The organism is Mycoplasma sp. AC1221, from assembly GCF_054353815.1.
In genome coordinates, this window is record NZ_JBTHHH010000001.1 from 57,672 (window position 1) to 108,377 (window position 50,706).

The following is a 50,706-nucleotide window of genomic DNA, read 5'->3' on the forward strand; positions in this document are numbered from 1 at the left end:
TAGTCCGATGGCAATTTTTACCATTGCTCGAATTTACTCAATTAAAGGTTTAGCATTAGCTATTTTTCATACAAATCCTAAAACACTCAATAGTGAACTTTTTATAATCTTTGGTCTTACCTATTTAAACCTACCTCTAATGGTTTTACCTTTATATACAGTATTTAAAGATATGCCAAAAAATATTATTGAAGCAAGTAATGATTTAGGATACAATAATATTCAAACAATGTTTAAAGTTATCGTTCCATATGGAACTAAAGCTATATTAAGTGGTTTAGCAATTATTTTCTTGGCTAGTGCAACAACCTTTGTAATTAGTGCAAAATTACTTCCAGATGGTTCACAACACCAACTTATCGGAGATTTAATCAACTCAAAACTAAATCCTGGTAATAAATATGATCTAAGTAGTGGTTCTGCACTTGTTATAGTGGTTTCCGCTATCTTCATTGGTGTATATTCTTTATTTATATTCATACCAAAACTCATTTTTAAATTTAAAAAAGGAGCACACTATGAATAAAGTTACTGAATTTTTAAGACGTAGTTATATTTATATTATTTTAGCAATTATTTATGTTCCTTTAATAACAGGTGTAGTATTTAGTTTTAATCAAAAAACACCAAAAGGTGAGTTTAATCCAACTTGAACTAAAGGTGTTTTTGAAAACTGAGTAACTTTATTTGATAACGGACGTGGGCTTGCTTTATTAAACACAATTTTATTAGCAATTATTGTTTCAACATTAGTTGTTATTATAAGTTTAATTACCGTTTATGCTCTTTATCGACAAAAAAATCGTTTAATGCGTTCTACTTTGACAGCAACATCAAATATCCCACTTATCAATCCTGATAACATCACTGCATTAGGTCTTGTGTTAGTGTTTTCATTGTTCTTTGGTATTGTTGCAGTTGATTCAGAAGGTTTTGGTAGATTGATAGTAGCACATACAATTATGGCATTACCTTATGGAATTTCTTTAATGCTACCACGTAGTGAAAAATTTAACAATAACCTCTTCGAAGCATCGCAGGATTTAGGTTACTCAAAAACTCGTGCATGATTTAAAACCTACCTTGTTTATATGATTCCATCAATTATTACAGTTATTTTAGTTTCAAGTGTTCTTAGTTTTGATGACTTTATCATAACCCGCACTGTATCAAATGCAAGTACTTTAGGTACAAAATTATATGAGGGTGCATTTGAACCATGAGGATTGGTTATCGGTTCAATCGTTTTATTTATTACTATTTTAGGAAACATTGGTTATGCAATTTACAAAACCAAGAAAAAGGGATAAATGAAACTAAATAAGAAACTTTTATTAGCATCAACTATCACAATAGGTGCAATTTCAGGTTTCTCAGCAGTTTTAGCATCAAAAGTCGAAAATCAATTTAAACCAAGTTTTTATAACTATAAATCATATATGTCTGATGCCAATATTGCTCAACTTGCACATACATTTGATTATAAAGAATTCGATGAAATTAATCAATTTAGTAATGCTTTAATTAATAACAAAGCAGTTGCTGGAATTGGTTCAGAATTTTTAGCAGTAGAGCTTGCTAAAAAACAACTTATCGGTAAGCTCAATTACTCGATTTTCTTCAACTTACCACAGTATTCTAATTACTTAGAATATCAACCATTAAAACATCAATTGGATGATCTTAAAAAACAACTCATCAAAAATCCAAATAACCAAAATTTAAAAGATACATACAATGATGTTTTAATTAAATATCAAGATGCACAAAAATCATACATTCAAATTAAAAATTATGTTCGCTTATCGATGCGTCCTGAGATATGAGAACATTTAAATCGTTACGATTTAAGCAAAAAAGGTGATAACAACAGCGATGAATCATTATGAGAATACTTTTATCCATATTATTCACAAGATATGGTAGTTGCATATAATATTCATAAAATTAATAAAGAAAAGCTAAATAAGAATGCCTTTGATGAAGATTCAGGAATTGACTTTAGCAAATATGCTGATAAATTTATCACACCTAACAAAAGCAGTATAAAAGACCCATATGCATTAATTAATATTTTAAAGACATTAAAAGTTAATGGTTATCAAGACTGAGAAATCACCGATGCAATTCGTGATAATATGCTGTATGGTTCTGCTTACTGACCACTACCTGATGGTGGTCGCACTTTAGACAAATTTACTGGTGCAGTAGTAAAAGATGATTCTTTGACTAATACACAACCATATAAAATTCTTATCGATTCATTTGCAGACTTAATTAAAGACGGGACTGGTTTTGATGTCCGCAATGCAAAACATATAAGTTTAAAAGGTGATGGATTAGAAATAGCAAATGATTTAATCAATAAAAAACGTCCCGATGTAACATCTGCAATTATGTATAACGGGGATGCAATTGATGCATATTATAGTGAAGATAACTTTCCAGATGTTCCTGATGGATCAATTCGTGCTGTTAAACCACACCAAAACATTCTTTTAGTTGATGGTATAGTTATTTCATCACATATTCCAAAAGAATTAAGTAATGAATATCAAAAAGCTATTTCTCAAGGTTATTATTCATATCTTAACGATATCGGTAGTAGGTATGATAAACTCGTTAACCAAAAAATGATATCTACTTTTAATGAAAACACATCTGATACAGAGATTGCTAAAGCACAAAATTTAGTGACTGAAGAATATGTAGCTAATGTATGAAAGGATTTAAAAACCCTAGAGTTAGGCAAAATTGATTCTTCAGATATAAAAACTAGTGATATTAATACATTTATAAATTCTTTATACAATGAAATTAACTTAGCATCAAAACAAAACGCTGAAAAATTCAATGAATTTTATAAACTAAGAGATGACTACGATCAAGGTAACGATGTAGATCAAGAGCAAAGAATCTCATATGTCCCACATCTTTTAGAAAATTATCTTAGTAAAAATTATTCAGAATTTATAAATAAATTTTCGCAATTAGCACAAAAATCACAAACTGATTTGTTTACTATTTCAAAAGAAGAATTTGTTGATAAAGTTTCAAAAACAAAAAATGATAAAATTCTTGCTACTTATGTTTATTCAGTTGTAAACAATGATCTTTCAGATGAAGATACATCTGAAACAATTAAAGGATTATTTGATGATGCTTTAAAAAAAACAAATGAAAAAAGTGATAATGAAAAACAAGAAATATGAACCGAATTTATAACAAGTTTTATTGCTAAAATGCTGGCATATGTTAATATATCAGATAAAGAATATTTGGCAAAACATCTTAATTTAGAAAATTTTGATTATGTTAATTATGATCCGGTGGCTATCACAGACTATGAGGTAGTGCTTAGAAATTATTTTAATGATAAATACGAAGGTCAGGACTTTAATTTAATAAATATTTATGAAATTAAAAACACTGATGGGATGATTCACGAAGCAATCCAACCTGTTGATGATAAAACCTTAAGTCAAATTACAACTTACTATTTTTCAAAAGTAAAATCTTAAAATCAGGGGAACCTGATTTTTTTTACTGAAAATAATTTCATACAAAAGAGTATAATTAAATTAGGAGGTTATTATGAAATTAAAGAAATTTTGAAAATATATTATTGGTTTATCTAGCATTTCAAGCCTTCCTTTAACAATGTCAGCAATTTTTGCAAATCAACCTAGAGACATTAAAAAATACAATCATTTATTTGATAAGTTATGAGATAAACTAGGAATCCACGAAAGAACTGATAAAAAGATTAAAATAGGTATCATCGATGGTGGATTAGTTGATTATCGAATTTTAAAATTTGATGGAAATACAACTTTAAATATTGATAAAGAAATAAATGAAGATAATTATAATATTCTAGGTTCAATTAATAATCCAAATGTTGTTAATAGTAACAGAGTTAAATATGACCCTAACCTTACTGATGATAAAATATTTGATTTTTCCAAGATGAATCACTCATTTTTAGATTATTGAAATAAAAATTATCATGCAACTGAAATTGCTTCAATCATTGGTAGCGATTCTGGATTACTAAAAAATGCTGAAATTTATTCAACAAGTTATAATAGAACATATAATGCAAGCAATTATGACATATTAAAAGAAAATTTAGAGTTCTTTAGGAAAAATAATGTTGAATATATTAATATGAGTTATTCAACCTCATATCGCAAACTACTAGATCTAAATAAAATGAATGAATATTATAAAAATAGTAATCTTTCATATATAAACAATATTATAGATATTTTAAATGTAGAAATTAACACAGATTATCCAGATGAAGCCGCATTAATCGATGAATATGCATATAAATATAATATGAAATTTTTCATTTCTGCTGATAACGAAAATCTTAAAACACCAAATCATATAATGGAGGTTAATAAATGGATAAATGAAAAACTTAATTCTAAACCTACTACCTATCAAAAAATAATATTAGAAAAGTTAAGAGATACAATTAACCAGAACCCCACCTTTTGAAAAAAAGCTTCTTCTATCCAAAGAACTAAAAACACTTTTATAATCGGTGCATATAATTTTAATAATGATCAAATTGAAGATTTTTCAAATGGTAAAATTAAAGGTTTTGAGGATTCTCCTTTAGGTATAGGTCCAGATAAATTTAGTAATCAATCACTTTTTTTAAATGATCAATGATGAAAAACAGACACATTAGTTGATGATCCAGATTATTGACGATGATCAGGAACAAGTTTTTCTACACCTGTTTTATTAGCTGCTTCTGCTTTACTATCGGCAATAAAAAAACCTAATTCAAGTTATCAAGTTCCAGAATTAAAAGCTATTTTAATAGCAAGTTTTGATTTAAAACAATATAATGATAAAATCAATATATTACCATTAAACCTTGGTGCAGGATATATAAATTGAGACAGAATGAAATTTTATGCAGACAATGTTAGAAAATACAGTATATATGATTTATATTACAGTAAGTCAAAACAATTGACATATAAAAATCTAATCTCTGGTGGTGAAAAACCACTTGCTGCTTATTCTACATATTCTGATTTATGAAGATTATCAAATTCTGAGAGAAGAAAACTAAGTGTATCTGAAATACATAATCACTCTAATATATTTAATGTAGGTATGGTAGGTGTTATTTATGCAAATTCATGATGGATTTACAGACAATACCACCTTTCAACATTAAAAGTTAATTATCCAAATCTGAACAATGATAATAGCGATGCAACAAATCGCAATATGTTTGTAGCGGGTAGAAATTATCATTCATGACCATATGAATTTACCTTAACTATTAAACTAAGAAATGACTTTGAAAACACAAACCTTACAAACAAAAATGTCTATTACATTTTAAATGATAAATATGCTATTTATGAAACTCGTTCAAAATTAACAGCAGAAAAATCATGACCAGAAACCTAATAAAATTATTGAGTCTATGTTTATCTGGTCCTTTATTAACAGTTTCGATAGCATGTAGTCATTATGAAAATAAAACTCCTTGGGAAGCAAAAAACGAATCAGAAAATAATGATCAAGTAAGAAAACTAAAAGAAAATTTGAAATCTCAAAATTTAATTCTTGATACTAAATATTCAAAATTAAACAATATTATCGATAAAGAGCACTCTTTTTTTGCTTTAGTAACACAAAACAATGAACAAACTCTAACTTTCAAAAAAATAAGTAGTTCTTATAATTTTCAATGAAACTATAATAATATCAAGAACATATTTTCAAATGATAAAAATAATTTATTTTATAAAAAAAATAATAATATGGTAATCGAGATGTTACCAATTAAAAATGAAAATAAAGTTCTTATAAATTTATTATTTGTAAGAGATATCGAAGGAGATTTTTTTCCAATTCGTGTTTACAATTTGATTACACAATACGGTGCAGAACCAATAGGATATCCAAGTTACTTTTATTATTATCCTGACAAAATTGAGAAACTGAATAACAGTTCTATCAATACTGTAAAAAATGAAAATAATCAAATTAATATATCTATAAAATTAAAAAATAATAATATTAGTCCAGTAACTGAAACAAATCAAATATATACAAAGTTTAAAGATAACATTAAACTTCCCTCATATAAATCGTATTTATTCTATAGTAAAAACTATGTTCCAGATAAAACTCTTGTTCCTAATAAAATTATTAAAATTCAACAAAGAGAATTTGATGATATATGATATGCAATATATTATAATCACTTTGAAGGACGCATTTGAACTCGAAATAATGTAGAATTTGTTTCAAATTATGATAAATATGCTAAATTAACATCAAATACGCAAACATCTGTATTAAAATTACTTGCTAAGTCATATATAATAAATTTAAAAAATACTAAATTATCTTATGATAAAGATGGTAAACCAAATAATATAAAAATTACTCTTTCGTAAAAATAACACAACTATTTTTGGTTGTGTTTTTTTTGTGTTTTATACCAACTTTAAAATAAAAAACTAAGTTTTCAGAAGTATGTTTTCTTTTTTATCTAGTATACAGACAAATAAATTAAGTTACCATATTTTTATAGCAAAGAAAAAATGATAAAATAAATATAAGTATTTTAATACTTATTTTTATAAATCACAATAAACTAGGATTCGCTTGGGTGTGCTTGAATAATTATAAGTGCTAGGTGTTAGAATAGTTTATTTAGACAAAACAAACTAAAGGAAAAAAATGACAAATCAAAGTAAAACTGAAATTAAACCTGAAATTAGGGTAGAAAAAACTAATAAAGAAACAAAGGAAGTTAAAGAAAACAAAGAAAAAAATCCTATTGTTTCAAGAACAAAACTTTTAGAAGCCGGAGCATATTTTGGACATAAATCACATTCATGAAATCCAAAAATGAAGGAATACCTTGTTCCAAATAAAATGAATAAAGGCGCTCACATTATTGATATCTTTAAAACACAAAAATATTTAGAATTTGCTTACTCACTTGTAAATTCATTAGCCGCTAAAAATGCACAATTTATTTTTGTAGGAACTAAAAAACAAGCTCGTGATTCTGTTAAAAATGCAGCTGAAAGAACAAATTCATTTTTTGTTACTGAAAGATGACTTGGTGGAACATTAACAAACAATGAAACAATTATGTCTCGTGTTAAAAAGATGGAAGAATTAGAAGAAAAGGCAGCTAATAATTTTAAAGGTTATACCAAAAAAGAGGCTTTAAATTTCAAAAAAGAATTAGACAAGTTACATAAAAATCTAAATGGTATTCGTAATATGAGAAGATTACCAAATGTTATGATTGTAGCAGATCCATTGCAAGATGAAATCGCCGTCAAAGAAGCTCGTAGAAAAGGATTAAAAGTAATCGCTATTCTTGATTCGAATGCAAACCCTGATGCAGTAGATTTCGGTATTCCTGCCAATGATGATTCATCAAAATCAATTAATTTAATTATGACAATTTTAGCTGATGCAATTGCTAAAGCAAGAGGTGGGCAACAATTATTTGCATATCAAGATGATGAAAAAGTTATCTTACCAGAATTTCAATCAAAAAATACAGAAACAAATAATTAGGAGTAAATTATGTCAGTAAATAAAATAGAACTTATAAAAGAATTAAGACAAAGAACTAATTCAGCATTAATTGATGTTAAAAAAGCTCTTGAAGCAACTAATTATGATATCGAAGCAGCTGTTAAATGACTAAAGGAAAATGGAATTGTTAAAGCTGCAAAAAAAGCTGGCAGAATTGCTGCTGAAGGTGCTGTTACTGCAATTACCAACAAATATCGTTCATTATTAATAGAAATAAACAGTGAAACCGATTTTGTTGCAAAAAATGATAAATTCTTAGAACTTGTTCAACAAATCGCTCATGCTATTTTTGATGCCAATGTATGAACTAAGGAAAAAGCATTAGATGTTGTTCTACCAAATGGTTTAACAGTAGAAAAAGCATTAATCGAAGCTACATCAGTTATTGGAGAAAAAATTTCATTCCGTCGTATGTTTATGGTAAAAGCAAAAGAAGGTGAAATACTAGGAACATATGTCCATGCTAATAATCAAATTGCTGCTGTTGTTAAAATAAAAGGTACAGATATTTATGCTGCAAAAAATGTTGCAATGCATGTTTCAGCAATGAACCCTGAAGTTACATTAGTTTCTGATTTAAGTGAAAAACAATTATCAGAAATAAAAGAACGTTTTGAAAAACCAGTGGCTTTCGAATCAAAACCTGCTAAAATTCAAGAAAAAATCTTTCATGGTTGATTAACTAAACAACTTTCAGAATTTGTTTTAGAAAAACAGGCATTTGTAATGCAAGATTCTATTTCAGTAGGTAAATACTTAAACGATCATGGTAGCCAACTTGTATCAGCAATAAGATTTGAAGTAGGTGAAGGAATTGAAAAAACTCAATCAAACTTCGCTGCCGATGTTGCTGAAATGGTAAGGAAATAATTTATATTAAAAAAAGGAGATTATGAAAATTCAAAAATTAAAAAAATGAAAATTACTTTCTAGTACATCTTTATTAACTTTGTCCGTTGCTTTAGTTGTTGCATGTACACCAGAAAAAACAACACAACAACCACAACAATCAAAGGAAATTGTTTTAAAATCAAAACAAATAGACGAGATGTTAAAAAGAGTAAATTTATACAATCTTAACTCTGAAAAATATCTTGAGAATAAAAATAAATTCGATGAATTAACTAATTCAAAAACTACTACCATAGAGCAATTAAATGCTTTATATAATAAAATATTATCTGATTATAATACTGCTGCTTTATCAGTTATTCCAAATCTGTTTACTGAAAATTCTGATTTAAAAGTTGAAGTTGATTCACTTAAAAAAGAAAATACTAAAATTCAAGAAGAAAGTACTAAACAGCAAAAACAACATGAGGAGTTATTAAAAAAACAAAACGAACAAAATGCTCAGCATAACAAAGAAACTATCGAACAACTACAATCAGATAAAGAAAAATTAGAGAATGAAAACCAAGAAATTAAAAGTAGTTTTTTAAAGCGACATTATTCAGGCAAAAAAGCTTTGATTGAAATAAATGATTTTACTATCTTATTTTTAGAAAAAACTATAGAAGAAATTAGAGAAGCAAAAGACATAAGTGCAGCAAATAAAAGATCATTTATAAATCAAATCAATCGTTTAATTGAACCACTTAAAAATAATCGTGAAATATATCAGCAAACTGTAGAAAACCGTGCATCATTATGAAATATCGCTTCAATCATCGAATCTAGAATTTCATATTTTTCTCGAATTTCAACTGCATTACAAGATGCAAAAATTAAGTTACCAAAATTATTAGAATCCAATAAATCATTTATGAACGATTTATTTAGATGAAGATATAATAACATTGTTGCAATCGAACAACAAGTTAGTGCAACTGATAAATCAAAATTTGTATCTACAAACCAAACAGATGGGCAAAAAGTTAAGGATGAAAAAATCCAACAATCAAAAGTTTTTGCATTCACAACAGCAAGATTAGGTGGATTAAATCTGCAGACATTAATGTCAAATGATAAAAAACAAGATGCAAACCTTATTGCAGAAGCAAAACCATTTCAAGAACAATTAATTAATTATGCAACTTTTTTATCAGAAATTTGAACTCCTAATTATGCATCAAAAGCAACTTCTTCTGATGGTAATCCAATAATTGACAAGAGCAAATGATTTATCGACTTTGTCATAAGTGACTTTCCACTTTCAAATGCTTTATTAAAAACCGATGATATTTTAAGTCTTAAAAATCAAGCTCAAGAGCTTCATAAAAAATATGCTGATTATTTAAAAACACTTGGAGATGGTTTTAGAAGTATATACCACTATAAATTGAACAAACCTTTTTATTCCGCTCTAGGTAATTTAAAATATATTGATTATTTTAATGGAGAACAAACTAAATTAGGAATTTTAGGATATCTTACACAAGCAAATTCAGATTTTAGTAAATATAAACTAACTGCAGATAATCTTAAATCTGATTTAGAAAAATTCAAAAAAGAAAATACTGAATACATTAAAAAAATTGATGACAAAATTACCGAAATAACTGCTAAAAAATCGCAAAACGATGGTAATCAAAAATTTCATAATGAAAAAATCGATCAACTTTTAAAAGATTTTAATACTGAGTATACACCAATTAAATCTAAAACTGAAGATGATATGCTAAAAACCTTTGATAAGAATCTTAAACTTAGATTCTTATATGAAAAATTATTAGTTTTATCTAACTTATACTTATATTGAGAAGATTTAGGTTTAAATCCCGACTCACAGGTATTAAAAGATCAATTAGGATATCAAAAAGATACATCTGAAAATAATAAATATAACTACTATATTCCTGGTCAAGAAACTATTGCTTGAATTCGTCAATGAACTAATTTATATTCTGATCAATGAAATGATTTATCATTAGAATCAACAGTAGTCGATACCGATGCTTATAATACAACTACTAAATCTTTATTAGATATATCGCAAAACGATAATATTGCTTATATCAATAGCACAGATGCAAATTCATTTGTATCAACTTCACAATCTTTTGATGCAAAAACTTTTTACAAAGAATTTGATGCACTAGAGAAAAATTACTTTTTAGCATCAGAAAAAGTATTTAAAGCAATACAAAGTAAAGATGCCAACCTTGAACAACTTAAACAAGAACTAACAGATGCTCGTAATGCTTACTATACTAAATTAAATGATCCAAACATCAGTTTTAGATCGAATGCTTTTACTAAATTTGATACGTCTGTGTATGCTCCTGCAACACAAATCAAGGCTGCATTCACCCCATACACACTTGCAAATGCATTTGCAACTTTCAAAGCTTCATTAGTTGTTTTAGAACATTTAAATACACTTTGAAACACCACAGAAACAACAAAAGTAACTTCAAATAATCTTCAATCACAAGCAAGTGCTAATGAAAATCAAGGAGCAAAAGAACAGGTTAATACCGAATCTAATAACAAAACTACAAATAATCAACCTGTAGAAAACAAATCAACAAAAACAAATACAAACTCATAGAGTTTGTATTTTTATTGTCATTAAAATATACATAATTGTAAATTAGTTTTTTTTGCTTTATCGTAGCATAAAAAAAATCAAAAAATATTTAAAAAATAATTTTTGATATTCTGCTTTTTTGTTATAACTTATATATAAATTATATGGAGGTTAAAATGTCATATAAACGTAAGAATTTCATTCTCTTAGCAGCTATTTCTGGTAGCTTAATTTTATCTAGCAGCATTGCTTCAGTAGTTTATCAAACATCAGCTCAAATTCTAAGTGGAAGCAAAACTGATTTATCAAATCAAGATGCTAGATTAATTCCTGAAAACAAATTAAACACCAATCTAGCAAACTCATCAAATATAGATAATAACTTGCAAAAAATTAAAGAGCAACCTACTAATCCGGTTGTTATTAATATCGCTCCAAGTCAACAACAAAAAGAACAACCGAAAGAATCTATCATAAAACCTGAAAATCAACCAAAACAGCCAAAAGAGCCAATTATAATAAGTGCACCAGATATTAAACCACCACAAACACAACAAAAACCTATTGATTTACAAAAACCGATTGTTATTACTACACAACCTGTAAAACAAGAGCCGATAAAACAAAAACCACCTGTGCAAAAGGTAGAGAGCAAACCACAACCTTCTGCACCTGTTATAGTCGAGCAACCTAAACCTATACAACAACCAACAACACCAAAACCTACTCAACCTATTACAAATACACAGTATAACATTGACGGAATTGGAGATGGTTATACTGAAATAAATATTGCAAACACAACAGCAAGGGCTAAGGTAGATTTTAAGGTTATACCACATGAATATTCTAAACAAGATATAGAAGATGGAATTGCCAATCCGAAAGGATACCAAAATGTTACAACCGGAAAAATTATCTCTGTTGAAGTAACACCACAACTTATTGCAGCAGATGCTAAAGTTGCTATCGACGGAATTAATGCTAATGCAGGTAAAATTGCAGATGCTACCGATGATTCAGAATCTGAAAATGCTCCATATATACTATCTAAAGGTTTTTGAACTGGAATAAATGATCGTTTTGGTAGAATTGCCGAAGAAATTATTAGACATAAAAATGATCCAAGATATCTGCAATATATTAAACAAAACTATCGTGATATCTATTTAAAACGTAAATTTAATAACTTCATAGAAGAAAAAGTTTATGTCGCTTTCCATCTCGATCGCAGCAAATTTACTAATCTTTCACAAAGAGCAATCGATTTTCTAAAAAAAGGTTACACACTTGATCCTGATAATGTATTTATTAATGAAAATGGAGAACTAGATAGTTATGGACAAGAACTACCTCCTGGATTTAACCGTGTAACTGCAAGAGTTACCAGAGATAACAAATACAAAAGAGCTTTTGGTTATGATGACTGACAAGCTATCACACCAGGAAATTTAGAAGAAGGAAATTATCCAGGTTGAACTAAAACCGATGTAACTAATGGACCAATTTTTAGCAAATATGTTAATAACACACCTGGAATTAAAGTTTATGATTATACCCGTAATGACAAAAGCCCAACCTTACGCAACCAAGGGTATGCACTCTATATTGATATGAATGATCCAAATGCTTACCAAAAAACTGCTTCATTAATTAAAGAACTTGAAGAAAATAAAATACAAATTACTTCATATCGCTTTAATAACTTAGGTAAAGCAAATGCTGCACAAAAATATATTGACATCTTTAAATTACTTCCAAATCATATTCCACAACTACAATTATTCTTTGATGCTTCTGCAACTAATACATCTGCGTTAATTGCTTTAAAAGACAAAAACATTGATGAACTAGGTTTATATACCTATGGAAATCCTGTTTTAGATGCTTGAAGTTATAACCCTTGAGCATTAAACAAAGTTGCTTGAATTAATACTAATGATTATAATCCTAACCAAAACTATAAAAAGAATATCCCGATAGCAACACGAATCATCTTTGATACCATTGCTTTTGATGAATCAAATTATTTAAAAAATACTTCTGATCCATATAAAGAAATTAATTTAGGTTTAAGAATGGTATATTGAACTCGCAACAATGAACCATTCTTTCAAGGTAGTTACGGATCTGGATTAGATCCAGATACCAAAGAAAAAGATAACTCATATCCTCAAGGACTTGATTTTTCTAGGGTACCAGAAATTAAATCATTAAAAGGTTTAATATTTTCTGATAATCAAAAAGCATCAAATAATAAACCACGTAAAATCCGTCGTTTAAAGTTATATAATAATTCGCAAATTTTTACAATGACTGCAGACGATATTAATAATGCGGGATTTAATGAAAACTTTGTACTTAATTCCCCTCAACTAGATTCAAAAATTACCTTTAGCAACGGAGAAACTAATCAATTATATATCAGTGGTAACGGAACACTTACATCAACCGGTTTATCCGAATTAAGAACATTAACAAAAACCTTATACCAAGAATTTGCAAGTAAACCTATTTTAGTTGATAAAATTGCTACTAATTTAGCAGCACAATTACAACAAAACGGATACAATGTGCAAGTATATAGTGATCAAGATACATTAGAAATCACATAAAGGAAAATATGAAACACTTAAAATTAGATTTTTCAAAAGCCCCATCATTAGAAGAATTAAAATACTTACAACCTAAAATATCTCAAATCCATAACGATATAGTCAGCAAAAATGTAGTTGAAAAAGATTGGTTAGGTTGATATAATCTACCTGCTGATTATGATAAAGATGAATTTAAAGCAATGCAAGAGAAAGCCGATTTTTGATTTAAAACTGGAATCGAAGTTGTTGTTGTCATTGGAATTGGTGGTTCATATTTAGGGGCTAAAAGTGGTTATGATTTTATCTACGGACCTTATTCAAGCAAAAAACCTAAAATGGAACTTTTATTTGCTGGAAATGATATTTCAGCAGAAACATTAGTTGCAAAATTAAAATATGTTGATGATAAAAAATTTGCTATTAATGTAATTTCAAAATCCGGAACCACATTAGAACCATCAATTGCTTTTCGTGAATTTAGAAAATTGCTTGAAGGCAAAATCGGTGATCAAGCAAGCGATTATATAGTTGCAACAACCGATAAACAAAAAGGTGTTTTATTTGAATTAGCAACCTTAAAAGGTTACCAAAAGTTTGTTGTTCCCGATGATGTTGGTGGACGCTTTTCGGTATTAACAGCAGTTGGTTTATTTCCGTTTTTATGCGCCGGAATCGATGCAAAAGGAATTTTAGATGCAGCAAACCAAACTAATAAGGAACTTTCTGAATCAAAACTTGAATTAAATCCTGCTTATTGATATGCTGCTGCTCGTTATCATTTATATAATAACAATTATGCTATCGAAATGATGGTTTCATATGAACCAAAACTACAATACTTCTTAGAATGATGAAAACAACTGTTTGGTGAATCTGAGGGAAAGGATGGAAAAGGGTTATGACCTACCAGTTGCTTATTTTCTACCGACTTACACTCGCTAGGGCAAATGATTCAAGATGGTAATAAAATTCTTTTTGAAACTGTTTTAACCTTAGAAAATCCTTCTGCTAACATTGAATTTTCAAAAGAAGCAATTGATTATGACAAACTAAATTACCTAGCTTCAAATAATTTACACCAAGTTAATAACATTGCTTTTAATGCTACTGCAAATGCACATCATATCAGTGGTAAAATCCCTGTAATTCATATGTTATTTGACACATTTAATGAAGCAACCTTAGGAACCTTATTTATCTTCTTTGAACGAGCATTAGCAATGAGTGCATATTTATTAGGAGTTAATCCGTTCAATCAACCTGGTGTCGAAGTATATAAAAAGAATATGTTCAGTATGCTAGAAAAGAAATAATGAACAAAAAACGATTAGGACAATTCTTTACTATTTGTAATCCATTTGATAATATTATTTTCTTTAAGTGACTTAAAGAAAATAATTTATTATCCCATAATATCATATATTTAGAGCCTTTTGCGGGTTCTAATAATATACCTTTCTTGTTATCACAACTTAATTTAAATAACCCATGAAAATGTTTTGATATTCAACATTTTTATGATCAAAACAACAATCAAATTAATCATTTTGATAAATATCAAATTAACATCAATGATTCATTAAAAAACTATCCTAAAGGATATAAATTAGCTATTACTAATCCACCGTATTTAGCAAAAAATAGTGCAACACGTTCTAAGATAAATAATGATTTTGGTGGTTATGACGACTTATACAAATATGCTTTAGATATTATGCTTAAGTATACCGATTTTGTCGCTGCAATTATCCCTGAAACTTTTATCACATCAACTAATTTAAATCTTAAAACTCGCTTATATGCAGTAATTTCGTTGCAAATGAAAATGTTTAATGATACTGAATGTCCAGTTTGTCTTGCTTTGTTTAACAAAAATTCTACTCAGGATTTTTTGGTGTATAAAAATGATGTTTTTATCGGTTGATATAAAGAGTTAAAACAACTTCAAAAGCAACCACAAAATCAATATAAATTTGTTTTTAATGATAATAATGGACAAATATGATTAAATGGCATCGATAATACAAAAAATGATAGTATTAGATTTTCATTAGCAGATTCAAAATGCAAAAATGTCAATAATTCATCACGAAGTTATACAAGAATTAAATTGCCTAATGACTGAAATCTTGATGATAATCAATTAAAAGCCTATATCAATGCATTAAACGATTATTTAGTTAAATATCGCTGCGAAACTAAGGATGTGTTTTTATCTTCGTTTAAAGGTTTAAGAAAGGATTTTAAATATCGTCGTAGACTTAGCTGGACTGAGGCAAAACGAATAATGAGTGTTGTCTATGAATTAGGTGGTTATGATGATTAACTGAGATTTAGAATTAAGAAAAAGAAGAATGCATAATATCAAGGATGTTAAAAGTTTGCTGATACAAAATGATAAATCATTGCTAGAAAAAATTTATAAGGATGCAAATAGATATGATTTAGATGTTAATTTTATTAAAGATAAAATCATAAATGAAGATATTTTTGCTCTCATAAGATATGCAAAAGATCCAAATAAACAAAACATTCACGAAGATATTTTACTCGAATACTTGCACAATCAACTTCATAATGTTACCATCCTTAAATTACCCAAAACTGGTAAGGATGCTAAATTTATCAACAAGTTTGGTAACATCCTTGATTTATCCAATCGTGAATATAATGAAATCACAAACAAAAGTATCGACTTTGAATTCATCAAAGACGATATAATTTTTTATTGCACTTTCAAATATACCAATGAAAAAGGTGGTGCTCAAGATAATCAAAGAAACGATGTGATGTCATTTATCGAAAATGCTAATAAAAATCAAGATGACAAAGTGAAATTCTTAGTCATCTTGGATGGAAATTACTATGTTGATCAAATTAATAAGATTAAAGAATGTATTAATTCTGAAAAGACATTTGTCTTAAATTCATCACAAATCTATGATTTCTTTGAATTTAAGACTTATCAAAAAGTAAAATAAACTATTTGAAGATATCCTTAAATTGATCAGGGTATAAATATGCCATTTTCTTTACAACCTGCTCAAAAGTAGTTGGATTATAAGGTAATCCACGATTTTTTAAATATGCATATTTTTGTGTATCAAAAACTAAAAAATTATTTGATCCTCAGTTTCCGGCTTGCTTATCTAAACCAACTACATTACCATCGCTATCATAAACCCCACTACCTGATGAACCACTTCCTCAGTCAAAATCTGGAACCTCTCCTCATAGTGCAGGGCGTACAGCATCAATGGTACTTTTATCATTACCATAATATTTAATCGGGTTATTACCGATTAAATATTCACGATAGCGTAATCCGGGATAACTTTCTTGATTACCTAAGGTAACAACCTTAGGTAGAGTTGCTATATAGAAGTTTAAATTATTAAAGGAACTAAGATATAAAGATAAATCCGAAATGTTTAATGGTTTAAGGTTTTTGAAATTAAGAAAGTGCTTTATTGCATTTTTTTCATGCTGAGTTAACAATCTTTCTTTGTATTTATATGTATCCAAATCTTTACCATCAAAGGTTGTAAAAATTGGTTTGAAATCTACAATAGCAACAATTGCATCGAGGTTATTATTTGTGCTTCTGCTGATAATTTCTCCATCAGTATTTTTAAAATTTCCATATGAATTTTGAACTTGTCCGCTAAAATCTAAAAATAAATCAAAAGTTATTCCTTGTTCACTGCTTGGTATTTTAAAATCAAACATATCACCATCAGGTGTTAGTTTTGGATATGTAAATTTTTTATCATTTGTATCATCCGAAGCATTATTTGCTTGTTTATCAGTATAAATTGGTAAATATTTATTGTTTTGTTGATCTTGGGTTGGTCTGTTAATATTAGTCGAAGAAATCAATTTAGGATGTTGAACTACAATTCTTTCATATCCGTTATGATGTTGCGTTCAAGTTCCAATCCCTGAATGACGATTGGTGTTTCAAACATGAAAATTAACAAAGGCATAATAACGAAAATCATTAGGATTATCATTAACTTTGGAAAAGATATTTCAAGTTCCATCAGCATCAGCATTTAAACTAAACACTCTGGATCTACCCTCTTCGATTGGTTTAACTGAATCTTCTTTATATAAACGTTTTGAACGGTCATCCTTGGCAGGTGCATCATCTAAAATATTATTTCTCGCTTCTATATTTTGAACTGTTTGATTATGTGTTTTTAATTCATATGTATTTTTATAACCAATTGATGAACCCTGAATTGAGTTTTTATCAAGTTTCTTAGCTTGTTTAAATTTAATTTTTTCATCTGTATCAGTTTCATTTTGAATTCAATTTACAAAAAATTCATTTCTCGAAATAAATGCTGAGCGACTAGTTGAATGATTATGTGTAGCAAGGATGTTATTAAAATGGATATTATTATTTCTTGTATGTAGTTTTAATGTAAGTTGATTATTTGTTAATGATAAACTAAATTTAATATTGCTCTTAATTTTTGAATACAGACTTTGTTGAAATGCAGGTGTTTCAGAAACATAATCATACATAAAATCAACATCATCAATATATTGGTTTTCTTGCAAGGTTTTCAAAGAAACAGGAACTCTAACACGCGAATGAATATTATCAAATTCATTTGCATCCTTAAACTCTCTTGGATTTAAATCAAGTTCAAAAACAAATCAGAAAATTATGTTCTCTTTATCAAAATCACTTGGGATAATAATTGAATTTAAATCTTCAGAAATAGATGCAGTAGCATTATTTTCGCTTAATTTAAAAATTGAATCATTAAGATATTCTCGAGTTTTAAATCAATGAATTTTTTGAGCTATATTATTTTTTGTAATTGTGTAATTACGGTCTGGATGGTTTTCTTTTGAATTTTTATATCTGGTTTTTCAGTTAAAATAATCAAAATTATAATCTAAAACTGCATTGAAATTTTCAGGTGAAAAAGTAATGTTGCTTTGATGTGTTGTAGATAATAAATCATACTTTTTTACCTTACTTACAGATGAACCATCGTCAAGTTGGTTTTTAAGTTTATTTTCTGATGTTCAGTCAAAATTATATGAAAACTCAATGTTCTTATTAGAAACTTCTTTTCTTGGAATAAAATTTAGATAACTTTTATTATTTACTACATCAATATATTTAAGTTTATACTTAATTTGTTCTTGAAAGGCTGCGAGTGAAAATTTAGATAAATCTTTAAAAGGGATATAAATTTTCTTACTTGCTGGCACAGCATTTTCAACATCAAAGGCTTGATCTTTGTTTACAATAATAGTAGGACCAAATGGAAAATCTGTTTTCTTTTCTTCTTTATAAACTTTTTTCTCTACTTCAAAGTAGAAAACAAAAACTTTATCTGATAAAATTTTAACTTGTTCAGTTGTTCAATTAAATGAAGTTGTTGCAAAAATCTCTTTTGTGTTCTGATTTTTATAAATATCAAAGTTTTGCAACATTAAATTATCAAATGAATTATTTTTCTTAGAAAACTTATATTTTGACTGCAAATTAAAGGTTGCTACTTTATTATTATTAATAACAAGTTGGGTAATAATATAGTCATTTTGATAGTTACTTAGATTGTTTGCATTAAATGAAAGTTGATTACTATTAACACTTAAATCAATGTATTTTACTCAAGGATTATATTGGTCAAAACTTTTTACCAATGCTTTTGCAGATGTTATGCCTTCCGATGTGTTAGTAATATTTATAGTTATTGTATCATTTGTAACATTTATGCTAGAAACATCTACATTAGATGTTTGAGTATATTTGTTTTCAGTGTCATTTGAACTTGTTTTAGTAGTAGGAGCATCTAAATAATTAAAATATATAGGATAATAAGAATCATTTGTTTTTAATGTATCTTTATTCAATTCATGAAAATCATTAGATGTATTAATATTTAAATCATTACCTGAAATAAGATTAGCATTTTGCAAGGTAAAAATGTTACCATAGTTTTTGATATCATTATTTGAAACTGGTGCAGTATTTTCTTTTTGTGGTTTTTTTTCTGTGACAGTAAATGAATATGTGCCTGAGAAACTATTTTCAAATGTTTTTCAATTTCCATTTATATTTACTTGAAAGTTTTTAAATGTATATGTTCCATTCGAAAGATTGTTTATTGTAAAAGTATAATTTGTTGCATTATTTAATGTTATTTCACTGCTATAAATATCACTCCCATTTTTTGTTAATACTATTCTTGCAGATTTATTTTGATAAATATCTTTTATGTTATTTATAGTTACATCAACTTGGTTGTTAGCATTTGAATTTGGTTCTACCAATAGCGAACTATGATAAATATTAACATTAGTTACTTGATCTGGTAATGACAAGGTTTTAAAATTAAATTTGTTATTTGAATCGCTATAAATTAAATGATCTTGATTATCTTCATTATATGAAATAGATTTAATAAAATAACTTGTATTTTCACTTAAGTTATCTGCATTAATATTTAGTTTTAGCTGATTAGGACTTAGAATTTGGTAAGTAGCATTGTATCGGTAATCATTACTCAATATAAGTTTGAAAGTTAAATTCGGCTTAATAGTATTAAAATTTTTTGTTTGGATATTCAAAGATAAATTAGCAGAATTTGTAGTTATTTCAGATGACGAAAATTGTGCATTATTAAAGTCAAAATGATATTCAATTGGTTTTGATTCAGAATTGTTAGAGTTATCTGTTAAAGTTGTAAAAGAGATTTTTTGGGAATCCGAAGTGATTATATCGATGTTATTTAATAAAATTTGTGAAATATGATATGTAGAACTAGCAGCAAGATCACTAATTTGGTAAGAAGATGTGTTGTTATTTACAACAAAATCCTTATCAAATCCACTTTTGAATCGAATTTTAAGATTATATTCTTTGTTAGGTTCCAAATTTTGTAAATCTAACGATAAATTTACACTATGTGATTTTATATCAGTTGTTTTAATACTTCTTAAAATAGGATTCGCTTTAGTTTTGAAGCTAAATTTATTAGAATAGTTATTGGTATATATAACTTTACTACTACCATTAGAAAATAAAATGCTTTTGACAAAATAATTTGTATTAGCTTTCAAATTAGTTGCATTTACAGTTAATTTAATTTGATTTAAATCGATAACATTATAACTAGCATTATAGATTTGATCATTATTTAATATCACTTTAAATGTTGAATTTACATCTGAATTATTAAAATTTTCACTATTAAAAGTTATCGATGCATTAGCTGAATTTGTTGTTATTTCACTTGTTTTAAAAACTGCATTATCAAAATTAAATTTATACTCTTTTTGTTGTGGCTGGTTAGTTTGCATATCATCTAATGTTTTAAAAGATATTTTTTGATTATCTGATGTAATAACTTCTTGGTTATTAAGTAGAATTTGAGCAATTTGATATGTTGTATTGGTTTGAAGATTATCAATCAAGAATGTAGCATTTTGAGATGTTAACAAGAAATCTTTTTGCATTCCGTTGGTGAATTTAATTTTAAGATTATATTGTGTATTTGCTTGCAAATTGTTAAAAGCAACATTTAAATTTGCACTATTTTTTGTTATATCTGATATATTTACAGATTTTAAGGCAGGATTTATTGTATCAATAGATGTTGTTTGAAAAGCAAACTTATTAGCATCGCTATTTTTATAAATTTCTTTGCTTTGTTCTTGATTAACTAATAAAATAGATTTAACATAATAACTTGTGTTAGCACTCAAACCACTGGCATTAATGCTTAAACGAATCTTATTGCCATCTAAAACATAAGTTGCATCATAGTTTTTGTCATTATTTAAAACTACTTTAAATTGCACATTATTATTTCGAAAATTCTTTGCTATAAAATCCAAAACAACCGATGCAGAATTTGCATCAGTTTTTAAAACATTAAATGTTGCATCATTAAAATCAAACATACTTTGATCATCAGATTTTTTAGTTGTAAAAGTAATTTTTTGATTATTATTGTTAATAATATTTTGCGAATCAAGCAAAATTGAATTGATATGATATGTTGTATTAGCTGTTAAATTATCAATTGTAACTTTAATAGCTTTATTAGAATTAACACTAATATGCTTAGAAATTCCATTACTTAATTTTACTTCTAGATTATAAGTTTTATTTGGTAATAAATTATCGATTTGTATTGATATAAGTGCATTATTTGAACTTGTTGAAACAACTACAATATCTTTTAAATGTGGTTGTTTATCCGAATTATTTGCACACGCAATAGTTATAATTGGTGTTGCTAAAACAAGTGGGCTTATAGTTCATAATTTCTTTTTCATAACAGTCCTTATTCAGTTGTTTAATCCTTATTTATAATGTTGAAAATATCATTATAAAGTTCTCATTCAGGCTTTGTATCATTTTCTTTTGGTAGTTGGTAAGATATAACTTTATTTATAGTCTGATTAAATACAGATTTTGCTTGCAGTGCCTTTAGCATCACTTGAAGTTTTGCTCTTGTATATTTTGATTTCTTATTCGGATAATTTTTATCAAGCAGATACATAATATATTCTTTTAAAAAACTTGCTAAACAAATCAATAAATTATATGCATCATAGTGGTTTTTTTGATATATATACCAAAATTCATTTCGAATATCATCTTCAAATAAGTCAACATTTTTTAGAACTTGTTTTGCATCTGAATCAACCTTTTTAATCATCGATGCAGTAATATCTATTAAATTAGTTTTATAAACCAAATAACCATCGAGTTCCTTTGATTTCTCAATTGATTCTAAATCGAGATCCATTATTGGGTCTTCATCTAAAAAGCGTCCTAAATCATATCCTGATAAATTACCCAAAGTTCTCTCATCTTCAGCAGTATTTTCATAATCTTCTAAAAATTCATTCCTTAACATCTGATCTTCATGTTCAAGTTTTTTATTTCAAATTATAACCTGTTTAATATCATACGTTTTTGAATCAATTTGTAGTTTTTTGTCTCTTTGTTTTTCTTTACTTCCATCTTTAAAATGTTTATAATCACCTTGATCCATAATGTAATCAAAATCTGAACGATCACCATAAAATGCAGAAATTGATGTAATGAAATTTATATTGTTTTCAAGCATATAATGAATATTTTCTTCAGTTATCATTTCTTTTTCTATTGAAAATGTTGGATTTGAATTAGGAAACATTTTCAAATAAGCATCTAAAAAGTCGGTAAGATACTGGGATTCATCACCAAAAGTTACATTATAAGTTTGCACAAACACAGGAGCACCTAACTTATTAAAAGCTGCTACAACATTCTTTTGGGTTCGTCAAAAATCATTATAGGAGTATTTTGTTCCTGCTTTTTTAGAATTATCGAATTCTGCATATGTCATAGGTTTAACTGCAACATATAAAATTTTGCTATCTGTCATTTGCTCACTAATTCTTTGAACATTTTTATATAATATTTTATGATTCTTTCAAATATTATTAAGTGCTTTTATGTATATATTATCTTTGTAGTCTGATTTTTTATATATTTTATCAAGTTCAATTAATTTATCCGATGCTCCCCTTACATCTGTTAAAAACAAATTAAGTAATGTCATAGTCACAGTGTTTTTTAAATCATCTTTATCATATTTAAAATGATCAAACAAACCGATGTTATTAATTAGTTTTATTAATCATAATTCATTAGGATTTCTAGTTGGATAAGTTATTTTTGCTTCCGATAAAACTTTTTCAACATATGCTTTTAAATCTGTGTAATCTTCATTAACTATATTTTTTAAATCATAATCACTAATTGCAGATTCAATCAATGGTATATGTCATGGATATTTTTTACTTAATTTAGTATATAATCCTAAATCCACAACATTAGTCATTTTATCCATACCATCATAATTTTCTTGTTTTGCTATATAAACATGAAGATTTTTATCTGCGTCATTATCTAAATTTACAACTAATTTCATAGTAAAATTATATCACTATGAGATTAAAAAACTACATAGAAAACTATGCAGTTTTAGGTTTTTTGTATCATTTTATTAGTTTGCTTGCTTCAAAATATATAGTAAGCAATAATCCAAATAATATCGGTGCTAACGAATATGCAACATTATAATTAGCTATCTTAGAGATATCAGCCATTTTAAATGCTACTCTTATTCCAGGTACAAATGCTACAAAGATTACACAAATCAATGAAAATAGTGATGCTGCATAAACTAATTTATATTCTTTAATATTACATCTAAAGATAGATTTTACAGACATCAAATTAATTGAATTAATACTTGCACCAACTCCTAAGGCAATGAATGTTGCAGTAGATGTCAGTTTGATAAAATTATCGCCTTTGATGTTATTAGAAATGGCCACTAAAGCAGCTGTCAAATATGCTAATAGAGCACCAATTGAGATAATTACACTTTGAATAAGTAATTGTTTTCATAAACCATTTGCAAAAATACTCTGGTTCTTATTAATAGGTTTTTGCTGCATCACATCTAAATTGCTTGGTGTCATACCTAGTGCAATCGCTGGTAGTCCGTGAGTTAATAAGTTAATTCATAAAAGTTGTGAAGCCGATAGCACTATTACTTCAGCATCCGCTATGTGTTTTTTAAAGATAATTGATAAAACAAACAATCCGATAATCATTACAATAATTTCACTTAATGAAGAAACTAAAAGGTTTAAAATAACAGTTTTGATGCGATTATATGTTTCGCGACCACTTTTAATTCCTTTAACAATTGTAGTGAAGTTATCATCAGTCAAAATCACATCTGCTGCTTGTTTTGATACATCAGTCCCTGTAATCCCCATTGCAACACCAACATCGGATGCTTTTAAAGCAGGAGCATCATTTACTCCATCACCAGTCATTGCTACTACTTCATGATAACCTTGTCAAGCTTTCACTATTCTTAATTTATCAGTCGGTGACACACGAGCATAGACACTAATATTACGAACATTTTTATATAACTCATCATCAGTCATCGTTGCTAATTGAACTCCTGTGATAGCTTTATCACCATATTTATAAATTCCTAAATCAGTAGCTATTGCTGTAGCAGTAGTAAGATGGTCACCGGTAATCATAACAGGGTGGATACCAGCTTGTTTTGCTATTTCAATACTTTCTTTAACACCTGCCCGAGGTGGATCTTGCATTGCGATAAGTCCTAAAAAGACTAAATTATTTTCATCATCAAATGTAATTTTTTCAGCACTTGCATCCATTTTTTTATAACCAACTGCGATTACACGGTAAGATTTTTGTGCCCAACTTTCATTTAATTGGTATTGATATTCACTAGCATCCTTGCTCTTAGCAAAAATTACATCAGGGGCACCTTTAGTTATTAGAATTTTTTCTCCTTTCGGATTCTTTACCAAAACTGACATTGTTTTTCGATCTGAATCAAAAGGAAGTGAATCTAATTTTTGAAAAGCTTGATAAAACATCTGAGCAGAGTTTTGGTTATCTAGTCCAAACCTAAGTATTCCAGTTTCGGTTGGGTCCCCTACTTCAATGTATTCTCCATTTTCTCCTATTTGCACACTAGCATCACAACAAGCAACAAAAGCACCTAATGCCGAAGATTTTTCATATGGAACATCTGGATCAATTGCATCATATAAATGCATTACAGTCATTTTATTTTCAGTAAGTGTTCCGGTTTTATCTGAACAGATTACACTAGTAGCTCCTAAGGTCTCAACTGCAGGAAATGCTTTAATAATGACATGTTTTTTAGTCATTGTTGCTACACCAATAGCCAATAACACAGTTGTAAAAGTAATCAATCCTTCTGGAATAGCAGCAACAGCCAGTGAAATCCCTATTATTACAGCATTAGAATAAACTTCTGGGTTATTTCAAATGTTTGTGAAAACATTTGAAATAATAAATTGAATAACTGTTGTTATAACTAATAAAACAACACCTGATATTCCAAAAAGTTTACTTAATTTATTAAGTTTAATTTGTAAAGGAGTAAATTGCGGTTTTTGTTCTTGAATCAGTTTATTAATATTACCTATTTGAGTGTCTTTTCCAATTGCGACTACTTCTGCAACACAGTGTCCGTTAGTTAAATAAGTTCCCGCAAAAACGCGATTGGTATTTTCAATAATATTTTGATGTTGATTATCTTCTAATGCGTTTTTTTCAACAGGTAATGATTCACCAGTCAAGGCCGCTTCAACAACATTAACACAGTAAGCTTGCAATATTTTTGCATCGGCTCCGGCATAATCTCCTGCATCTAAAACAATAATATCACCTACAACCAATTCTTCAGCCGGTAAATGCATCAGTTGTCCATCACGATACACTTTAGAAATCAATTGATTGTTTTTTTCTAATGCTTTAACTGCTTGATCACTTTTTATTTCTTGATATGTACCTAAAATCGAATTTAAAACTATCACTATTAAAATAATTAAAGGTTCAATAAATCCAACAATAATATCCGTTTGACTTTTAGAATTTTTACTTACTGTTTCATATATTGCAACTGCAAATGAAAAAGCTGCAGCAATTAAAAGCAAAATAATCATAAAGTCTTTAAATTGTGATATAAAAACTTTAAAAATATTTAATTTTTTTTCACTAGTAATTTTATTAAATCCATTTTCTTGTTGTTTTTGTTTTGCTTGTTGTGATGTTAAACCACTATAAATAATATCTTGATTCAAAACTCTCCTTTCTTAGATATAAAAACACAAATTAATGTGTTTTTATTATTCTATTTTATCTTTTGTTTCTATATCAATGTCTTCTATATCTAAATTAATATTAGGATAAGAACTATTTATATTTAAATCATTAACTATTTTAATTTTATTTATCATTCTAAAGTTATGTATTATTATTCCACCTAATGCAAAAATACCTAATAATCCTAATGTGCTGACATAATTAAGGTATGGAATATTATGAGATGCAATGCTAAGTGCAAGCAAAGCATACATAAAAGGTCATAATTTCTTAATTTTCTGCATTTGAATACTTTTAAAATCATCGTGATAGAGGAAAACCAAGGTAACTATACCAATAATAAACATAATTGCAAAAATAACATAAGAAACAATTGCTACAGGGGATGAAGAATCAGCTAAAAAATTCAAAATTTTATATCCTGTTTCTGTTTCATTTAATTTTTCATCATCACTTATACTCTTTATTATTCCTACAAATAAAATAATTATATAAACAGTTGCAATTAATTGTTGTAAAATAAATAACCCAAAAAAACCTCAAGTCAAAAAATATATTCTTTTTTGTTTTTTATCCATAATTTGTTTATCCTTATATATAAAAATTATAACTATTTTTTATTTTATATTAAGGATATTATTAACTTTTTAACAACAACATAAACATAATAAATGCAGATGCGATAAAAACTACACCTAAAAATAATGGAATATTATACTTTGCTCGCTGCCAAGCAGGTAAATACATTCCGGTTGCTTCATAAGTAGTTTTTTTGTTTCTAGGGTTATCACGATTATATTCATCCATTTGTAACTGCTTATAATTACGAATTTTTGCTATGGAATATTTAGCATAAATTACAAAACAAATTAATGCTAAAACAACAAATAATACTCCCAAGGGAATTAAGGTGTTTTTAGGTATTTTTTCTGCTGCTCTACCTGGAACGTCTACATCAAAATACATAAACAAATCATTCAAATTAAATATCATATTTTTATTTTAGCAAAATTTATTTTTTGAATAAATTATTAGCTTTTTTGTACTCGTATAATTGCACCATCTCTTTAAGTTTCGCAACTGATGCACTATCATCATAAGGTTTATTATCTTTTTCATTAATTCACAAAATTACAAGGTAATAAACAAAGATTTTTTGTTGAATTAAATATTCTTCTCAATAATTTTCATAACGATCTAAGAAAATTTGTTCTTGTTCTGGATTTAAAAATGAACCACAAATAAAGTATGCTAAATCAAAATGCTTATCACCCATAGATGCATATTCTCAATCTACAAAATAAATTTTTCCTTGTTCATCTTTAACTATATTGCCAGATCATAAGTCATTATGCAATGGACGATTATTTTCGCTATGAGAAAGGATGTTATTGATGCGTTTATAATATTCATCGATAACAGGTACTTTCAAGCCTTTGTCTCTTATAATGCGACGGTATTCTTTAACACGTGCCGCATGATTAGTTTTTGGAAATTTTAAACCTGAATCATGTAATTTACGAAAGTTATCAGCAATTTGATGTAAATCAGATGTGCTAAAATCTACCTTTACATTTTTAATAAACTCCCATTTTGAATGATTTTGATCATTTTCAAGTAATTTTGGTACAAAATCAAACACTGAAAGGATGCTATAATCAAGTTTATGATTAAATTTATCAAACTTTTTATATTGCAAAAAATAATCACCATCGTGATATGATTCATTTGTATAACCGATATTAATTTTTTCCATTTTACTCCTTTATTTTAAAATATTATATATTTAAATAAAAATTCAAAGCATAAAATGTATAATATTAATTATGTCTATAAATAAAGAGAGTTTTTTAAAATCTAGATTAATCCCTGCATTAATAATGTTAATTGCATTAGTTGCTTTATTGGTGCTAACACGATATAGTTTTTATTGATCATATCCATTATATCAAAGCTCATTAGGTGGTTTTTGAGCAGTGCGAGCAATAGCATTGATTTTTGTTTTCATTTTTGCATATTGAATCTTTTTTGAAGTTTCCTTAGCCTTTTTACAGCATAAAATTTATGCTGCTATTCAAGCACTGTTGCTAAATTCATTAATGTTTTTAGGAACTAATTTTTTAAACTTAGTTATCACATCAAGTAATATAAGCAGTTTGGATGCTTTTGAATTAAGATTATGAACTGATTGACAAGCACACTTGATGTTATTGGTTAATGTTCTTATTTTTATTATCTTTAGAATTATCATTATCAAAAATCTTTATTTTACAGAATTATTTTTAAAGGCATTGTTGTTTTTACTAACTAGTTTAATATTAAGTTTTTTCATAAAAACATTTTTATTTTTAAACACTGTTTCATCTGGTTTAGAATATATCCTCTTATTTATTTTAATCGCTGTTAGTTCGGATATAGGTGGATATTTTGGTGGAAAATACCTAGGACATAATATGTTTAAAAATAAAATGGCACCATTAATTTCGCCTAAAAAGACTTGAGAAGGTGCTTTTGTAGGGTATGTTGCTGCACTAATAATTAGTTTTGTGTTTATTTATGCTTATTTTGGAGTTGCAAAGGGGTATGATATTAATACCGATGTTGCATCTGTTCTAAATTCATCTAAAAATACCACTGCTGCAATAGTTATTTTGCTTACATTAGCGCCAATTGCTGCAATTACAGGTGATTTATATTTTTCTTTTATAAAACGTAAATTAGCAATAAAAGATTTTTCGAGAATTTTAGCAGGTCACGGTGGAATTGTTGATCGAATCGATAGTATTTCACTAATCTTCTTTATTTGAACATTTTTAGCATTATTTAGGGGATAAAATGAGTTTTTACAAAGATCGCACCTTTGCAAACTTTGCTTCAGAAATTGGTTTAGGAAATATTGAAGCATTTTCTGAAGCATACATTGCTGCAATTTCAGAACTGCAAACACGAAATTCAAAAAGAATTATCGAAGTAGATTTAAAGCTACCATATGCACCAAAAATAACTGATTTAGTAAAACTTCTAAAAGCATTAAAAAGCGAACGAGGAAGCAAATACCGTGTTATTTATAGCATTAATGACTATGTTATCGATGCTCCGATGTTTCGTGATTATATTACCACTATTATTAAGTCAAAAACAAAAAGTAAAATGTTTGTAAATTTGGATAACATGCTAAATCAAACACCTAAAAATCTTTATGTAAATCACCAAAATCAAAAGTGATTTATTTTATACGATGATGCAAGTATTAAGTACGAGGTAGTTGAAGCAATTGAATTTTTAACTAAAAAAATGCACGAATTTGGTTTATTGAAATTTCAAATCGGATCTCAATTTTATGAAAAAGTTATTGAAGAAGAGATCCCTAATGTTGATTTAAATTTAGTATATCAAAAACTCAAAGAAGAACAAGTTAGAGTTGAAATCCCTGCACAAAATAGCAATAAACCGTTAATCAAAAGAAAATCAAAAGAGTATTATAAAACATCAATCAAGGATATTGATAATTTAGACCACAATAAAGAACAGCATTATATTAGTGTTGAAGGAATGATTTATAAAACCGATATATCTGATAATGCAAATTACAAAATTAATAAGTACTTTATAACAGATTTTTCAGATGCGTTGCAATGTATTCAATATCTAAACAATGATGCAGAACAAGTTGAAACCTTTAAAATAAATGATTTTGTCAAAATCAACGGGGTATTAATTTTCAAACAAGTTGGTGCTGAATACCGTCGAACATTAAGAATTTATTCAATTACAAAAATTAATAATCCTATTTCACTAAGAGTTGATGATAATGAAGAAAAAAGAATCGAATTAAATACAAAATCCAAGATGAATGCAATGGACAGTGTCTTTGATGCAGCTGATATAGTTAAAATTGCTAAACAAATGGGACATAAAGCAGTGGCTATTTTAGATTCAAATAGTGTGCAATCTTTCCCCAAATTTGTTGCTGAAGCAAAAAAAGCAGGAATAAAACCTATTTATGGAGCAAGTTTAGATTTAATAAATGAAAATAACCAAATAATATTAACAAAAGACTTTGATGCACATATCAAATTAGTTGAAAGTGAATATGTGATTTTCGATATTGAAACAACTTCACTTTCTCCCAAACTAGGTGAAATAATTGAATTTGGTGCTACTGTAGTTCAAAATGGTAAAAAAATAGGTAGTGAACAATTTTTTATCAAATGCAACAGTAAGCTCTCTGAATTTACTCAAAAACTTACCAATATAACTCAATCGATGCTGGATGATTATGGATTAGATTTGAAAGTAGGATTGCAAAAAATCTATAATTTATTAAATAACAAAATCGCTGTAGCACACAATGCTAATTTCGATATGCATTTTATCTTACAAAAATTTATCGATAATAATATGCAACTTCCTAATACAGTTTTTATCGATTCATTGATGATTTCTAGACTTTTATTTTCTGATAAAAACAAGCACTCATTAGGAGATTTTTGCAGTTATTTCAATGTTGAATACAACTCATCTGTAGCACACCGTGCTGACTATGATGCAGAAATACTTTCTCTTGCTTTTATTCAATCGCTTTTTAGTTTTCAACAACAACAAGTATTGACACTAGGTGATTTATATCATTATTTACCTAATCCTGAAGCATTTTATAAAAAAGTTCGTTCAAATTATCAATACAGCATCTTGGCTAAGAATCAGTTGGGATTAAAAGAACTTTTTCAGCTGGTTTCAATGACTCTAACACAAAGATTTTGAGGACAACCAAAACTTTTTTATAATGATTTACAGGGTAAAAAGAATATTCTAATAGGTTCTGGTGGACTAAAAGGTGAATTAATTAATGCACTAATATATTCATCAGATTTGAAAATAAATGAAGTTATAGATCGCTGTGACTATATCGAAATTCCGCATATTGATGCATTAAAACATTTATATATAAACACTGAATATACAAAAGAACAGATTGAAAATCTTTTGAAACAAGTTATCAAATTAGCACTTTCAAAAAACAAAATTGTTGTAGCGATCGGGGATTGTCGTTATGAAAATCCTAATGATCAAATTTTTTATAAGAGTCTTGTTTATGCAAAAGGCCTAGGTGGAAGTCGTCATTTTTTACTTAAAACCAAAAATAGCAAAGAAGAACGTAGCAAAGATGATGAAGATGATAATCAAAAAGACACAATAAAACGAATTGATTTTACTGTTATCCCCGATTTATATTATTTAAATACTAAGCAAATGCTTGAAGGTTTTAGTTATTTAAATTTTGAATTAGCTAAGCTAATTGTAATTGATAACAGCCATAAAATTTCACAGATGATTGATGATGACATCGTTGTTATTAAAGATAAATTGTATACACCTACAGTTGAAAACTCAAAAGAAAAACTTAAGAATTTAGTTTATCAGACTGCAAAAGATAAATATGGAGAAAATTTACCACAAATTATTTCAGAACGCATCAAAAGTGAATTAGATCCCATTTTAAAATATGACTTTGATGTGATCTACTGAATTTCACATCTTTTGGTTAAAAAATCACTTGATAACGGGTATTTAGTAGGAAGTCGTGGTAGTGTCGGTTCTTCTTTAGTTGCAACTTTAGCGGGTATTACCGAAGTAAATCCTCTTCCACCACATTATATTTGTGATAAATGCAAGCATTTTGAATTAGTTGAAAATCCACCTACCACATCCGGCTTTGATTTAGATGATAAAAATTGTCCTATATGTGCAACTATTATGGATAAAGATGGCAATTCAATTCCGTTTGAAACTTTTTTAGGTTTTAATGCCGATAAAGTTCCTGATATTGATTTAAACTTCTCAGGTGATTATCAAAAAAATATTCATGATGAAATCAAACATATCTTTGGTCAAGATAAAACTTTTCGTGCTGGGACAATCTCAACAATACAAGGACGTACAGGTTTCGGTTATATAAAAAATATGGCTGAAGAATTTAATATTCCATACTCAAACGATTTTATTGACTTTTTATCAACTAAATTAGAAGGTGTCAAGCGCACAACTGGACAGCATCCGGGTGGAATCATTATCATACCAAATCAATTTAGTGTTGAAGACTTCACCCCGATTAATTTCCCTGCTGATGATATTAAATTAGATTGAAAAACTACACATTTAGATTATCGTGCAATTCATGATAATGTTATAAAATTTGACATTTTAGGACATGTTGATCCTACAGCAATTAAAATGTTAGAGACTTTAACAGGTTTAAATGTCAAAACTGACATTCCTAAAAAAGATGCAAAAGTGATGTCGCTTTTTTATTCAACAAAAGCTATGAACATCAAACCGGATGACATCGGTAATGAAACAACTGGAGCATTAGGATTACCAGAATTTGGTACACAATTTGTTCGTAAAATGCTTGCTGAAGCACAACCTAAATCATTTGCTGATTTAATTTCGCTTTCTGGTCTTTCACACGGAACCGATGTATGAAAAGGTAATGCACAGGATTTAGTTAAAGAACACGGTATGTCATTGAACGAAGTTATCTCCTGTCGCGATGATATTATGAATTTTCTTATCTCGCTTGGTGTTGATCCACTTTATTCATTTAACATTATGGAGAAAGTACGTAAAGGGAAAGGATTAACACCTGAAGAAGAAAATGAATTACGAACACATAATGTACCTGAATGAGCAATAAAAAGTATGAAATTAATTAAATATATGTTTCCAAAAGCACATGCTACTGCTTATGTTTTAATGGCATGACGTGTTGCTTGGTTTAAATTATATAAACCGTTAGAGTATTATGCAACTTATTTTAGTACTCGTGTTGAAGAATTTGACTTAGATACCTTAGTAGAAGATATTGGGATGCATAAAATAAATGAAAAAATTCGTGAATTAAATGCATTGGTAAATCCTAAAGTGAATGACAAACAACTTCTAACTACCTTAGAAATAGCACGTGAATGCTATGCTCGTGGATTTAGCATCAGTAATATAAATTTAGAAATTTCAAAAGTTAAGGAATGAGTTATTGATTATGAAAATAACTGTCTAATACCTCCATTTACAACTATTAAGAGTTTAGGTATTGCTGCTGCCGAAAAACTTGTTGCTGCTCGTTCTGAAATGAAATTTAAATCACGTGAAGACTTTAAAACACGAAGTGGAATCAATCAAACTTTGTATAAAAGGTTATTAGAACTTAAAATACTAGATCACTTGCAGGAAAATGATCAAATGACTTTATTTTAATCTAACAAAACATGTATTTTGTTCATACAGGTTTTTGTAAAATGAATAATAAAATCTGTAGAATTTGCTAATATTTTTGTATACTTAAAATAACATGTAAAGAGGTTATTATGAAAAATAAAAAATATAAACGCTTCATTTCCAAATTATTTATTTCTTCTGCTATTTTACTTCCTACAATTGCATCAGCTTGTACATCAAATGATAATGGCAATTATGGTTCAAAAAAACCAAAAAATAATCCTAAAAATGATGAAAATAAAAACACTTTAAAAGTAAATAATATAACAGTTGATAATGTAACTGATAATTCTGCTGCTATTGAACTTTATTTTAGTGCGACATTGCATAAAAATGATCAATTAAAAATTGCTCTTATGGATTTGAAGACTTCTATAATAAGAAATATAGTGCAAAATGTGAATATAAACAGTAATCGTGTAAGAGTAAGTATCGATGGATTAAGTCCTAATACAACTTATAAAATAGATAATTTGTTGCAAAATAATAATAAGATTGGTTTTTTAAATACAGTTGATAATCGCTCTTTATCATTTACAACTTTAAATCAAGAATCAAATGGTAGCAAAGATGAAAATGGTAACAACCAACAAGGAAAAAATGGTGATGGAGATGATAAAAAAGGATCAGAAAATCCACAAAATCCACATTCTGGCAATATGCCTGATAAAGAACACGAAGAAAGCAAAGAACAAAATCCTGGTTCTGAAAATCAAAATCCAAATAATCACCAAAAAATTGATATTAATGCAACTGTTAGCAGTGTTAGCTACCAAAATCAATTCAATGTTTTGCTAAAACTTGATTCAGATCAAGATTTAGCAAATAAATTTGCACTAATTACAGTAAATCCAATAGACAGTAATAATCAAGTTATTAACCAAGATATTACATCAAATATTGTTACTATAAATGATAAAAATCTTTCATTTAGTTTTAATAATCTTGATTTTAATAGTAAATATCGCATTAAATCAATAGATTTCTTTGAACAAGGAAGCGAAAATCAACTTTCTAAGCTTGATAACATTTCAATTAATAATTATCCAGAATTTAATACACCTTCATTAAATATAAATGTAACTTTTAATGATAATCTAAGTCAAAATCAAGATAGTTATGTGTTAGGTTTTAATACAAATTCTGATTTTAATGGTTATATAGAGTTAAAAGTGGTAAAATCAAGCGATCAAAATCAAGAATATAGATCACTTAGATCGAGTTTGAAACATAAACAAATCAGTTTTTTAAACCTAGATCCGAACACAACATATATTATTAAAGGTGTAAGTCTTTATTCTGATGCAGGTAGTTCAAATCCATTAAATGTAAACATGACTTTCCAAAATAATAAAACTTTTACAACACCAAATCAAAAAATACAATCGAATGCTTTATTAGAACCTAAATATAGTGCAATTAAACAAAATAACATTCCTGTTGTTTATGATTTACAAAATACAGCAACTAGCAAAACAAGTGATCAATTAACTTTGGACAGTATTAAATCAAACAACACAAATCATAGTGATTATTTTACTCAAAAAGAAACAAGCGAAAACAAGCAAAATAATAGTACATTTGCTCAATTAAAAAGTTATATATATGATTCTACACATCAAAAATACAGATTAAATTTTTTAGTTCCTAACTCTTTTGCAAAAGCATACACACTAAAAATTCGTAAGAATAATGTCGAAGAAAGTATATCAGCAACCTCAATGAAATATGATCATTATCTATATGAAATACCATATGATCACTCTGCGACAATTGACTTAATTGGATTGATAGATGACAACAATCAAAGTATTAAAACATTCAATAGTAGTTTTGGAATCCATCCATATACATTTAATTTTGATACTACTGTTGATGCAAACATCAGAAGCATTTCAATACAACCTAAAACAGGTAATAACATCGATGTATTTGTTAAAGTTCGGAAGAAGACTTATCCAGATCGTTTAGCATATCTAAATAATACAAAATTAAAGGTATGACGCAATAATAACATCGTTGAAGTAACTGCTACTAGAAGAATTGATGATTATCATGCAACCATTTTAGCTGGTGATCAAATTGTATCATTTGTTTATAATACTAGCACCACCACACAAATACATGATTTACCATTAACTGAAATTAATTTTGATTCAAGTAAAAATACATATGATATTAATTCAATAACAGTTGATCAAAATGCTCAAAAAGTGAATGTTACATTAAATTCTAATGTTACAAATGCTAATAATCTAAGTTTTATAGTTAAAGGAATTGATCACAATATTCCATTTATTCGAACTATAACCCCAACAATTAATAATAATATTGCAAGTTTTGATATAAATCAACTTTCAAATGCAAATATTTCATATGTTATAACTAATATTTTATTAAATGATGGATTTATTGATTTAAGTGAAGATAAAAAATACCAATTTAATATAACAACAATTGAAAATAATAATTTAAGTGATTTTAATTATTATATGGATCAAAATACTAAAAAAGTTTATGCCTCTGCTTTCTTTAATTTTAATTCACATAACTTAAAATACCTAAAAAATATGTACTTTGATTTTATGTTTGAAAAAGAAACACAAAACTATGATAATCAATTAGTATTAGGATTTGAACCCACAAAGCACATAATGGTAAGATTTGATGATTTATGAAAATTTGAACTACCTAATTTTAATGAATATATTAAATATACACTAAAAAAAGTCCGGATCGTAAAACCTGTTACCTATAAACAATTAGCTACTATTGATGTTGCTGCAAACCTACAAAAAACACTGGCATATCATTTTAATTATGCAAGTGTTGATCAAAATAATTTCTCTGCAAACGGAATTGAACGCAGAACCACAAATGATTTTAGTCGCTATGATTTAAGAAAAAAATGACTAGCAAATGACGCAAACGATACTGTTGATTTTAGTTTATATAATCTATGATCTGTTTCAGAATATTTATCCGATTATACATTCATCAAGGATCGTGAATTTTTAAATCAAGCATATCCAAACCCGATTGTATATAAATTTAACAAAAATTCAGAAACCAAAAAAATTCAACTTTTTGGTCCAAGAGAACAAGTTAAAGCAAAATTATTTAACATTGATAATTCAAACAAAACCACTTCATTAACTAAGAAATTATCTAATTTTAAAAACCTTGATCAAATTCCTGAAAATGAATCATTAATGATGTTTGATTTTGAATTTGAATTACATGATCGCACAAATTATGACTTATACTATGCTTACACAATAAATTCAACAGTTCGTTTACCTTTTAATTTAACCAAACTCAAGCAAACTGGTAAATTAGAGAACTTAAACTTTTATTTTTATCAAATTTTTACTTCACAAGCTGTTCAAGAACACAACTATAATAAAATAAATGCAAAATTTAGTTTTAATTTATATTATGATAGTTCTAACAATACTATTACCTTAAAAGTAATTTCTAAGGATAAAGATTATAATTTTACCCAAGATATAGCCACACATAATATAGGTTTAGAAAAAAATGTTTTCATCGGGCCTGCTAGAATCGCTGTAATTCATACAAATGAAAATGTTAAAATCGAATACAACTCAGATAAAGTTGATGCATTATCAAACTTTAATCCAAAAATATCATACCTAAATGAAAATATAAATAAAAACTATGATTTTAGCTTTTCTCCAGGTATGTCAGTTGATGATATAAAAACTTGACAATCAAAACGTTTATTTAAAGAAGATAAATCAGATGCTGCTGACTTAATGCGACAACGTGCATTTAGAATCAGTGTAGGAACTTGAAACTTAATTGGTAAGGTTAAACCAGATGATGATAATGATTATCGCTTCTATGTAATGACTAACCACCATGTTGCTGTGCATGTTCCAGTTCCAAATACTCATACAAGTTTTTACATTCCAACTTTATTAGATCGTCCTGCTGCAGGAACATACCAAACTGGTCCTAGTGTACAAGATGGAAAATTGACTAAAATTTATGCGTTTGAAAATTATAAATATAATTATCAACTGATCAAAGATTACTATAATATCTGAAGTTTCATTGATAACGAAGGAAGATATCAAAAAGATAACAAAGCAGCAAATCAAGACTTAGTAATTGCAACAATTGATTTAAGATCTATTTTTGAGCAATATCAAGGAGTAGATTTATCAAAAATTCAAATGGATGCACAAACAAAAGAATCAATTAAATACATTTTAAACTGAAAAAACTTGGCACCTACAAAACTCAGTAATGAGGTTAAATACTTACAAGATTTCGATGCATTAAATTGATATGTTGCTTCCTTTCCTGGTGAAAGAACGATTGGTCCTGAAACGGTTAAATCAATCCGTTATCGAGAATACTTATTAATGTATATGCCATACTTTATGAATGATTTTGATTATGAAGAAACAAGATATAAATCAACCAAGATATCATTCAACCGTGAAGGGATTGATTTAGCCGGTGGTGCATCAGGTAGTGGTGTATACGATGAAAAAGGTAATGTAGTAGGTCTGATAACCGAAGGATGAAATTCATTTGATGGAGCTATTTCAGCGCACTTATTCGCTGGACAAGTACGCAATGTTTTCGGTTCAAAAGACAATAAAATTAATCAAGATTCATTTTATGAATATATCAAACACAATAGTTTCTTATATCCTAAAAAATATACAGATATTTATTGAGATGATGACATAACAATCAAAAATAATCAAAAGACTAACTAGGAAGGTATAATGCAAAAAACTCTAAAAGAACTTGAAAACAAAGTTGTTTTATCAAAATTAAAAGGTGCAATTCTTTGTAAATTATTTGATTTTAAAGGAATGACATATTTTTTACTGGCTTATGAACGTAATAAAACTAGAAGAAGTATTAGGGATTTTGAAAATGAATATGATATTTTCTTAAATAATTCACTAGATTTTATTCCTGTTTATATTAATGTATCCACATTATATAGAATTGATAAAAAACTCTTTCAAACATCGTTTGTTAAAAATAAAAAAATTATCTTAGATAAAAACACCATTGATGTTTTTGCACATGAACATTTATTAAGTTCGGTATTAGATTTTACAAAATATGACACCGAATATAGAGGTTTAATTGAAATAACATCAGAAAATAATTCAACAAACTTTAATATCCTTTATTTAGGTAATGAAATAAAATTTTACTTTTACATCATAACTAATATAACTGAAATGGAATCAGAATATAATGATGAAATCGCAGAGATATCCAAATCATCTGATGATCCAAAGAATAATGCAGCAAAAAAAGAATGAGAAGCAATCAATAGAAAGATTAATATAATCCATAAAGATATTTCATGAGAAATTAGTGATATTGAAGAACATAAAGAATTATCATACGAAATAACAAGAAGGTTTAAGAAGTTTGTAGAAGAAAATAACTTTGAACCCTATGCATATAGTCTTAATCAATTACATCTTATTTATGAAGGCTTATCTGATGGATTAAATGTAAAGGAATATTTAGACCCTAATTTAGAGCCTGCTGAGATGAGTTGAATTATGAAATCCTTGAGAACAAAAGATGAAATAGAAGAAAAACCTGATGAATCAATTTCTGATGGTGATAATATTTTTTTCTCATCAAGAATCATGAAACCATTAACCATAAAAAGTAAAATTAAAAAATAATTTAAATTTGTTTAAATACTATATATAGATAAAAAAGTCGTATTTATAAATATTTTATAAATATTACACAAAATAATGTTAATAAAATTTATTTTTGTGAAAATTAAAAAATGAAAAAAATAGCAATTTTTACCTTAATTATTGCTATTTTTTTAATCTTTTTAGTTTACTTGTATAATTTTGTGCTATTATTTTCATAACTTACTTTTTCATACAAAGTATATGCTTTACCAATAAAACATATAACTAAGGAAATTATGACAGCAAAACAGTTATTATCAACTTATTGAAACAAAAGTGCTTTTCTATTTGAGTTTTTCGCTTCTTTTACACTTGTATTTTTTATTTTGTTATGACTTTTAATAAAATATATGCATAAACCCAAAAACGAAAAGCTTTTTAATACCATCGGATTCACATTAGCTACTTTTTTAGCATTTATCATACCATGAGCTTTATCATACTTCACCGCAAATGTTCCTGCATTTCCACAGCTAAATCCATTAAGTGTGATTTTACAAACTAGATTGCAAGGATTTAGCATTTCTACAGGTGAGGCAGGGACATTAGATAAAGGTGTTTACTATTTAATAGGCGGGCAATTTTCAGGTGCTTTTGGTGGATTAATTGTTTTTGCTGGAATATTTTTCTTAGTAAAAAATTCATTATCTAAAAGTAAGGAATATAAAGAAATTTTTCAAACTTTACAAATTTGAGATTTATTAAAAGTAAGACATCCATATAATGAAAGTTGATGAAAATATATTATCAAAGAATTTATTTTTATTACAACTTTTGTTATTATCGTTCCAATGTTAGGTTATATCAACGACACAAATTATGGAACAAACCCTTACTTCAAACTTTTTATAACATTAATAGTTGTTTGAATCTTTTTATTTATTTCAAGTTTTTTTGGTTTCTTTGCCTTTGATATAGTTTTTAATGTGATTGCTTATTTATTAATAGTTATTGAAATTTTATATCATCTAAAAAGTATCAAATCAAATGATCAAAAAACAAAACAAATAAAACAATTAATGTTATTAGAGACTATAAAAATCACCACAACACTTTTATTTACTGTTATTATCCCACTCATTTACGGAATTGTTGCAGTTGAAATAGGCAAAAGTGTTCCAATGAAACTTAATTTCTAATCTATAAGAAAGGCTCTATGTTTAAAAAATTTAAAAAATTATTTTTGTCTTTATCCCCTATTGTAATTGCTCCAGTTGCAATCGCTTGTTCACACCAAGCGACCGTTAAAAAGGAAGTTGACCCAAAACAACAAAAAAGAGATGAAATTACAAAAGCACTTGCTTCTGATAAACTTACACCTGAACAAAAACAGGATTTCCAAAACAGAATCGGACAAGCAAACACCCTTGAAGATCTTAGTGCAATTTTTTCTGATATTAATGCAGCAATTCAAAAAGCAGCAAATACACAACCAAAAACCAATCCTGAACCAAAACCAGGTACACCACTAGACCCACAGCAAGTTGAACTTAAAGCACTTCGTGCCAAAGGGAATGCAGATAATAAAACAAAACTGACTAATGAAACATTATTTTTAAGAAGAATTAGTGATTATTTTAAATATAAAGATGTATCTTCACAAGTATTGCAATTTAAAGCTAATACTAATGCATCAAATATAACTTTTAAAAACCTAAGTAATAACAACTATATAACTGATTACCTTGATTTTAACGATGCTGCATTTACACAAATCTTGAAAGACAAAAAATTAGTAACTTATGAACAAGCTGCTAAGTTATCATATGAATATGACTATCACAACATTCGCCAAGATATCAATAATAATAATGACATCATAATTCCAATGAAAATTCTTATCCCTGTTGAAGCAACAGGAAAGAATTTAAATCTAAAGGCTGAAACTAAAGTTAATTTTGTTCTTAAAGGAATAAAATTATCAACAAGTGATGAAAAAAATTACAAAGATGTAAATGATTTATCTAAAAAGTTGCAAAATTTAACACAAGGTGATGCAATTAAAATATCTATTAAAGATAAATCTGATCCTGCTTTTGCTAAAATTCAAGCATTAATCGATGATAAATCAAATGCTATTTATAGTTTTGATGATTTAAATCGTAAACAACTTGCATCGATGTTTAATTTAACATATCCAGATTTTTCTAATTTACTTAGTCCATATAAAAATAAACAAATTATTAAAATTTTTATTGATGATGTTAATTTTACTCACTCACCGAAAATCGATCAGTTAACTGTTAAAATCAGAATTGCAAATGGTTATGATAATACACAAAAAGGATATGAAAAATTTCCTTTTGCAAATGTAGGATTTAACAAAATAATTAACCTTACATTTGATAAAGACAACACAGTATTACGTGATGAAAAAATTCGGGCAAACTTATTAGCAAAACCCGCAAACTGAAATATTTATAACCAAAACTTTGAAGAACAAGGATTTAAAGATAATGTTTCAGATATTACCATTTTACCAATAAACTATGATTTTAAATACCTTAAAGACTCATTTAAATCAACTGATTACCGCAATGGATATTTAACTTTTACTGCTATATATGATGGTAAAATCGTAAAACTACAAAAACATATTGGAGTAGGTAAATTTGCTGAAATATTTGATAGCACTTTATTGCAAGCAAATCCACATGCATATAACTTCCATGCTGGACATCTTACATATTCTGATTTATCAAGAGTTAATCAGTCAATTTATAACGATTATGGAAGCAACTTATTTTCAGGAGGTTATGATTCAACTCGTTCATTTTATTTAGATGATGTTAAAACCCCGATCGCTATCCATGTTGGTGAAGACTATTTAGCCAAAGAACACACCCCAGTTATCGCTCCATATGATGGTGAAGTTGTCGCAGTATATAATGCACACCTTTCATATGCACAAATCAAAACAGGACAAGGTGTAGGAACAGTTATGCTCACAAGAGTTAAATTAACAAAACTTAACCTTTCACCTAAAATTCTACAAGAATACTTCGGAACTTATGATACAAACGATGATCGTTGAGTATACATCGGATTTATCCACTTAGATGCTAACTTGACAATGAACAATAAAACCTTTAATTGATCACCTAAAACAATCACAATTGGAAAAGACAAGTCGGCTAGAGTATATGATATTTTAGATAATGTTTCTCCGGCACACCCACAACCTTTTAAAAAAGGGGATACACTTGCTTATTTAGGAACATCAGCAACTAACGGAGGTTGAATGCCACATTTGCATGTAACTACTTATGCAAATAATACATTATTGACAAACGACAACGACTTTCAAAAAGCATTAACATCCGCAAACCTTTATGGTGAACGTGTTGAAAAATATAACCCACAAGATCCTAAAGTTAATCCATTTACTGCTCGTGTTGATGGGATATATATTGCAAGAAACACTGACATAGAAGCGGGTAAAAAACCAATTTTTAAAGTTGATCCTATCACAGGGACACCAACAAAAGATACTGTTCCAAGCGAATTATTAAGATGAGTGTCAAATCCAATCCAAGGTTTTGAAATTCGTAGATCAGTTTTTGATCCAAACATCCTATTTAAAATCAGAGGACCACAAAGTTATAGATTTGATATCGAAGACTTCTTTAGAATTAGTGATAATAAATAATTTTATAAAATCTCCTTTTTCAAATGGAGATTTTAATAATAAACTTTTTTGCATAATTATCCAGTTTTATTATCAAATGATTAAAAATATGATGTAAAAAACTTTTATAATTTTAACATCAATAAAAATAATATAAAATAAATATATGAAACGCTTTTTTGATACGGTGAAAAATACAGTCAAAGGTAAAAATTGAAAAGAAATTAGTTTGTTTAAAAAATGAACCATTAAAAATATGGTGATGGTTGCTATTTTAATTGCAATTTCTGTTAGTTTTACCATCGTTGTGGCTCAAATTTTACCCGTTGTCAATTTACCTACATATAAATTTTCATTTATCGGATTACCTGTAAAAATAGCAGGTTTTATCTTTGGACCAGTTGTAGGGGTCTTTGTTGGAATCATAAGTGATTTGTTATCTTTATTATTTATTCCACCTGCTGGTTATAATCCAATGTATACAGTTGCTACTGCATTAAATGGTTTTGTTTCCGGACTACTTGGGATATATTTTAATCAAATTCTTAAAACTGCATTTAGCAAGGAGTTTAGACTACAAAGAATAGGACAAAAATTAAGTATTCTTGCGATGGAGTATTTACAATTTAAAGCAAATGGTGAAATAAAAAAAGCCGAAAAATCAGCAATGAAAATGATAAAATTGAACAATAAAAAGAAATATATTGATCAACTTGCTTCAGATAATTATCTAAAAAATATCTATTTAATCACTGCAATTGTCCTGCTTTTAGTAGTAATCGCTTCGGTTGCTTGGTTTATTTCAGCCGCTTCACCTGAGGCAATTGAAAAAGGTATAATTAAAAACCGTTGAGTTTTATTAGGATTAATGAGTACAGGAACATCATTAATGATTTTCTTTGTGTTATTTGGAAGATTTTTCTTTAAAACTGAAACATTTTTAACTTTGATTCCTATTGTAGTTTTTTGTGCATTTCTGGAGCTTGTAAATGTTCCTGTTTTAGCGTATGCAGACTTGATTTCATTAGGTAATGGGGAACAAAAAGATATTTTCTTTTGAATCACTCAACACATTCTTACAGGGCCTGTAAAAATATGATTTAATACCTTAGTTATTTATTATACATATGGGATTATTTCAAAATTAATTAATAAAAACAGTAATTTATCATATCGTTAGGAGAATATATGAGCAATGATGCAAAGTTTTTGTTCGTGCTTAAAAATTTATTTGAAGACTTTCAAAAAGGTTTTTTTACATCTAAAAAAAATAACAAACTCAGTATCAGCATTCCAAAACTTTTAATTAGCTCCTATACATCTCTTTTTTTTATTCCTGCTGTTAATACTAATTTAACATTTGAGACCCTATGAGATGTTATTAAAACAAACAAGTCAGTTGTTTTAGGTTTTCATGATCAAAATCAACAAAATTTTAATTTAATCACAAATAAAAAGAAAATATTAAACAAAATATCTTTTTTTGATGTATCAAAAATAAGTAATAACAAGGACTTAAGCATCCCATTCAACGAGATTTGAAAAGCCTGCATAGATTCTGAATATAAATATGATTGATATTTACAAAAAATCACAAACATCACTAATCAAAATACTTTTATTTTAAAAAATCTCTTCTTTAAAAGAATTACAGAATTTATCCCTTTAATTATTAACATTAACCAAGAATACAAGAGAGAGAAAGATACCTTAGATAAAAAAATTAGTGCTTTACAAAGTAGTAAATTGCTTTTAAATAAAGAATTAGAAGAAATAATTTATAAATATCGCTACAACCTGTATGAGTATCAAAATATGCTTTTTAAATACTTTGTGGACTTTTTGAAAGAACTAAAATCCGATATCGAAAGTGTTTTTTCAACCTTTGAAAATTCTAATTTTATCTTGCAAAAAGAAAAAATTAGTGAACTAAAAAAAAGATACGAATATTTACAAAAAATAAATAATACATCAATTACAAAAGTTTCAGGTGAAATTAAAAAACGAGATTTAAAAACTGAAATAAATTATTATTATAAGTTTTTAAAAACAACAAAAACCACTTCTAAAACGTTTATCAACCAGCAAATTTATAATTTAAATAAGGAAATATCACTTTTAAAATATAAATTTAAATATGCAAATATACAACACTCAGATTTTGTTGAATTATATAAAGATTACTGTGCAAAAAGAAAGTCATTATTTATTTGAAAAAAAAATAAGAAAAATCTATATTATTTAAATAATGAAGAATTAAAACTTCTTTATAACGATGTAACAAATAAAATAGATTTTTTTATTCATAATAGATATAAAACCAAAGAAAAAAATCATTCATTAATAAAAGAACAACTAAAAAATTATATTGAATATGAATTAGAAATCAATGTTGATCATTACACTTTACTTTCAAAACTGCATTATCAAAAGATTATTAATAAAATCAACGATGTCAAGTCAAAAATTCGTAAATTTGATAATACCAATTATAAACAAATTCACAATCACAAATTTTTAGTTGAAATGAAAAATCTAAATCAACAGTTACAGTTAGCATCGGCCGAATTAGATTGAAGTAATTATGTTGAAAACAAAATTTTTGATAACTTATTAACTCACAAAAATAACAAAATTAATCAGTTTTCAATAAATTTAAAAAATGTAATTAAGTCATTTAACACATCATTTAAAAAGGTTTCCTATTTATTTAATTCAATTACAGATAAAGATGAAAATTCAACTAATATTTTCGAAAACCTTAGCTCCTTTTATAATTCACTTATTAAAAAACCGTGGATGATTAATCTTTTAGAACATATTAGTGAGTATTGCAGTAACAAAAAACCTTTATCAAAAACATTGTTAAACGAAATTATTGCGATGTTAAAATTTGTTTCATTACTTGAAAATATATCAATTTCACAAAAGAACTTTTTAATCCCTTTTAAATACTTAAAAAACATTGATAAAATTAAAATTAAACTTATCAAATATTGAGTTGATGACAGTAAATTATTAATCATTAAAGATTTAAAAAATGATATTCCAAATGATCATAAAAATGAGTTCATTCGTGTTTTAAATGTCTTTTCACAAAAATATAAGATTCCATATATTTATACAACCGATGATTTTAATATCTTGAAAAACGAATTTGATGAAATTTTTCTTTTCAATGATCGCAAACTTGTTGAATCAGGTGATTATAGTCAAGTTATTTCAAAGCCCTTTACAAAATTTGCTAACGAACTTATTAATGAACACAAAATAATGGACGAGGAGCCTACTGATGCATTTTTTATCAATGAATATATAATAAACTTACATACAAATATTAATCATCAAGTCTATACTAATTTAAAAACATACAAACAACAAGGAAAAGGAGAGATAAATCAAAATTTTGATACCATAATTATTGATAAAACCCAAAATTCTGAGCAATATTCCTTAACTTCTGTTTTTAATGAAATAGAATTTGATTTATCAAGCAATAGCGAGAATAATGATAAAGAAAATGCTTTTTTAGATTACGATGAATGAAATAATCAGATATATATTATTTCAAGTAATGATTTAGATAATTTTTAAAATTTTGTATAATATTTGCAAGGGCAGAGGTACTTGCAAGTTTTTGTAGGTTGAGAAACACTCTTAAGAGCCGATCTAGGTAATGCTAGCGTGGTGAGTCTTTCTTAAAAATTTTTCTGTCCTATATTAAGATAGGAGAAAAATGAAATTCAAAAAATTATTTAGTTTAGGAATTCTTACATCAACTGCATCAATATCAGTTGCAGTTTCTTGTGGAACTTCTACTAAGGCAGATAAACAAGAAAACCAAAGTGTAAAATTAAGTTTAGGAACCCCTGAACAATATGCACTTGGAAATTTAACACTTGACCAATACAAAAGTAAATTAGAAAATTCATTAAACGATGAACTCAAAGTCTTAAAATCAAATGTTAAAGTTGAAGTAATCTTCCGAGGCCAAGAAGATTACAAAGCTACTTTCGATGATTTAACCAAAGGTACATCAGATTTTGCTTTTATTTCAGCTGGTTATCTACAATCAAATAAAGCAAAAGTTGGAGAACTTGGTTTTAAACTAGGTATCCAAACACTTACTCGTCAATTTAATGGTGATATTACATATGATTTCACTACCAAAGCACACGGACATTATACCGATGGACTTGAAGATGATGATTTAAGAAAAATTGCAAAAAATGAAGATACACTTTTTCATGCTAAACCAAGATCTCAATGAGATGACAAAAATAATGGTTACAATTGAGATGGACAAATTTATCAATCATTATATAATGCTAAAACAGATTTAGTCCCTTACCAAAGAGGTTCAATAGTATTGATAGGAACTGATGATATTCGTTCTAAAATCAAGCAAGCTTGAAATAGCAAAAACTGAAATGAATTTATCAAATATGGTATTGTCACCGGTAAAAACACATCTGGTGGTAAATACTTATTACAACAAGCACTACTTAAAAAACACTTTGGAGCAAGTTTTAAACCACTAGCAACAGTTGCATCCGAAACACCAGACAACATCTTAATTGGGGGTAAAATCAAAGAAATGAACAACCCTAACGAAGCAAAAAAACACATCTTTTTTGATGATGAAACATCGTGAGCATGAACCAAATATAAACCACATGATGCATATGAAATTAATCAAAGCACTAGACCGAATGAAAAACTTGAAGAATTTATTGTCACAGAGGTTTTACCATATAATGTAGGAGTTTTTGGACCTAATGTAAGTTCAGATGCAATTAATCAAGTTACAGCTGCATTTGTAAACTTATACAAAAATGATAAAGATATTTTTGGTCCAACCGTTGGATTCAATGGATATCGTAAAATTGATAATCCTGATGTTGAGTTTTGACCAATTGTTGATAACATCTTAGGTTAAAATGATTCGTTTTAAAAATGTTGATTTAAAATATACCGATAAAATTATCTTAAAAAATGTCAATTTAGACATCACGACCAATTGCATTGTTGGTTTAATCGGAAAAAGCGGAACTGGTAAGAGTACAATTTTAAAATCCTTTTTCGATTTTGAATTAATTACTTCAGGTTATTATTTATACAATGGCGCTAAAATACTTAAAAACAAGTTAAAAAAGTATAAAAACGACATAATCTATATTGCTCCTGATGATAATTTAATAACTTCTTTAGATTTTTATAAAAATTTACAACATTTTTACAAAAAATACAAAAATCCTTTATTTAAATGACTTAGAATTTTCACCAAGCAGCAAAAAGAAGAAATTTTTCAACTTTGCAATCATTTTGGAATGTCAGAATTTATTTTTAAACCAATAGAACAGCTTTCTGCTGGGCAAAAACAACGTTTTGCTATCATCTTAAATCTCCTTAACGACACTAAAATCCTCCTATGTGATGAGTTAACTAGTAATTTAGACATCACTAATGCCAAACTAGTTTTTGACTACCTGCAAAGTATTAAAAAAAATAAATATATTATTATTGCACTGCATAACCTTTCTGATGCAGTTAAATATATTGACAAGATCATTGCAATTAAAGATCAAGAAATTCAAAAAATATATTATAAAGGTGAATATGATCCTGATGAACTAAGGAAATATTTTGACTAAAAAGAAATTTTTAGTTAAAGTTTGACAAAAAACTTTAACTAAATGAACACTATTAATAACCTCCTTAATTATTTTATTTATATTTATATATCAACTTAACATCAAACCATCAAAAATTGGTTTAAAGCTTTTTTGGGTTAATTTAAAAAATCTCTTTGAATTCCGTTCTAATTCACCTGATTTTATTAATGAAAATTTATGAATTTTAAATCTTAAATATATGTGAATTACCATTAAATCTGTTTTTAGTGGAACCTTTGTCGGACTTTTGCTTGCTTTTATAACTGCTTATTTTAGTTCATTAAATTTATGAAGAAAAAACTGATGAACATGAATTGTGCGAATTGCTATTATCTTATTACGTTCAATGCCGATTTTGGTGCCAATAATGATATTCGGATCATCTTATCAAAAAGATATGATTGCGTTTATGATTTTTTGATACACAACATGATTATGATTGCATCGATATTTTTGTGATATCTTTGAATCAAGTAATACCAAAAAGTTCTGACAAGATATTAATTTAGGAATGCCACGTTATAAAAGCTTTTATATCAATATTGTTTTATCAAACAAAAACAAATTTATAATGAACTCCTTATTAGCAATCGAATCTAATATCCGTTGAAATTCTATTTTAGGTTCAGTAGGGATTTATGGAATCGGATTTGTATTCAATTTTTTCAAGGAAAAAATTGAATATTTAGGAATAAGTATTCTTTTTGTTGTTATTTTAGTTGGTTTTTTTGAGGGGATTTTAATTTTATTTAATAAATTTTTATTTGTTTCACCTAAAATTAAAAATCCATCAGAAAAAACCCCATATTCATTAGCATATAATTATAAAAAAATCCTTAAATATCTTATTTTTGCTGTTTTTTTCGCTATTATAATAACAAGTTTTGTAGATTTATCACAAACAAAAGTTAATATAGAGTTTTTAAAATTATGATTTAACAACTTGTTTATTTTTGATTTTTCAGAAGTTACTATAGATCCAAATATATATAATTCTTACTGAAGTATCTTCAAACAGACCTATATAGCGATTTATTTAGCATTCTTGCTGGCTATTTTATATGCAATCTTGATGAGTGAAAAATTATTTAAACCGATTCAAACATACTTTTTTAAATTATTTATAGTGCTATTAAAATCAATCCCTGTTTTAATCTTTTTTATATTATTTAATTCAATCTTTTACTTTGAAACTGCAATTATTTTAGCCGTTATCATCATCGCATTTAGAGCTATGAGCAAGCAGTTTTCAGAAGTTATTAATCGAATCGATGAAAGTAAAGTTAAACATTGAAGAAAACTAGGTTATAGCAGATGATTTATTTATAAAAACATCTTGCTTCCTATGTATAAAAAGGCTATTATTTCCTTACTGCTCTTTGAGAGCGAAGGAACTTATCGAAATTTCATAACATATGGGGTGTTTTCTAACATTATAATTTACACATATATAAGTCGTTATGAAGAAAAACAAGAATTTGGAAAAATTATCCCTGCTTTTTTACCGGCTTTCTTTATTTATGTACTACTTGAATTATTATTTTTACTTTATAAAACATTTTTACTGCACAAATTATGAAAATGATTATGCGAACTTGTTATAAACATCTATAAAAAGTTGTGTAAAAGATTTAAAAAGCAAGTTCAAACTTATTAATAAACTAAATCAAAAGACAATTTATTTTAAAATTAAGATTTTACTTTTAAAATAAATAAAAAATTAACTACTTTAAGATAATTAAAGTAGGACGCCGGGGTGGTACCACCCCGGCGATTTTTTTGATAAAAAAGGAGTAAAAATATGGCAAAACACCTAACTCACGAACAATGAAAATTTTGAATCGAAAAATATCAAAGTTGTAAATCTAAAATTGAAGTAAATATTTTTTGAATTGAATTTTGCAAAATTAGAAATACAAAATTAACAAAAGAAGTAATTAAAAATTTCAAATTTAAACTTTTAATGATTTTTTATACTAACAGCAAAATTTTCTTATTTAGTGA

Annotated in this window: 30 protein-coding genes (1 of these 30 cut by a window edge); 24 read left to right on the plus strand and 6 right to left on the minus strand. The window is 27.2% G+C overall.

Features of this window, described 5'->3' with window-relative positions; translation table 4 throughout:
* From ACXYRK_RS00230 to ACXYRK_RS00285, 12 genes are all read left to right on the plus strand, one after another.
* Positions 1-526, plus strand: the 3' portion of a protein-coding gene (locus ACXYRK_RS00230; RefSeq protein WP_435130416.1) for an ABC transporter permease. Its footprint begins 317 nt before the window's first position; only the last 526 of its 843 coding nucleotides appear in the window; its start codon lies off the left edge, out of view; its stop codon occupies positions 524-526.
* Complete coding sequence (locus tag ACXYRK_RS00235) at positions 519-1,310, plus strand: ABC transporter permease (RefSeq protein WP_458617422.1); 792 nt, start codon at positions 519-521, stop codon at positions 1,308-1,310. The genes ACXYRK_RS00230 and ACXYRK_RS00235 overlap by 8 nt, the downstream gene beginning before the upstream one ends.
* A complete protein-coding gene (locus ACXYRK_RS00240; protein ID WP_458617424.1) occupies positions 1,311-3,521 on the plus strand; it encodes a type 2 periplasmic-binding domain-containing protein in 2,211 nt (736 codons plus the stop codon).
* 73 nt (positions 3,522-3,594) lie between these two features.
* The gene (locus ACXYRK_RS00245) at positions 3,595-5,445 is read left to right on the plus strand and encodes a S8 family serine peptidase (RefSeq protein WP_458617426.1); all 1,851 of its coding nucleotides are present in this window, start codon (positions 3,595-3,597) and stop codon (positions 5,443-5,445) included.
* Positions 5,430-6,443, plus strand: a complete 1,014-nt coding sequence (locus ACXYRK_RS00250; RefSeq protein WP_458607308.1) for a hypothetical protein — start codon at positions 5,430-5,432, stop codon at positions 6,441-6,443. The genes ACXYRK_RS00245 and ACXYRK_RS00250 overlap by 16 nt, the downstream gene beginning before the upstream one ends.
* Before the next feature lie 286 nt (positions 6,444-6,729).
* Positions 6,730-7,587: a 30S ribosomal protein S2 gene (gene rpsB, locus ACXYRK_RS00255; protein ID WP_458617428.1), complete on the plus strand. Its 858-nt coding sequence runs from the start codon at positions 6,730-6,732 to the stop codon at positions 7,585-7,587.
* Positions 7,588-7,596: 9 nt separating this feature from the next.
* The gene (tsf, locus tag ACXYRK_RS00260; RefSeq protein ID WP_458617430.1) at positions 7,597-8,478 is read left to right on the plus strand and encodes a translation elongation factor Ts; all 882 of its coding nucleotides are present in this window, start codon (positions 7,597-7,599) and stop codon (positions 8,476-8,478) included.
* A 22-nt stretch (positions 8,479-8,500) separates the two neighbouring features.
* On the plus strand, positions 8,501-11,101 hold the full coding sequence (locus tag ACXYRK_RS00265; RefSeq protein ID WP_458617431.1) for a coiled-coil domain-containing protein: 2,601 nt from the start codon (positions 8,501-8,503) through the stop codon (positions 11,099-11,101).
* Positions 11,102-11,256: 155 nt separating this feature from the next.
* On the plus strand, positions 11,257-13,695 hold the full coding sequence (locus ACXYRK_RS00270) for a putative immunoglobulin-blocking virulence protein (protein WP_458617433.1): 2,439 nt from the start codon (positions 11,257-11,259) through the stop codon (positions 13,693-13,695).
* Positions 13,696-13,703: 8 nt separating this feature from the next.
* On the plus strand, positions 13,704-14,990 hold the full coding sequence (locus ACXYRK_RS00275; protein WP_458617436.1) for a glucose-6-phosphate isomerase: 1,287 nt from the start codon (positions 13,704-13,706) through the stop codon (positions 14,988-14,990).
* Positions 14,990-16,003 carry a hypothetical protein gene (locus ACXYRK_RS00280; RefSeq protein ID WP_458617438.1) on the plus strand — a complete coding sequence of 338 codons (1,014 nt, stop codon included), beginning with the start codon at positions 14,990-14,992 and terminating at the stop codon, positions 16,001-16,003. The genes ACXYRK_RS00275 and ACXYRK_RS00280 overlap by 1 nt, the downstream gene beginning before the upstream one ends.
* Complete coding sequence (locus tag ACXYRK_RS00285) at positions 15,996-16,658, plus strand: hypothetical protein (RefSeq protein ID WP_458617439.1); 663 nt, start codon at positions 15,996-15,998, stop codon at positions 16,656-16,658. The genes ACXYRK_RS00280 and ACXYRK_RS00285 overlap by 8 nt, the downstream gene beginning before the upstream one ends.
* Position 16,659: 1 nt before the next feature.
* On the opposite strand, the gene ACXYRK_RS00290 is transcribed toward ACXYRK_RS00285, so the two are convergent.
* From ACXYRK_RS00290 to ACXYRK_RS00315, 6 genes are all read right to left on the minus strand, one after another.
* Positions 16,660-21,990, minus strand: coding sequence for a hypothetical protein (locus ACXYRK_RS00290; protein WP_458617441.1), 5,331 nt, complete (start codon positions 21,988-21,990; stop codon positions 16,660-16,662).
* 20 nt (positions 21,991-22,010) lie between these two features.
* Positions 22,011-23,639, minus strand: coding sequence for a hypothetical protein (locus tag ACXYRK_RS00295; RefSeq protein WP_458617443.1), 1,629 nt, complete (start codon positions 23,637-23,639; stop codon positions 22,011-22,013).
* 43 nt (positions 23,640-23,682) lie between these two features.
* The gene (locus ACXYRK_RS00300) at positions 23,683-26,379 is read right to left on the minus strand and encodes a cation-translocating P-type ATPase (RefSeq protein ID WP_458617444.1); all 2,697 of its coding nucleotides are present in this window, start codon (positions 26,377-26,379) and stop codon (positions 23,683-23,685) included.
* Positions 26,380-26,424: 45 nt separating this feature from the next.
* Entirely contained in the window at positions 26,425-26,979 is a 555-nt protein-coding gene (locus ACXYRK_RS00305; protein ID WP_458617446.1) for a hypothetical protein, read from the minus strand.
* A gap of 61 nt (positions 26,980-27,040) precedes the next feature.
* Positions 27,041-27,394 (minus strand): hypothetical protein, encoded by a 354-nt coding sequence (locus ACXYRK_RS00310; RefSeq protein WP_458597301.1) that lies wholly within the window; start codon positions 27,392-27,394, stop codon positions 27,041-27,043.
* A gap of 19 nt (positions 27,395-27,413) precedes the next feature.
* On the minus strand, positions 27,414-28,157 hold the full coding sequence (locus ACXYRK_RS00315) for a phosphotransferase (RefSeq protein WP_435130382.1): 744 nt from the start codon (positions 28,155-28,157) through the stop codon (positions 27,414-27,416).
* A 70-nt stretch (positions 28,158-28,227) separates the two neighbouring features.
* Here ACXYRK_RS00315 and ACXYRK_RS00320 point away from each other — a divergent pair, with 70 nt between their 5' ends.
* The 12 genes from ACXYRK_RS00320 to ACXYRK_RS00375 all read left to right on the plus strand — a co-directional run.
* Positions 28,228-29,235: a phosphatidate cytidylyltransferase gene (locus ACXYRK_RS00320; protein WP_458617448.1), complete on the plus strand. Its 1,008-nt coding sequence runs from the start codon at positions 28,228-28,230 to the stop codon at positions 29,233-29,235.
* A 1-nt stretch (position 29,236) separates the two neighbouring features.
* Positions 29,237-33,658 (plus strand): PolC-type DNA polymerase III, encoded by a 4,422-nt coding sequence (locus ACXYRK_RS00325; RefSeq protein WP_458617450.1) that lies wholly within the window; start codon positions 29,237-29,239, stop codon positions 33,656-33,658.
* 110 nt (positions 33,659-33,768) lie between these two features.
* The gene (locus tag ACXYRK_RS00330; protein WP_458617452.1) at positions 33,769-38,436 is read left to right on the plus strand and encodes a hypothetical protein; all 4,668 of its coding nucleotides are present in this window, start codon (positions 33,769-33,771) and stop codon (positions 38,434-38,436) included.
* A 9-nt stretch (positions 38,437-38,445) separates the two neighbouring features.
* Positions 38,446-39,378, plus strand: coding sequence for a hypothetical protein (locus tag ACXYRK_RS00335; RefSeq protein WP_458617454.1), 933 nt, complete (start codon positions 38,446-38,448; stop codon positions 39,376-39,378).
* A 257-nt stretch (positions 39,379-39,635) separates the two neighbouring features.
* A complete protein-coding gene (locus tag ACXYRK_RS00340; RefSeq protein ID WP_458597296.1) occupies positions 39,636-40,538 on the plus strand; it encodes an MAG4940 family membrane protein in 903 nt (300 codons plus the stop codon).
* Positions 40,539-40,555: 17 nt separating this feature from the next.
* Positions 40,556-43,048 carry an MSC_0775 family lipoprotein gene (locus ACXYRK_RS00345; RefSeq protein ID WP_458617455.1) on the plus strand — a complete coding sequence of 831 codons (2,493 nt, stop codon included), beginning with the start codon at positions 40,556-40,558 and terminating at the stop codon, positions 43,046-43,048.
* A 145-nt stretch (positions 43,049-43,193) separates the two neighbouring features.
* Positions 43,194-44,207: an ECF transporter S component gene (locus ACXYRK_RS00350; protein ID WP_458597294.1), complete on the plus strand. Its 1,014-nt coding sequence runs from the start codon at positions 43,194-43,196 to the stop codon at positions 44,205-44,207.
* An 8-nt stretch (positions 44,208-44,215) separates the two neighbouring features.
* Positions 44,216-46,621: an MAG1360 family OppF-related protein gene (locus ACXYRK_RS00355; RefSeq protein WP_458617456.1), complete on the plus strand. Its 2,406-nt coding sequence runs from the start codon at positions 44,216-44,218 to the stop codon at positions 46,619-46,621.
* Between the two features lie 142 nt (positions 46,622-46,763).
* Positions 46,764-47,966 carry an ABC transporter thiamine pyrophosphate-binding lipoprotein p37/Cypl gene (cypl, locus tag ACXYRK_RS00360; RefSeq protein ID WP_458617457.1) on the plus strand — a complete coding sequence of 401 codons (1,203 nt, stop codon included), beginning with the start codon at positions 46,764-46,766 and terminating at the stop codon, positions 47,964-47,966.
* Between the two features lies 1 nt (position 47,967).
* Complete coding sequence (locus ACXYRK_RS00365; RefSeq protein ID WP_458617459.1) at positions 47,968-48,681, plus strand: ATP-binding cassette domain-containing protein; 714 nt, start codon at positions 47,968-47,970, stop codon at positions 48,679-48,681.
* The gene (locus ACXYRK_RS00370) at positions 48,674-50,359 is read left to right on the plus strand and encodes an ABC transporter permease subunit (RefSeq protein ID WP_458617460.1); all 1,686 of its coding nucleotides are present in this window, start codon (positions 48,674-48,676) and stop codon (positions 50,357-50,359) included. Before ACXYRK_RS00365 ends, ACXYRK_RS00370 begins: the two co-directional genes overlap by 8 nt.
* Positions 50,360-50,503: 144 nt before the next feature.
* On the plus strand, positions 50,504-50,706 hold a 203-nt coding region (locus ACXYRK_RS00375), incomplete at its 3' end, for a hypothetical protein (protein WP_458617462.1).